A 55353-nucleotide genomic window follows, 5' to 3' on the forward strand; every position below is an offset into this window, starting at 1 on the left:
TGCCCTTGGCGAATTTGACCACCTCTTCGAAAGCTAACCCCCACCCGACCACGCGCCGGGTTTTGCGCATTCCTTGTGGCATTAAGTCAAACGTGATGCGCTCGAACTTATAGCCGAGCGCACCGAGTAAACTCCGTAATTATTCCGGCTGCTCCGGCCACTCAATATCGGCAGCATTCACATCAACACGACTCAACAGCACCGCGTATTTTTGCCATTCAGTCAGCGCGGATTTTTCTTCATCCGTCGCCATGTCGAGATTGACCGCATACATCAGTTCATTGATGCGTGATGCCGCGGTCGCTTTACGGGATGCCAATTCCTGTTCTGCAACATTGCGCGCGGCAGCCGCTTGCGCCGCCTCATCGAGCACCCATTTTTTGCCGTCCCACACATCAAAATCACTTTCTGGCTTCAGGAGTGTGACATTATCCGGCAGATCGCCGAATTGAGTAACCGTCTGCTCCTGCCGTGTTTCAGTGTTGTAAACCGTCTGTCCGCGATAATCTGGCGAGAACGCCCACGACTTGCCATCTGCCGAGCGATGCAATGCTTGACCGACTGGCGGTAACTCTGGCTCATCGGGGTAGCTGTAGGCGGGGAGACCTACGCCCAGCATGAGGTATTCCATGCTCGCGCTTTGATATTCGCCAGTAGCTTGATTGACATGATAGACAGTGATCCATCCTGCCTTTTTGCTGAGTCCGTTTTTGCCTAATTCGGCGGCTTCAATGTCTGTTGAATAGTTGCTCATTATGCTGCTCTCACTATGTAGTTAAAGGCGATGTTGCGCGGGCGGTTTTCTGATGCGGTGGGTACGACCTTCGATGCGTCAAATGTGTAATGGCACCCGACAGTCCCAAAACCACCATTTGATGGAAGATTGTTCTCTAATCGAGTAAATGCCCCTTCCCCCACAGACGTTGCGGTGCCCTCAGCAAAAGCTAGGCCATTATTTGCAAACTTCCCGGTGATGTTTCGAATTGCGTCACCTTGCGCGCTTAGCAATGCTCGTCCGGTATCAACCCCACGTCCATCATCAGCGCCACGAATAAACTCGGCCCGTAGATCCGGCAGGACGCCGCTTGGGTAACGGGATGCCAGGACGGGATATTGCGTTGTATTGAAAGATTGACCGTTGCATTTCAGCCAACCGGATGGCGCTACGGAACCGGGGAACGGGAGTGGGATACCTGCTAAGTCACTGACTGCCAGTGCGCCTATCGCCGCGGGTGTTAAACCTGCACTCCCGGGAACCTTCCAGATACCGTTGGCATCGGATTCAGCGTTGTGTCCTTGAGACAAAACCCTCCCCGCCGCACCGCCAATTACAACATTTACATTTTTGCCAGATGCAACGGTGATATGGGTGTTGCCATCTTCTCTTAATGTAATTGAATTTAATGATGTAGCATGTTGGTTGGCCCATGCTACGGCATAATCCCCTCCAGCCTTTCCAATATACCAATGTGGTGTATCACCTGATTTTTGACCACGAATAAAACAAGACTGGGTATCAGTAAGGGGTTTTAGTTGAATTGCCTCGTTATCCCTATTAAATATTTTTTTGCCAGTAATTGTTTGGTCGGTATCAAGCGTTGCTGGGTTTGGGAGGTTTTTATCAGTCCACAATTCATAAATATTATTGTGCAGACCGTCGACAGTGCCGCCAGCTATTCTAACGCCATTGTTGTTGATGTTTGCGCTTGACGTGTAGCCAACACTAACAGTTCCCCATGTATCGCCCGCTTTAGCGAGAATGGTTGAGCCATACTGTTTAGTGTATGAGTTAGCGTTTGTGTTTCTGAATGTCTGGCTGCCGTTTCCAACACTTCTTAGCCACGTGATAAAATCGGCATCGCCAAGCGCAATAGTGCGACCTGCTCCACCTAAACCCCAAGCTCCATTAAGCATTACAGATCCGGCGGTTGCATCGAACTGTCCTGTCTGCTTCACCAACCCAACATTCTGGCGAAACTGCGCTTTATCAGGAATGTCAGCGCCGTCCTGGTCTTTTCGTAGAAATACATCATCACCAGCAGTAATTAACTCTGACAATTTTGCGACAAAACCAGAAAAATCCCCATTATCGATAACATCGCTATTGCTTTTATCTGCAACAAATTGCGCCAGCGCAGCAGAAATAAACGTCGATTGCCGTAGCGCTTTATTTATTTGCGCAGATGACGCCTTGCCGGATGTGAAACCGCTAAGCAGTGCTGGCAAGCTTTCCCATTCAGATTGTGGTGTGACGTTTGCACTCGCCGCAGTGGCAAACGGTTTAAAATCATTCTTAGCCATTTAATGATGTCTCCCATGCGCCAGCATCAAACCCGGCGATATATTTATTTTCGATATCAAAACCGAAGAACTGATTCCCAACTGACGGATACAGGACCTCCCCTGAAAAAACGCCAGCAGCTTTTACTGTTAAATATCCCTGCCGAATGACTGCCAATATTTCCCGTGAAACGGAATCTATGGACGTTTCCGGGAACACCCACACAGAGATCGTCATATCCTGATTATCAATAATCTGCATGCTCAGCCCCGACCCAGCTGTTGCAAACTCCAGAATCGCAGGCAGAGAGTCGTTTTGCCCGTCCCATTGGTTAATCGCAATTTTTGTGCGAAGCACAATGCGGTACGCTTCATCGGATAAATCGACAAAACCGGAGTCAGGATCAAACGCTCGCTGCCAGACACCCTGGTCATAACCAATGTTGTCAGTATCGAATGAAAAATAAACACCTACGATTGGCTGCATAACAGTACGTGAACGGCCGATCCATTCCCCGAGGGTGTCCAATTGATCACCAACCGCATTATCGATATCGAATGCGTTAACCAGCGCCTGCATCTGACTGGAAACATCGATAAGTGGGCGAGTGGACAAATCAACGTGTTGAACGAACAGCGGCTTTGTTGCGTTGTAATTGGGTATTAATTCGGTGTATTTGCTCATGGCACCACCGTGATCGATATGTTGTCAGCGCTGCTTATTGGTGATTCATCGTATGCAGTCACTACATTAGTAGGCGCTACACTGCCCGATGTACGCCCCAATTTTAATTCTATAATGTCGTAGTATCGTGCATCGCCGCCGCTCACTACGCCAAGGTTGGCAGGGGAATAAACGCGGCTCAGCAACACATCATCACCGATATCAAGTGAGTTAATGTAATCAGCAATCGAGCGCTTCATTTGCTCAGCAACCGCTGTTGTGTAACCCGTAAACACACGCATCGAGATTGAAACAAATATCGGGACATTAATCGGGCGAGAGAACCGGATCACGTGATTATTACCATATTTGTCCGGTACGGTTACGGCTGTACTGCCGAACGTCGCCACACCTTGCCCTTTCTTCCCCCGGATTGTCTGTGCAATCTGTGTGACGTTTCCGCCCTCAACAATGGCGCTGATCGAATGTGCCGGCAGTCCGTTAGCGTCAACAGAACCCGTGTCATTTTCATACAGCTTGTGACGTGTCACACCATCAATTCCCGCTAGCGCGCCATCTACAGCTTCAAAGGGAGTCAGTGATGCAATCGCAACGCTACGCGCCTGACGTACGCGCAATGCCGCATCAGTCTCTACTGCTGCGCCTACATCTGCCGCGCCAGGGTTGGTTACAGACAACCACCCCCGCGTCGGCGTGTTAATCTGGTTAACTGAGTGCGCAACGGCGGCCACGGCACCTGCTGTCGCACATGTCGCAGTAACAATGACGTTACCGTCAATGCCAATGCTCACTGTTGCAGGAAGATTCCAGATAACGCCGTTGGTATCCTTTACCGAGCCGTTTGTGATGGTTGTCCCCGCTACGCCAGTTAGCGTCACATCGACCGTTGAATTGACCGCGGCATGACGTGAAATCCCGTTGATTTTAACATTACGTGTCAGACCATCCGACAGCGCGGTGGAGGGCGAAAACGAGTTGTACACCGCAATCGCAGTGGTATTGGCATCATGAATAGCCAGTGCCACCAGCGCCACCATCTGGCCGTCTTTGCTGTCCGGGTCAAGATACGCATCACTGCCGTATATCTGTCTGAAATAGTCAGTAATGGTGCTGAGGATTGTCTGATAATCGGGCGCACTTATCCCCTGAGCGGTTACCGTTGCCGATAAGCCCAGCGTGTCAAGATTTAAGGCCATTACGCCTCCGAGGTTACTGTCGTTGTTCCGTAGATTGTTTCGATGGTCGCTGTAAACGATACGCGCCGCGTGGCGCTGTTTACAGTGGTGTTGAACTCACTAATGCTGCTGACTCCCTGCGTTTCAAGGATGTGCTGGCGAATAGCCAAGCTATAGGTGTCCAGCCGCTGCTTTCCTAGCACAGACTGAATCCACGGCGTGCCTGCGGCAGTGTCCAGAAACCACTGGCCCAGCCATAACTCAAACCGGGTTTTAACCGCCTGCGCCACCGCTTCAGGTGAATTAATCAGCCAGGTATCATCGCCCTGCCCGAATGTGTAATCGCCGTCCGCACTTTCTCGTCTATATCGCATCAGTTCGGCGCTCCTGTATCTCCACTGCCTGGCTGCACGCCGCCGTGCGTGTGCGTCATTAAGCTCTTGCCACCAGCGGTAACATCGTTGGTCACCGTGACCAGCCCTTGCATTGTCGCCTTTCCGCCTCCAGCCCCCATACCTTGCGACAGGTTGCCGTTAATAGTGACATCGCCATTTAGGACAATCGTCGGTGAGGTGATTTCGGTACCACCCTGTGCGCTGGCGGTCAGCTTGCCGGGTGTGGTGACGGTAATATCGTGACCGGCGGCCACCTCAACGAACGCCGCACCGTCATCAGTTCGCAGCTGCGTGGCGTTCGTGCTGATACCGCTAATCTTGTTAGCTTGTGACTGCGCACCCACAATGACGAACGCATCAGACAGGCTGTGCATGCGGTTAGATACAGGTTCCTGAACGCCGCCAGACTGCCACCAGAAATCGATACACCGATCGGCAAAGACAATCAGGCACTCATCACCAGGTGATACAGGAAACGTCAGGGTACAACCACCGCCGCGTGGGAATACAACAGGGACGTCCACCAGCAAAGGAAGTGACAATGACGAAACCACACCGCTACTGTCAGTGCTGGCACCCTGTATTGATGGCTGAACAACGCAAGTGACCTCATCAGCATCGAATGATTGAATGATCCCCACTATCGCTGCGCGCAGCGACGAGAGAACCTTATCTGATATCGCATCCAGAGCCTGTTGGTTGCCGCCGATTTGAGACTTAAGTGATACCGCCATGTTTCCTCCAGACGTAAAAAACCCGCTCAGTAGCGGGTTTTGTCTGATGTACGTGCTGAGTTAGAGGGGTGGTTTTCTATCGGCTTCAAGCGCTTCGGTTATCCGCCTCAGATATTCATTATTCTTAAAGGCGATCATTATTCCTTCAAAGAACACACGGCAAAATACTGCTATCAATACACATAATAGAGCAGCACCAACTTTCCCGTTAAAGAAAGAAATAACACCCGCTGCCAGAAAAAGAAGCATGGTCAAAATATAAAGAAAGGTTATTATTTTTGGTGTAATTAATTTATCAAATCCAAACATAGACACTCCCTCATCTTAAGTTATAAAAATCATATCTGTTTTATTTTATTCTCACGCAATCGTAAGTGCCATAGATACGCGGTGCATTCATGTTAGCGCGCAACCATTGCACATTCAGGATGGCCTTACCGTCGCGCTTAATATAGTCCATTCCCAACCATCTTCCGGGCTGGTTTGCAGGAACAATCCATTGCATTTTGATGTTACTGTAGTCCTCCGATTTTCCGAGGAAGATGAGCTTTTGGGTTTCAGGTTTCGCCCCATTAATATGCATTAACCCGTCATTACCAGATTGCAGTAAAAATGGTCCGCATTGTGTTCCGCTCGCAAAACAAAACACTGGCAGGAAATAAAGAAATATAAATGATTTTTTTAACATATCATTTTTCCATATGCGCTCTATCCAAAGTGGCTTTACTCAGCAAAGTCCGATCGCCGCGAGCAAAACACATCAGATCCATATACCACGCCTGACCACGCGTATCACCATGATAATCTATCGCCTTTACGACATAAACACCATCAGCGGCGATGCTGGCCGGGTTCTGCAACGCGCCACTCAATGTAAGGTTTCCATCCTGGTTAACCTCATTGATTCGACCACCAGAACGGGCAACATCCGTATCGGACAGGCCTGCACGATACACCGAAGCCTGATCAATATGCACCAGACCGTTGATGCGAATATTTGGATTAATCAGGCAGCGCACGTTCACACCACCGCCCATCGTTTGTTGTGGCATCCCGACAAGGCCCGTGTCGGCATTCAGTACAATGGCCTCATGAATATAGTCGTTTTGAGAAATAACGTTCACCTTACCTTCAACGATCTGCCATGTGGCATTACATGATTTGGCGATCTGGTCCATTACGTCGCTGGCCGGAGAAAACAAGCTGATGCCGCGCGGGTAAACTGTCGGCGGCATGTCGCAAATTGTCCCCTCAGTAACACCGTATTTGTTAAACTCCTTCATCACCTCATCAAACAGGCTGCGCATTGTCCACCCGCGCATAATCGTCATGCTGAGATTGGCGCGTAGTAACGCATCCCATCCATCGATCGCCTGAACCTGAATCCATTTATCAGTGATGTTGTCCTGTCCCGTGATAGAAAAACGGATGTCTCCGTCAAATATCAGTCCATAATTTCTATCATTCATGTGGCCGACATCATCGGCGTTCACGTTTCTGGCAATGCCAACATCGGCAGCCTTAACATCGGGCACGATGCCGTCATACCCTGCAATAAGTCGAATGCGCGTAAATTCCTCACGTAAAATCTTGTTATTGGTATCCGGTGACAGATTGTAGATTTTTACGTTAGCCACTCGCGGCCAGCGCGTATCGGCCCACTCAATACTAAACACAACTTTAAAATCACTAAGTTGCACACCTTCACCACTCCCGTCGACTATTTGCAGGTCAAAATGGCGCATCCAGTTTTTAGACATGATTACTCCGTTACCACATAAAGATGGCTGTAAATACCGAGATCGGTTTTAGTTGGGTTTTCCTGCCCGGCAACATCGCAGGCAACGATCAGAGAAAAACCGAGGTTCAGGTAAACGTATTGCAGCAGCAGGTCGTAGCCAGTTATCAGTGGGATGTTTCCCGCCACCAGCCCGCCGGCGCTATCCATCAGATCCAGTGACCAGAACGTTTCACGCCAGAGTATCCGCATTTGATATACCGTCCCAGCCAGCGTGATACTGAATAGCTGGTTGTTTGGTGTTAGTGGTATTTCGGTTGCATTCATAGCCCACCTACCACGCCTGACACGGCGCCACCAATGGATTTCAGTATTGAACTGTTAACGGGTTGAGGGGTTTTTGTCCCTGAGTTTTGAACATCAGAGGTAGTTGCTCCCAGCTTCATCTCTTCTTTCGGAGCAACTTTTGTTGATGATGTTTCAGATATGATGATTTCACGCAGTGTGATAACAGCCATTAGCACGTTTTCGCTGTTTTTGTCAGTGGTGACATCCAGCGAGCGGATCAACATGTTCTGATACTGACGTTTGCCTGTCGTCACATCGAATGGCAGGCGTAGGCGTTGCAGGTCGAGCAGTTGCTGATAAACCTCCTTAGGGCTAAGGCCAACACTCAGACCGATTCTTGATGTATCGAGCAGCGACGAATCCAGTAAAGAACCGCCACCAGCAAAACCCACTTCCATTACCACTTCGGAGGGGCGACGATACGCATGATCAGCAATGAATCCCGCTCCCGATGATGTCGGCTTTTCAACAGGGTGCTCTGTAATTTCCAGCACATCAGAGTGCTTTTCTGAAATAACAACATCAGGAATTATTATCCCTATTTTCCGGCTTCGCTGCCGGAACATGACGGAAAGAATATCCATTATCGATTACCTGTATTCACCTGCTGGACAGTGCGCGAGTTAACGCCATCCTGCTTATCGGCAATTGCATCAGCAGTACCCTGCGCATCAGTCGAACCGTAGACCGTGATATTGGTTTCCTGATTGATACTCGGCATGCCGCTTCGCACTTTGGGGATGTAATCGCGCGTTTCCCTGGGCATCAGCGCCATACCGTGTTTCTGCACGTTGCCGATCCCCCAGTTATACGACGCCAGCGCCTTATCCAGATCGCCACCGTTGGCCTTAAGCAGTTGTGCCAGGTATTTGGCGGCGGCTTGTGCCGATTTCATGGGATCGAAAACATCATTCCCACGCAGTCCCATATCGCGCGCCGTTCCGTCCATAAACTGAAACAATCCCTTAGCGCCTGCCTCAGATACCGCGAACTGATTGCCTGCTGACTCGGTGGTGGCCACGCTACGCAGCAGGCCAGCCGGTAATTTGTAGAGGCTCTCCAGTTGGGTAAGCATTGGCCCCATCCAGCCAAGCAACTGCTCACCAGCCTTGCTCGCTTTGGGTCGCTCTACTGGCGTACCCCCCATCCATTCCGGCAGATACTGATTCAGCGCATTACTGGCCTTGGTGTATACCCCCTTCGCTACAGCCGTCACCCCTTGTCCCATTGGACTATCGGCCAAGATACTGGCGGCTTCTTTCAGCGAGTCCCAGGCACCAGAGAAATCACCGCTGACCAGTTTTTTCAATGCATCCACCAGCGCACCCACATACTTGATGGCGCAACGCACGCTTTCAATAATCTGGTCAAACAGCCACTTTCCTGAGAAGCGCGACGTATCGATGTCGATAAACTCAAGAAACGCCTTGATGGCATCCCATATCGCTTTACCCAGATCGACGACCTTGTCATACAGCGCGCCAAAGTCGCCGCTGAGTCCGCCAATGGCTTTTTGGGCATACTGGATACCCGGTTCCCATTTCGACCAGTCAATCAGGCTTTGCCCGCCCTCTTTCCAGGTGGCGTAATCCTCAACCAACGCCGCCAGTGCCGCAGCCAGCGCAATAATGCGACCGATGGGCGACATCGCGAACGCGCTGTTCAGTAAGCGCCACGCAACGAGCATGGCTCCGAATGCCGCTATTATCTGCTTTGTGGATTTATCTAATGATCCCCACCAGTCAATAATCACCCCAACAGCCTGAACAAGCCGATAGACTACCCGCCCGACGATATCAGCCAGCCACAAAATGGATTTGATAACGACTGTTATCCCCGTCTCAATTCGTGGGAAGTTATCGACGATGAGTTTACGGAAGTTATCGATTGAGCCAGCCAGACCGCTGGCGAGATTTGCGCCGATTTTGTCTCGCGCCATACCTGCCATCATGCCAAACTCACGCATGGAGGTCATAAACTTGTTCGAACTGGCTGCCGCCTGTTCCGCATTGAAACCGATAGCCTTGGCAGTGGCGGTATATTCTGCGCTGAACTGTCCCAGCCCGCGCCGCATTGCCATCAGCGTGTTTTCGTCAATGCCGAGCATCTGCGCATACTGATTAGCCCGGAAGTACGGCATGCTGTTCAGACGCTGGCCTACGCCCGTAAAAATACTGGCCATATCCCGCATCTGTCCGCTGGCATCCCGAGTCTGCACACCGAGTCGATTCAAAAACCCCTCAGCGCCAGGGCTGTTTCGTATGAACTGCGCCAGATTTTCCAGCGATGAGCGTGCAGCGTTGACGCTCCCGCCCATTTGCCCGACTGCATACCCAATGCGCTGAATACCCGCCACCGTCGCGCCAGTGCGCTGGGATGCCCAATACAGATCATCCAGACCGCTGGCTATTTTAGTGGTAAAGGCGACAACGGATAGTGCTGCGGCTTCCACCGCCACACCCAGCTTCACCACCTTTGCGGTCGCGCTGACGATCCCCGCTTCGAACTTGCGCTGTCCTGCTTCATCAACGTCAAATCCCAGCGAGACGAGAAACGATTTGATAGCCTCAGCGTTCATTATCTTCTCTCCATTTCGCTATACGGTATTCGTTGTCGGCTTTCATATCGAGGTAGTCATTCATGCGGGCGATATCCGCCAGATCGACAGATCCATCCTTCAGTGCAGTGTAAGGAATATGCCCGGCATCAACCGGGCGCATGATGTAGTCTTCGCTGTCAGGCAGTGTATCGAGGGTTAATCCGCTGTCGGGGTGGCCGTCGCGCTGTCGGGGAGTTCGTGCAAAAAATTTCCGAGGGAGTCGGCGACCACCCGCGCCACCAGCGACAACATGGTGAACAAATCGATATCATCAAACATCAGCTCACCCTGACTGAATACTGGCGTCCAGGCTTTATCGTGCTTACGCGCCACGACAGCCAGGCACGGGTGGATAATCGCGTTAACATCATCGTCCGGCAGAGCAGCGATTGCGTCAGCAATCTTGGGTAACGCCTGCATAGCGCCGTCAGACTTTATCGACTTCAAATCACCCACATCAGACAGCATTCCCGCCAGCATCGGCAGCAGTTTTCGAGTCACCTTAAGCTGGTCAAAAACGCTCAGCTTTGACAGGCGGTAATCCTGGCCTTTCAGTGATATTTCCATCAATTAAAACTCTCCGAGCAGTTGGTCGATTTTGCCGCAGTCAAACACCCACGACACCGTATTACCGACTTTGGCATTAGCGTGATCCGGTTGCTTTTGGAACGCGACAGAGCGCGCGGTTGTCGTGTCACCTGACGCTTTGTTGCGCACCACGATGACGTTATTACCCCACGTCGCGGACGACTGGCTCTGCGCGTTATACATCAGGGATAATTTTTTGTTTACCGGGGAGGTCTTCAACAGTGTGACCGTGATAGCGCCGGATTTTCCCGCGTGCAGGCTGTGCATCACTTCGCCGTCTGCCCCAACAGTCATGGTGTTTTTCGCCTCAGTCATGACGACAGTGATCCCTTCTTCTGAGGCCGCCGAGCCATAACCGAGATCGACGATCCCGGTGGGGCCAGCAAGGGACGCGGTAACGTCCAAAAATGAATATGTGCTCATTGCTCCCCCTTAACGGACAACGTTGATTTGCACGTCGGCGTAGTGAACCGCGCCGGCCAGTTTGCACGCCACCTGAATAACCGGCGCTTTACGGGCTTCGCGGTCTGCCTGCGCTTGCGAGGAAATCGGCTGCGCGTAGACGTAATAGCCTTTTGTCAGAGTGTCACCGCTTGCCAACTGCCCGATCGGTCCACCATTCCACACCCCGGGAGCAACCAGGCCATTCGCCACGCTCTGATCCATGGATTGCTCAACGTTCGCCAGCAGGCGTGTTACACCGGCGTCGGTTTGCGGCACCTTTGTTGCGCTGGTGTACAGCACGTTGTACAGGTTGGTCTGCACGTAGTTTTGCAGCCAGTCCAGTCCATGGCGTTCGTCAAAGAAGTCGCCGTTTGCCATGACACCCTGCTGAAGAATTGCCGTGTCGTTTTCGTAGTACACGTAAACGTTGCAGTTTTTCGCATCAACGGCGGCGGCCTGATTGATTTGCAGGGTTTCGTACGTGACGCCCGGCTCCTGTTTGAACTTCAGCGTAATGGTGGTGTTGCTGCCGTTGAAATTCACGGTAAACGCACGACCAAACGCAGACAGCGCCGCGTATTTGCTGCTGGTTGAATATTGCGTGAAAGTGCGTGCGTACCCCGCCGCCTTCAGTTTTGATGCCAGATCGTCGGTGCTGGTTGTGCTCAGTGTTGCCGCAGCATCAGTAGTAACGGCAAAGATACGACTGACTCGGGCCGATTCAATCGCCGCAGCTACAACCAGTACATCAGGATCCAGCAGTTCCGCGCTATCAGCCACGCCTAGCCCGTACCAGTTAGTAAACTGGAGCGAAGCATTGACAGCCTGAATCAGCGTTTCAACAGCTCCGGTTTCTCCGGCCGCGAGCGTTTTCGCCCAGCGTCCGATATACACCTGCGTCGGTCTCGGGGATTGTGAAAAGAACACCGTGGCGGCGGCATATTCTGGCGAATCCACACCGAAATCTGCGCCGATATCTTCAGTGCCAGAATAAAGCCGCAGGCGTTCGGTGACGGGAATGACGGTTGATGTGCCGAGTATCAGCAATGAGCCAAAGTTTCGGCCCGTCGCCGCCGTGGGCGACATGATGACATCAACGTTGACAACATTGGACAACGGTAAGCCCTGCTGTGCCATGAATTAATCTCCAAAGAATACTGGCGCATCCACCAGCGTTTTGATGTTGTACGTGCGCGTGTTTTTACGGGATAGCGTGACAGTGATGTCGTAGCGCCTCACCCACTGGTTGTTAATGAGTTCGGGCAGGTTATAGAGAGTCCCGGCATCCACCAGCGACAGACCGGTAAGATTTAGCTCGGCGTTGTTCTGCTCAACGAATATACCTGCACGGAACGTGGCCGCTGTGCTGGCACCGAGAGGACCGTAGAAGCAGCAAATCACCGTCACGGATTCCCACGTCCATTGCTCGGACTGCTCGTCCGACACCTGAACATCTGACTGACTGAGTGGTTGTGGCACGGTAGTGATACCGAATCCGCACCAGGTCACACCGTTCTTCGGGATTAGTGGTTGCGGATCCGTCCAGCGCGGGAAAACCTGTTCGGCCGGCAGACCAGAAACACCACGGATCCACCGGCTGATTTCTCGCTCCAGATCCTGGTCATAGGCAGGCATATCCCCAACAGGGCTAAGATAACCACGGGATGTGCTGTCATTGCTCAACGGGTATCCCTCCGTCAAAATCCATTAACTCGCAGTGCGCCTGAACAAATCCCGCGCCATAGCTCGTATACGGATCGACAAACGTCACGCGGTATCGGCGGCCGTTATAGGTCACCACATCAGCATCCAGCCGCGGCGTGGTATCTGATGACGGTTGCCCCTGCGTCAGTCGGAACTGCGTCACAATGAGGATGGCCCCCCTGATGTTCTGCCCGGCAGCCATGCGTCGCGCTTCCAGTGAGCGGTCGACGGTCACCACGCCAGAAAATTGGATATCTTGCGGTGTGTTGATTGGGAAGTTGTCATCGTCCACGGTCTGCACCTGCCGATGACAAATCAGCGAGAAATCAGCAAAATCGGGGTCGAGCAGTATTTCGGAAACATCGAGCAGCGGCATGATTATTTCCTCACAACATAGGTGATAGCGCGCAGCAGGTAGCCGTGTGCGTATAGCGGCTTTTCACCGGGCAATCCGTTAGCCCTGCGCTTTTCGAGTGTTTTTTCGGAAAGCGGCGCGAGACGGTCACCATCACTGATCACCTTCTTCGCGCCATCAGAGGCGATAATCCCAGCGCGTTCGAGTTCACGCTCAGCACCAGCGGCGTTCCCGTCCAGCGCCAGCTCTGCGGCAACTTTCAGGTGTGCAGTGGTGCGCTCACGCGTATCCTCAATACCGATGTCAAGAAAGGGGCGCGGCGGTAACGTGACGACAGCGCCGTCGATTTCCACCGTAGCCCCGGTGGACTGCAGGTAGCCGATTTCGGCGTTGTTCAGTTTGCCGTCCTCGCGCGCTGCGTTGCCCTCGGGGATACCCACCAGCACGTCCATGCCAGACAGGCGCGTGATCGAGTCAATAATCGCGTCCGCGTTATCCGCCGTTACCTTCACGCCACTTTTCATAGCAACTGGCGACCACCCGCACCAAACATCGACCACCACCAGAAGAACTCGCGCCCGTATCCGGTGTTGTTCCAGAATCCCGCATCAGGGTTGATAATCCCTGATACGTCATAGCTGGCGCTGACCTTATCCACGGATTTTGATGTCAGGACACCACCACCGGATGAATTCACCCCGCCGCCAGCCGTAGCTGCCGCCAGAGCGCGTCCACGCAATTCGGTGTAGTGCGCGGTAAACAGTTCAGCCAGGTACACGAACTGATCGCCCTGCATATTCTGGTCGAGCAATACGTCCGCCTGCCCCAGATAAAAATTCACTGAGGCGTCGGGGTAGCGTGTGGTGTTGGAGAATTCGGGGAAGTCATCGCGGAACTTCTGGACGGTTGGTAGCAGACTATTTTTAGGCATATCTCACCCGTTTATTTCTTGGCGTTAGTACCCTTCTCTGTCGCTGCCAATGCAGCAGAAAGCTGCTCTTTCAGGCCTGCAAGTTCAGTATCCTTTCCAGCCAGTTGAGCCGACAGGTCTTCGCTGATTTTGCTCTGTTCTATCAGTTGCGTTTTCAGAGATTCGTTTTCCGCGCTCAGCACAGCCAGTTGAGCCGACAGGTCTTCGGTCTGCTTTTCCTGTTCCAGCTCTGATTCATCCAATGGCTTGGCATAGGACTTAAACGCCCAGTGCTTTCTCACTGAATCGGGGAGATTGTTGCTGTCGTGAATGCCGGCCTGCAATTCAAATCTCGTACCGTCTGGAAAACTGAGCGTTGCGCCGCCTGAAACAATGTATTTCATGCTGTTACTCCATAAAGAAAGGCGGGTTACCCCGCCCGTGTTGTCGCTATCAGGACACCGGAACGTCGAGATAGGAAATCGTGTTTGAATACGGTGTTTCCACCTGCCCCAGCTTGCCGTAGTAAACGCTCAGCTGTTGCATGCCGCGATATTCCAACGGGGTATTCAGCAATGGCACCATCGGGAATCGCACGTATTTTTCATCCTGCGTATACGCAACGATACGGTGAGCACCACCCGCGCCAAGGCCTGACGCCCATTTCATTGAAACGATTTCCAGCGGCTCACCGTTCTCCTGAAACGCGATGGTGTTGATTTTCACGTATTCCAGCACCGAGATGTTCCCTGCGGACGACACTTTTTTGCTTGCCAGCAGGCCGAACAGTTCAGGAGCCAGACCGATTTTTGCAGGGCATACCGCATAACCGGAACTTACCCACGCTTCAGTCAGTACCAGATTAATATCCTGAACAATGACGTCAGGATCTGTTGTCGCTGTCCACGGTGCTGCTGCTGCAATCGGGAGAACGTCAGGCAGATTTAGCAGCCCACGTACACCCAGATCGGTATCACCGATATAGACCTGCTCGTCGGTGTCCATCGCAAACTTGAGCTTCATCCCTTCGTATTTCTGAATATCAATCGGGCGTCCGAGTTTTTGCGCTGATGCCAGTTCCAGCACCGTCCACCCGAGTTCCATTGCCCACGGCGTCAGGTTGTTACGCGTCGGTACGATATTCAGTTCAACGCCCGGCACCGCCGTTCCCTTTTTCCCCATCCAGTTTTTACCACGCGGATTAGGTCCCCCTACGCTGGCAAAATCGGTGTTGGTGAATGATGAAACCTCATCAGCGATCGAGATGTCGCTACGCAGAGGCATGTCACGTGACCATTTAACGGAGGTCAGCGGCATGTTCAGCGTCTGATCCATGCGCTCCAGCTCTCCGACAAGAAACGCGCCGGTGGAGTCGATGGTTGCTCTGTCAACTGTAAACATTCTGGCCCCTTAAATTTTGTAGGAAATTTCGATACGGCCGTCGGCTTCACCTGGCCCCATGACTTCGGCGCTCGGCAACTGCGGCGTATTGGCTGCTGTAGCATCTGGCGTCAACAAAAACGACCCGACAGGGCTGGCCGTTGAACCCGCAGCAACGCGGACGTATACCGGGGCTCCCTTCTTCGCTGTCGCTGCGTTACCTGCCGTGGCTTTTACGCAGATGTAGCCGCGCTTCAGGTTATCGCCGACCTGATTTACCGTGACGCCGAGGTATGCCAAATCAGCAACGGATGTGATCGGATACGGTCGGACCAGAATACCCGCCACATTCGCGATGGTGTCGCCAGATTCGAGCGGAACAAACTTGTCATTCACGTACTTCCCTGCGAGGCCATAGCCAGCGAACTGTTTCTGGTAATCCAGCGTTACAGGTTCGATAGTCAGATCGCGAGGACGTGTTACAGCACCCGCGATGCCGATTGGCATCCGGTGTAAATATGAATTTCCTACCATGGTGGTTACCTTATTTGCGTTTGCTCCAGAACTCAGCGTTCAGCTTATTCAGCTCGGCTGGGCTCATGTGCTTGGTTTGCGGGGCACTGTCAGTGGTACGCGCAGGATTCAGCGGGGTGATGTGATTCTTCGCTTTATTCAGCGCTACAGCAGCAGTAAACACCGCGTCTACCGTTGCTTTTGGCACTGCGGTGAAATCACTCACGCCAAACGACTTCAGACTGTCGCCAGTGCGCACCGCGTGGTTGAGAACCTGACGCTTCAATCCCTTGTCGCCAGATGGCGAGAAGCCGGGACAAATAATTTCCGCATCAGCGATCAGGTTCCGTTTAAACGCCGCGTCACCTGTCACCTTGCGGTCTTCCTCTTCATCCTCATCGCCCGTTTTATTGGGGTCTGAATCGGTGGTTTTTCCTTCCAGCGCTTCCAGGCGGGTGATCAGCGCCTTTGCCCAGGCGGGAATGTCTTCATCACTCGTTTTCTCTTTGTTCGGATCGACTTCATCCGTAGTGGTACGACTCCCTTCGGGCAAGGCCGTAGCCTGTGAAGGAATGTTGATGGTGATAGATGAACCGGGGATTGAAGCCATGCCATCAGACGGCATATCCGGCGCTTCATCGATGAGTTTTGCGAGTGCATCTTCATCTCTCGTCTTAATGGCCTGAGCCAGTTTTTTAAGCCATGACATTACAGGCTTCTCCTTTATTGTTGGTGGGATGGAATCCCCGATTGCACAGCGACCACCAGCGCGCCCACGGTCAATGCCGACAGCGAGGTGATTACCTGTGATTTGGTATTGCTTGCCCTTGCCGGGTGCCAACTGTTTGTATTGGGCGTCATAGCCGCAGCTGACATCGGTCAGGCCAGAATTCACCGCATCGATTGCCTCCTGCCGTTTAATCAGCACATCAGCAATGAGCAGATCCGATTTGTCGCCCGCACCTCGCCGGACGTTCTGAATGTGTCCGTGCGCCAACTCAGCGAAGTTAGAAGGGTTCACGAATACGATGCTGCCCAGGCTGTCCTCTGGATGTCCCAGCGTGACGGCTACGCCCTCAAAGCTCGCCATTGTCTCAGAGGAAAACACCTCATCTTCTGTGCGCCACACGGTTACTGTGCCGCTAGCGTCCGGTTCTAGGTCGATTTCCTCGGGTAGATAAACCTGCGTCCCTGTTCTTGCGATCGGCACGTCTTTGCACAGGAGCGAGCCATCCGCCTGTAAATAGCGCGTTTCACCGAGGCGGGTAGTGAAGAAATATTTCATGGATTACCTGCTGAATGGCGGGTATTAAAAAGGCCGCACATGGCGACCTGTTATTTTCTTGGTTCTGGGATGTGAACTTCAGGCCAGCAGTCGCAATTCGGCAGGCAACCTGCGTGACCCGTCATGCTGTCGAGCGTTGGTGGGTTATCCCAGCGCACAAATTTGTCTTTCATGCCTTTATGAGACGGGCGAGTGCCTGCGCCTTTAATGCGCCACCAGTACCCTTCCGAGCCAACGGCCAGCGCCCGCGCCTGAGTCAGTGCCCCCGTAGCTCTGCCTATCTCGGTACGTGCAATGAGACGAGCTCTGCTGGCAGCCACTTGCCCGGACGCCATAATCATTTCATAGAGTTGGTCAGGGCGTTCACCGTTAACGACTGCTTGCATTGCGCGCTCCTGAATCTCAGATACACGACTTGCAGCCTCCAGCGGTAACGACTTCATGTACTGAACCTGGCGCGCTACGATATCCTGTGCAACGTAACCAACTGGCGTATTCCCAACGACATCACGCAGGCCAACAGCGATTTCCTGTGATACGGATCGCCACTGGTTCCACTCCTCTTCCTCCACCTGCGCGAACATCTTTTTACCGACCATTTCAGCCCAATTGCCGATCACGTCCGAATAATCCACCAACGTGTTAGTTATCGAGTCAGCGCTAGCCTGAGAACCATCGTACGAACCAGCCACGATCGCGCCGATTTGCTGCGCTATCGCCTGTAGGCTTTTGAGGTACTGGCGCTCTGATTTCCGGCGGAGGCCCGGCCTCAAGTTCAGGCTCCTCCCACTCAGCTTTGGCATCTTCAATGTCCTTGTCAGTGATTGAGCCGCCGATACCGATAACGTCAGCCAGGTTGCGCAGGTCATTCAGCGCCGCATGCTGCGACATGCCGATATCACGAACAGCGGTTGCCAGTGCCGTCGTAACGTTGCTAGCCATCGTTGCACGGTCAACGTCTGACATTTCCCAGAGCTTGTTAAACTCGAACGTGAAATCGTCCGGCAATGGCTCACCAAACTGAGAGCGCCAACTGATATCCAGCAGCCAACGAATATGACGGCGCAATCGGCGTTCCTGTAGTGAGTTGACGCGGCTGTAATAATTTTCGAGGTCACCGTCACCCGTATTGAATCCCGCGGGGGATTGACCGAATAACCGCACCAGCGGTATTCCCGTAGCACCGGAAACCTGTTCAGCAAAGCGAAGAATGACGTCGGCCACGCCCGCAAACGAATAGCTGTGCGTGGCGAACTGGTCCTTGCTGTCCATAAGAGTCATGCCCTCAATGGTCTGAAACTCGCGGATCATGTCCATGTGTTTCATCAGCCCCGCTTTTGCAGGACTGTCATCAGGCATAGCCAGTACAGCTCGCAGCCCTTCAATGCTATAGGTGCGTAAGTGCGCCTTATGGATTAACTGAGTTGTCCCCACCGTAGCGGTGTCGAATGCCTCAATGCGTTCAAAGATGCGTTCAACGACTGACATCCCCCAGCCGTTTTCGGTCTGCGCCTGCTGGAATGGCAGAGAATCCCCCTCCATGCGAATCAGGCGACTGTGGTGGATTCTCCACGGCGGAATACCCTGTTGGCTGACAACCACCTTGTAGTATTTTGGCTTTCCGAAGTGCGGACCGTAATCAGTCACCAGGTCGCTATACGTTGGCGTAACCATCCAGCGATCGAGGCACATCACGCCTTTAAACTGCCCTTCTTTGATGCGATCCAGCTTGAGCGGGGTGGACATATCCTGCCCCTCAATCAGCACCACCAGCAGCGCGCCGCCGTACAGTCTCGACCATTTCAGCGTGTCGTTGATGCCGTCCCATATCCCGGCGTCGTCCCAGAACGTTTCAACCTTTCCCTTCTGTCCAGGTTTCAACTGCGAACTGATACTGATCCCCTTGCGGGTCATGTCATCAGCCATCGCATCCACGCCAGCGCCAACCAGAAATGATGAGCGGTAGGAAAATTCCAGCATCACACGGTTACGAGTGATATAGCCGGGGGTATAGGTGCCACCAGTCTGGATGTTCTGGGTGTTTGAGCCGAGTTTAGCGGTAAAGTTATTGTACCCGTCAACAGTCGCAGCGGGCTTGTCGGCGCCGTTCTGGCGTTTCTTGCGGGACATAATTACTCTCCAGCCAATCTGGCCCATATATCGAGTGAGGATTCCATCGGCGCATAGTTGATCATGACGGAGTCGGCCAGGTTCGGCGACTTCGTTCCGTCTGGTTGCTTATCAACCACTATTTTCCCAACGCCGTTGATTGAGTAGGTCGGTTGGGATAATTCAATGACGAGCTTGTCTTTGTTTGCTATCTCTCCACTGATTGAAATGATTTCGTCAGGGTGATAATCCATGCCCTGAACAGCGCGATACGTGTTGCGGAATAGCTTTCGCAGATGCCACCAACTCTGTGCTTTTGCATTTGCAAAAAAGTCTTTATTAATGCGAGCTGTTTTTCCGTTATCGCCTGGCACGGCCTCATCGTCAGGATCAAACACGCCACCGCTTCCACGAAACGGTGTGGCCGTGATTTGCCGAACACTTTCAGCGCTGCGCAGTTCGTTAATCACTCTTGCGTCACCGCGAGCACCTGCGCCTAATCCATCTTCATCAAACCGAAACTCATCGAGCCCGAACTCGTCACAGAAGCCGAACGATTTCTCAACTGACGCGTAAATGTCGCTGCCAACACCAGACCACTCCTTTACGTCCTGAAGCAGGAAACCGTAACGAGCGGAGAATGCGTTTTTATCCTTACCTTCGTCCGCGATGTCCATTGCACCCAGACGGCGGCCAGAGGGCTGAATGCCCAGTTTGATATGAGCGTCAACGGCGGACTGAACCCATTCGGAGGGGATCAGCACACCTTCGGCAGAGGCCTGATAATTGAGGTCCAGTTCCTGGGCAACGATGACCGGGTTATCAATTTTCTCGCATTCCTTGCGGTACCACTCATCGTCCTTGCGCGGGTCACTGCGCCAGTGGAACGTAAACACTGGGATTTTTCCGCTATGCCGCTTCTGGGCAAAAGGGTTAGCCATGCCATTGATGGATGAGAGATCGATACGGCACCGGGTGGTTTGTGATAATGCGGCGTCAATCAGTAACGGACGTTGAAGGAATGCCGATTCATCCACGAGATAGAGTGTGGTGCGGTCACCGCGCCCGATATTGTCCCCCGCTTCACCTTTAATCACCGCGCCGGTATCAGGGAATTCAACACGCATGTAAGGCGCGTGCTTTTTTTCGTTCCAGCTACCGCGAAACTCTGCCGGCAACGTTTCAACAAATTTGCGCGCTTTCCAGAAGAGCGCCTTTGGGTCGCCGGTACTATCAACGTATTCCTCTTTACGTGAACCGAAGCCAATCACCATTTCCTTGTTGAACAGACACAACGAGCAGGCCAGCCCCACAGCCGTCCAACTGAGGCCCATTTCACGGCTCTTTTCCGTTAAGCCGTTCTCCATGCGCAAGCGGCGTTCCATAATCCAGTGGATCCACTCTTCTTGCTTTGGGAACAACAGAAACGGGATGGTCACCGGTAATCCGTAATCGATGTTTCGAGGGTCGGTTGTCATACCCCAATCGATTATGAATTGTGCGGGGTTATCGCGGTAAAAAGCCCTGAGCATGGGTAACATTTCAGGCTGCTGCCGAATGCGCTGTAACCGTTCCATTCGCCACTCGAAAACCTGCGTATAGTCCGGTTTTTTGAAGTCGAACGGGAACGGAATAGGCATCGGGATAATTGCTCAAAATTAGGGGCTATTTAACATAATGGCTCTTTTGCGCACCACCGGGGCAGCACTCCTCACACAAGGCGCGTGAAGAGCTTGTTTCTGTATATTTACTCTCGGGAGTTGGTCAAAAAGCGGTGAATAAAGCGTGCATAAAACGGGGGTGAAAATGCATAGCGGGATTTCTTAGTGAACCGGCTATTTTGTGCAGTTTTACCCCATCATTTTTTTGTAGGCTTCTGCTACTTCTTGCGGCGATAAGTTTGTCGTCTCTGTTTTGACGGGTCCGCCATCAGGGCCGCTAATCTCTGTTTTGTTTTTCAGCATACCCAGGTGCTGGGCAACCATCTTTAACGCATCATCCTGATTGCGGGTGATGACCTCTAACCCAAACTTACCCTCTTTCACGCCAGCGTACAGGCGACGAGCTGCACCGCGCAAATCTCGCGTATCATGAAAGTGTGACCGGCTAACACCCATACCGTTGCAGCGTGGGCATTCTGGATTGGGGTCCATTGACTGGTCATAGCCGTAACCGCCGACGTCCTGAGGCTCAGGCTTTTTGCGCTCAACAGCATCCAAACGCTTCTCTTCAAACTCGACAGCATCGCGCCACTGGTACTGGAAACCAAATCCCCAGCAGTGACGGCAGCACAGGCGGCGCAACTCAGTGATCTGGTTTGCGTCAGCGGTCGCAATCTCCCACCACATTTTCAACACGTCATCTTGCGTGATTTGGGTGCGGCGTTCTCTGGCGTCCAGTGCGTCGCGAATGGCTCGGGCGACATTAGCATTTCTTAGCATCCGAGTGGCATTAACGTAGGCAGTATTGCCCTCGCCTTTGTATCCAGCCCGCCTATACGCCGCCGTCCTGTTCATGTCAATCAGGTACTCATTCACGAACTTAGCCTGCATGTCGTTAAGCCCGTATTCATCGGGGTTTAGCGTCCAGTTATCGTTCGAGTTTTCAATTGGCAGGCGATTCGAATCAATTTGATTTTCAACTTGATGGCTTGGCTTTTTTGGCTTGGTACGCAGGTTTACACTTGACGCTTTTTGCGTACCGCTTTTGCGTACTTGAGTACCTTTCTGCGTACCGCTTTTCTTATTGCGTACCCAGCCCAGCTTTACAGCCCTTTTGCGTATAGCGCCCTCGGTTATACCGTCGCCATACTGTTCTGCTATTTCACGGAGGGACAACACTCCAGCCCGGTATGCCGACTCGATGGCCCCCCAGTCCGGTATTGCCATGATGATTCCTCTGTTAAAACCATTACGCTATTCACTCAGGAATGAATAATGTGATAGCAATAAAAAAGCCATCAGAGAATGTCTGTGGCTTGCGTGGTTTAAAAACTAGTTATTCAGGGATATCTAATTGCTGAATAGAAGTTATAGTCAAATGCTCTGGTTTAATACCGAGATATTTCGCCATACCTTCTGAGTAATCAGAAACTTCAAGATCAATAAGCGCCGGGTTCTCTACACTCATGAATTTTGACCCTTTGCGGATAAGTTTCCAGTCCACCGAGTAAGCTTCCCATACTAAAAAAACGACCATTGTTACCTCCTTAGTTATCGACAAATAACATCATAGGGTGTGGTGTTTTTTTGTTAAAGCATTATCACAGGCACTCAGTGAATGCCTGCTGTAATGCCACTAATCGAGTTGCAAGACGCCGTGATCCAGCGATTCGGAGTAAGCGATAAGCCCGGTGTATTCTGGAATAGCTTCACCGTTATCAGCTTCAAATGCCGGGATCGTCCCAGTAGTGATGGTGTATCGCGGCTGACTGTCTTTTTTTGGCGAAATCAGCCAACTCTCCGATCTGTTTTGCTGTAAGGACTACAGTCATTTTATTCCCCTATTGTTAACAAAAAGCCCCACTAATGTGAGGCTCGGTTTGATTCTGCTTCTCGTATCCCTGCCAGTTGGCTATTCGCCTGGTCAATCGCAGTCAGTAGCGGGTCAATCCAGTAAACGGCCTGTGCGTATGTCAGTCGGCAGGCGGTGGCAATGGGGCTAACACTGATTGGGTCAGACTTGCCGGTAACGGCGTGCATGGCGCTGGCACGTATATCGTTCGTGTAGTCGAGCAACCGGCTAGCAACATCATCAGGCACGCACTGGCGGCCAGCCGGATCACGTTTGATGATGGTGCGGTAGACAATCTGCTTTTCATCGGATTGGGCCTTAATGTTGGTGCCGTACTGATTAGCCTGGCGTGCTATTTCATTGAAGCGTTGAAACTGGAAAGCCTGCCCAGCGATTACAGCCTGTTGGCTGGCACTGATATCGTCAGATGCTTTCTTGCCGCGTTCTGCTACATCAGCACTCCAGCGCAACCCCTGCACGTACCAGCCGAGCGCCATCCCTGCCAGCAGCGCAAGAACCGTTATTTTCCAGCCTGAGAGGATAGACATAACGCCCGCTCCTTACCCCTGCGTTCAACTAGCCCCGGCAGCACCTTACCGCCGCCATACACCCAGCGAGGGAACTGCTCGCACGCAGCCAGAATGTTGCCAGCGCGGAATAACTGAAACATGGTTGAAGCTTGAATCTTTGGGCAGCCAGCATTAAAAGCAATGCTCACTGCTGCGCTGAATGAGTTATCTGGCAACCTCTTTCCAGCGGCGTATTTATCAACGCAGCTTTCAGCCTCAAGGATGTTTTTTTGCCAGTCGGCGGCAATCTGCTGATCCGTCTTATGGGTGCCATCAACAACGCCATGAGTGTTGCCAATACCATCAGTCGAAATACCTGCCGGACATACGTAAGGGTCCCGGCGGCATGACTCAGCATTGCCGATAAGCTCCAATCCAGCCTGATTGGTTCGTACCTGGCCGTTGTTCATCACCATGCCAATGATGACGCTGACAGAGCACATCACACCTGCTGCAATTTTTCTTTTGCTCATACTCATTCGCCCCGCGCTTCTTTACGGCGATCTTCCTTGACCTTGAAATACAGATTGGTCAGGAATGTGAGTAAGCCAAATAGAAGGCTACCGAGAACACCGATAGCAGCCCACTGCGTCGGAGAAACAGTGTCGAGCAGTTGTAACATCCAATACCCACCGCTAAGACCCGACGCGCCATATGAGACGCCCGTTGTAATATTTGACATACGCATGACCTCACCTCCGGCTCTGCCGTGGCGCTGTGTGTGATTTACGGGGAATTAAAAAAGGCCGCTTAGTTGCGGCCGAGATTGATGATTTGTGTCGAATTATTCGAGTCGGGGATCCGTCAACGCTTTGAGGCAACTTTGTTTAATTATTGCCGTCGCTTCATAGAAGCGTCCTTCCGACTTATCTTCATGCAGCCTTACGTGCGCTCGCTCAATGCCGGATATCACAATTAGTGTATTTTGCTCATACCACATTTCAATCGGTATGAATATCCAGTCACCGCCAGGTTCACTTGAATTGATCATTACTCCAATATAGAAAATGAGCGCATAAGAGGAATTTGGTTGCAAGGCATGGGGCGGGCGTGGTTCGAACAGTCCTGATTCGTTTTTTATACAAATACTGGTGTACTGTATCTTACGCCCTTCGCAATCAATAGTGTGTTCATTCGGCAAATAGAGAGAATCCTTAAACTCACGGAATAACCTGATAGCGTCAGCCTGTAATTCTTCTCTTGGCTTGCTTAACGAGGAGTTCTTTTTTCTTTTCAATAAGCGTGTCGTAGCTAATCTGCATTCCATTCTCCAGATACTTGGTTTGCGGAGTGAACATAGCTAGCACCTTTCAAGAAAAAATTCAGTGAGTTAACTCAATGACAGTCTGTTTTTTGGCGGGCTCTGCGCAAGCGCCCAGCGGATTGGGTTATGAACCGTCCGTTCGGTGAGCCCTTTATACGGCAAAGCCCCGCATTAGCGAGGCTTTAATGTTGCTTTCTATTTTGCAATACGGCGATTTGCTATGATCCATAGCATACCTCACAAAAAGGCCGCCCGATGGCGACCTGTCGTGATTCTTTGGAGAAAAGGTCCCCGGCATCGCCCGCGTGTCGGGAAATGCCGGGGCTCATAAGAGGGCGCCAGCGGAGGCAGGCACCGTATGAGCAAGAGTTGTATATACCGATTTAAAGGTAGTAACGGAATGTTACTGCGTCAATGAGTATTCCAAATAAAAAACCGCACTGATGGCGGGTTTCTGTATTTTTTTTGCCGTTCGGCGCTATGACAGGGGTACTGATGCAATGCATCTCGCGAATACCCCTGTCATAGCGCCAAAAAGGAAACCTCGCGCATTGGCGAGGTCAGAGTGATTTGGATACAAGATTCCACTATTTGAAGTATACATACCATTTTCGGACAAAATCAAGTGTTTTATAAAAATAATGCAGTTATTGGCTTCTAACGTGTCGCTATTGTGTCACCTTTTGAAATTCAGCATCAGCACGATTTTCTTCTGACATGCATTTATCCACCAGCCTGTCGAAAAACGGCTTCCAGTTGCGGTTCCAGGTGCGCTCTTGCAGGTCAGGCAACAGGGCTGATATTGCCCGGTAAGCCTTTGTGCCGGGAGAGCGCCTGAATCCGAGCCCAGAGCAACGCTCACAATCTTTGTAAACGGGTACACCCTGACGTTTTGATTCCTCCATGTCACGCACTTGCCCCGTTCCATTACACCGGCAACGTGCCGATATGACGCCCTTACCTTGGCAGGCGCTGCACACTTCGCGGACCGTCTCAAATACAATGCGTGGCGGTACCTTCTCTTCACAATCAGCGCCGATGTAGCCGGGGTATTTCACCACCTCACGCCGCACAGTGATAAACCTGCGCCCGTTACAAGCTTTGCACGTTGATGTGCTACCCGCTGAATGTGCGTACTCCTCAAACGCCAGTTTCGCCAGGACCACGGCACAATGCCCCAGCTTCGCCCCTGCCGCTTTAGCCACCAACTTTGGCGCTGTTCGCTTCGCATACTGTGCCAATTTGGTAATCGCCTTGTGTTTATCCTCTTCGCTGATTCCCGCCTTGCCCAGGAATGCCGCCATGCCAAACTGCACCTTTGACTGGCAGTATCCGAGCGCTCCCATCATGTCGGTGCCGTTGAGCGCGTCAGGGCTGGTATTACGCGAAGTATCGTTTATGTGCATAGATTTCGGATTGAAATATTTCAAGGCAGATTCAATTTTCATGCTTGTCCTCCGCGTGAATACTTGGCGCTGATTGGGGTTTGTTTTTTATTCTGATTCTGGTTATCGGTATAGCGCTGCGCAGCAGCGCTCTGATCGATATTGACGAAATGCCCGTTGCGCCAGCCCATATAAAACGTTTTTGGTTGGCCTGAGCGGTATTTACCGACGATGATTTCTGCGATGCCTTTCATGTCGCTATGGTCGTGATAAACCTCGTCCCGGTACGGGAAAATAATCACGTCTGCATCCTGCTCGATGTCGCCTGAATCCTTGAGGTCTGCCATTGTTGGGCGCTTATCAGCACGGGACTCTACGCCACGGTTAAGCTGTGCCAGCAGGATCACCGGAACCTTATTGCGCAAACAAAAGCGCTTTAGGCGTTTGGTTATTTCACCAATAGCGATATCCTGCCGATCTGCCTTTGGCTTTTTCATCAGCCCGAGATAATCCACCGCGACAAAACTCAGGCCGCCATCCATGTTCATGCGTTCCGCGTGGGCGATAATTTCATCTGCACTCAACGTTTCACCCAGCACGTAGTTATCTTCATCCTGTAGCTGTGACGTTGCCGCAGTAAGGCGGGTATATTGCTCGTCTATCATGTTGCGCGGGTTCCTCAGCACGCTTAGAGATAACCCGGCGCGATCGGCAATATGACGCTCCACCACCTGCATTTCTGACATTTCCATGGAAATCATCAGCCCTTTTCCACGCTGTAGGCCAATCGAATTAGCGATGCAGATAGCCAGCTCTGTTTTCCCCATCCCGGGACGTCCGGCGATCACAATCAGGTCAGTACGGTCAAAGCCGCCGTAGAACTCATCCATCGGTTCGATACCGGTTTTCAGGTACAGGCCAGACTCAGCACCGCCCATGCGCTTTTCGAGCACCTGAATGTAATCATCCATCAAATCACCAATGCGGCGAGGTTGGCTGCTATTCGTTTCAAATTGCAACCCACCAAGAACGCCCACCACCTCGGCTATTCTCTCGTTGATGTCATGCGCACCAGCGTTATCGAGAATGCTCACCGCGCGGAGTAACTCAGCGCGCCCCTTACGCAGCATCCAGCACTGGCGAACCCGTTTAGCCCAGGCGATGATATTCGCTGCCGACCAGCACCGCTTTGCCACATCCATCACAAGCTCTTTTGTCTCGGCAGGAACACCGGACTGGACGGTAAACTGATCCACCGGCTCCGCCTTGGCTAACAGCGCGGTGATCACCTGGTACATCTTGCGCAGGTGGACATTATCGAAAGCCTCTGCGGGCAGGCTCCCGGCAATATCCCGGCAATCAATGTGATCGCCCTTAATCATCATCGAGCCAATCAATTGCTCTTCAAACTCGTAGCTATCCATCAAGCCGCATTCCCTCGGTAGCTGGGCCAGTTGAACGCCAGTCGATTGCGTCCACCTTCAGCGACACGATCCACAATGCGTTCACCAATCGCGCCCTGTAACTGTTCGAAAGTGAGATTGCTAATCAGGATGGTCGGTAAAATATTCTCGTAGCGAGCATTGATGATTTCCTGAAGGATGACAGATTCCGCCTGAGTGCCGAATTGCACGCCCACCTCGTCAATAATCAGTAGATCCAGTGATGAGTAATGCCTCAGCACATCACCCTCGGTCAGTTCCGAGCTATTGCGCCAGGTGCTTTTCACTGCGCGAGTGATCCGCATTACATCGGTCAGTTCTACGCTGGCGAGGTGATCCCGGATAATTTTCTTGGTCATGGATACCGCCAGATGGTTTTTGCCGGTACCACAACTGCCCGTCATCACGATCCCCGTTCCCGCATCGAGGCGTTGCGGCCAACTTTCGGCATAGCGCTGGCAGGCCGAGAGATTTTTTGCGGCAATCGGGTTTATGGTCTGAAAGTTTTCAAACTCGCAGGGTTCAAAGCGTAAAGCGATGCCCGCATTTTCCAGCAGTTCGGAAACCCGTAGTGATCGCTGTTTTGCTTCAACCTGAGCCAGTTCGTCACGCACACAGCGCGGGCAACGTGAGTGCTTCTGGTGTTCACCGCCGCGAAGGCTCTTGCCGATCAGCGTCAGTTGTTCGTGCTCGCCGTGGGTTGGGCACTGCACTGTGCGGATTCCACCACTCTCCCAGTGGCCCCATTGCCAGGGTTTTTTATGCTCTTCGGCAAACGCCAGTTCGTCGTTCAGTGCTTCCCATTGTGATTTCAGATCTTCGCGCTCTTTGCGCTGGTTGCTATCCAACATGCTTACCCCCGCCGTTACCAGTTGTAGCTTGATTCGCCATAGTCCTGCTCCCTGAATCCTGATACCGGCGCCATGCCACCGCGCCCACCTGCGGGAGCGGGTGGAGCCTGCCAGGGTTCCTCAAAGTGGCGATCCGGGCCGAAAAACGTTGCAGCCTGCTTGACGTATTCCGTTCCCAATTTTCCGGTGGCGGTCACGAATGCGGCATAGCGCTTAACGCCCTCCAGCATGGCTTCAGGCGTAATGCCTTCTCTCAGTCGGGCGTTCCAGTGTTTCCATGCTGAGTGCTTGGGATTACCACCAGCGCGTTTGGGGTAGGCTTGCCATGCTGTTTCAAATTCTGGTGAATATTCCTGCTTTGCAGGGCGTGACGGCATAGCGGCGTCAGCCGGTGTGCCAATAGTGTTTTTAATCTCTGTAGTAATCTGTGTAGTAATCTCTGTATACGTCTCACTTTTCAACGTAGGGTCGCCTACGTCAGAAAGTGGGAGGGGTTCCGTTGGTACGGAGGGGGTGTTACGTTCAGACGGAACAGGGGTTGCATTTTTGGCGTCTGATTTTCTTGTCATGCTATTGATGTCGTTGATCGCTTCAGGCACTGGTTCGACAAACAGGACGTTGCTCAAAGTCATACCTTCTGACGTTTGTACGGTGCGAAGTTCAAGCGTGATGAATCCAGCCCCCTTGAGGCGCTTAAGTGCGTCCGTTGCCTCCCTCTTGGAGAAGCCGAATTGGTCCGCAAATGCCTGATAGCTTCTCTGGAGCTTATCCCCATGAAAGCGCTTGCGGTAGCCCATCAGCGCCCCGGTTACTTCATTGCGGACCTCTGCGGGGCGATACCAGTAGACAATCTCAGAAAGTAGAGTGATAGCTGTCTGATCCGGGCGTCCGCTGGGAAGTGTGATGTGTCTCCACCAACTAGCAGGAATGACATTTCCGGTAAAATTAATCTGGCCAATAGCCATCACGGACCTGGTTGGGGTAGAAATTGTCATGCAGCACCCGCCAATTCTTTGTCGTGGGTAAACTCGCCGTTCCAGTTTTTCTTCATGGGGAGTCCACCTTTTAGATATTGCCGATAAATCCAGACAGCTCCCTTACGAAGCAGAACGGGCGTGTAGGTATCGAAGCTATCGAAATCATCCGGCTCTATTTGGTTGCGCCGCTCGGTGAGGTACTGATCGCGAGCGTAAGCCTTAACACGCCAAGCTGGGCGACTGGATTCAGGGCGTTCGTCATACAGCCAGTTATGCTCTTCAAGAAATGCACTAACCCGCTGAACGTTGACGCCGTTCAGTTGTTTGCAGAATTTCACAGGGGTAATTCCTGGCTTAAACAGGTTTTCCAGATGCTCGATGTATTGCGCCTGACGGTGGGCGTAGCCGATCGCCTTATTAGTGGCTTCATACTGATCAGCCCACGCACGCGCAGCGGCAGCCGGATCGCTAAAGTTGGGGATTTCGTTGGTTGGGGAAAAGTTATAAGTTCCCTTCTTCCGAATTGCTGGGAGCACTTCTGAAGTAACCCAGCGCTTAAAACGTTTAGCTTGAGGTTTGCGGCTTTTTAGGATAAGTGAATAAAGCCCAGACTCATTAACCAGCATGGGTCTACGACCTGAACCCGAATAATGTTCGTGTTCACAAATATCCTCATCATCTACCGCCAGCAACGCTTTGTTTGTGTCGGTCAGCCCCAGAGCTGAACATACGTCCACGGCAAAAAACCATGGAGTCTGATCAACCAGTACAGTGCGCACTGATGCCAAAAGCTCACCAGCGCTTGAATTAAAATCGAATGTTCTGATATCGTTGCTCATGATTTATCTCCGCAAATCAAAGTAGCCAGTTAGGGGTGCCACTCTTTCCGGCTTTTTTCTTGCCAATTTTTCGCTCCGCTGCCGTAGTTTGTCCAAGCGCCCATTGACGAGCGCGGGCCAAGCAATCGTCGAAGACCCCTTTCTTGCTGAACTGCGACATGCGGCGATAGTGTTCAATGCCAGCGTCAGCCCCCCCCCCCCCTTCAGCAACATTCGACGGAAAGCCCTCTGCGACCAGATGGTCTATGATGTATTTACAGATGAAGGTTTCGGGGGTCATGCCACTCACCACACTCGCGAGGGGGAAATATTTCATCAAGCGAACAGCTACTCCCCAGGCTGTTAAATGCGGAAACAATTTCTCGACATGTAGCTAAATTAGGGCTTCGGGCACCCACTTCATAGTTACCCAGCCTTGACTGACTCCAACCCAACATTCGCGCAAACGCCATTTGGGTTATGCCGAGTTTTTTTCGTTCACATGAGATTTTGTTCATTTTTTCATCTTTGTTTGAAATAATACCCCATTAAACACATTTCGTGATTGAAAGTAAACACAATACGTGAGAGAAACAAAACACGTATTGTGATAAAAGAATTTTTATGAAAACAGACAACGAGATAGGCAACCGCTTAAAGCGGTTTAGAGAAATCGCAGGAATGAGCCAATCCGCCCTCGCTGAACGATGTGGATGGGCTTCGCAGTCGCGAGTTGGAAATTATGAGTCTGGCTCCAGAAAGGTCAGCGCTGATGATGCGATAATACTATCCAAGGCTCTTGGCGTTAGCCCCTCCGTATTACTTTTCGGAGAGCACGGTAATGTAAGTTACGCAGGGCTAAACGAACCAAAAGGCAATTACCCCGTCATTAGCTGGGTAAGCGCAGGGGCATGGTCTGAGGCCATAGAGCCATACCACCGGAAATCGATTGATCGTTGGTATGAAACCACTGTTGATTGTTCTGAAAGTTCGTTCTGGTTAGACGTTAAGGGTGACTCAATGACGTCGCCTGTAGGGTTGAGCATACCGGAAGGCATGGTGATCCTGGTTGACCCAGAAGTGGAGCCGATTAACGGAAAGCTGGTAGTGGCGAAACTGGAAAGCGAGAACGAAGCAACGTTCAAAAAGTACGTTATTGACGCTGGCAACAAGTATCTTAAGCCGCTAAATCCACAGTACAGCATGATACCCATTAACGGGAACTGCCGGATTATCGGTGTTGTGGTAGATGCGAAGATAGCGAATCTGCCGTAGTGCTGATCTAGCCACAGAGCGGTGGGTGTGGCGGAATGAGAAGAGTAGAAAAATATAATAATTACTATTTTATAGAGGGAGCATTGATGAGCAACGAAAGCGAAATCAGTGACATGACAATTCAAGAGCCTCTCTTAAGCCTTGAGGTCATTAGCAAGCGCCCAGCTCTGGGTGGCACCGCCCACTTAAAGAATACAGTGATTGCCTCTGATGGTCTGGAATATGCGGTAAAAAGCATAAAAGATGGCGAAAACTCAGAATTGAAAGGGTTGCCAAACCCTAAGCAAATACCAGCTTCCGAGTGGCTATGCACTCGACTAGGTGAAATGTGTGGATTACCAACACCTCCATGCAGAGTAATCAATGACACGTCTGAGAGTGAGCATTTATTTGGATCTAGGTATGATTTAGCAGCAGCGGCAAAGCCTGAAGATGAAGTCAACTTTGCAGCCTCATTGATGTCACCATCTCCAATTCTAAGGAAGCAGGTTTGGGCTATTTATGCGTTTGATCAGTTTGTTTATAACATTGATAGACACTTAAAAAATTACCTTTACACCAGAAATCGGGATGGTGATGTAACGGTACAGGCTTTCGATTTTAGTCTGGCTGCAATGGTAATGGGTTGGCCTAACAAGGTAGGTGATGGGCTAATACCTCCAGGCTATAACACCACAAATTACTGGAACGCAGTAAAGAGCTTGACATACAATGATAAGACATGTAGAGCTTCTGCACTGAAAATTCTTGAAAACATTGGAAGGATCAACGCCGATGATATCGAAAGAATTTTTCTTGAAATGCCAGGCGAGTGGATAAACCCGCTACATAAGGAGGCATTAACTTCTTGGTGGGTAAGTTCTGGTAAAACCGATAGGATAAACGCAGTAAGGGCTGAGGTGTTAAAATGACAATGTACAAATACAGCATAATCAGGATAACGCCAAGCCCCGTCCGCGCTGAATCAATCAACGTGGGGTTTGTCATTACATCTCCCGGCGGAGTGGCCGATGTCCGCATTCTGGATTCCTCCAGCAAGATTAAGGCCGTAACCAACGATTATTCGATGGAAAATCTTGAGTCGCTAAAGATGCAACTTGAAAAAATGCTCAGTGACTGCTTGACGATAGAGCAAGCAATGTCCTTTTTCCAAGGAAGCGTTACTCTTTCTCCCATTGGTACATTTTCAGCCGAAAGCGCATTCGATTATGATGAAAACATCAATAATATCAATAAACTATACATATCCCCCATAAAGGCAATTAAAAGATCTTCCGTAACTCAAAAAAGGATAATTACTGAGCTTAAGGGAGAATTTGAGCGCTTTGGAATCATGGGGAAAAACGTTAATGAAATTCATGACCATAAAGTTGTTCAGGGCTATCCTCTTTCAGAGGAAGAAGGATTGTATGCTGAGCTTCTTCTCAAAAATGGCGTATATCATTTAACTGAGACGCTGGATTTCAGAAGTTCAAATTTAAAGCAAAAACTAGGTGATTCAGCAGTAAAAGCTATCACCATGAATACCGCCAAGGCAGTTTGGCGTGATGAAGTGAACACATTCCTAGTTTATGCGGCAGATGCCTCGCAAGAAAGAACGTACTCTCAGCAGATCAACTTAGTAAATAGCTATGCAGATAAAATGTTCAACTTGCTAAGTGCAAGTGATATGTCTGCTTATTTCGAGCATATGGTTGAAGCTGCTGGACGCAACATGCCTACACATTAACTCCCCCACCCGGCCCCGCGCCGGGTTTTTGTAACCCATCCTTTTCTAATGTCACACGAGTACACATCGTGCAGCCTCATTCAGCTCAACACCCCCCGCGAACCTTCGTACGCATAAATAAATATTTAAACATAAATTTCAAACACATATCGTTATAATTTAAATATAATCACATTTTGTGTTGACACCACAAAACACAAAATGTGATTATTACTATCAGCACAAACAAAGAGCCTTGCTGGAGAGATGGAATGAGAGCATTAAGCTAGCCACTTTTAATTGATAACGCTCAGAACGATGGTGAAACACTGCAAGTTATCTTAGAGCTTTTATATGACAAACATAGAGAGCTTAGCGAGCAACAGGTGAGTGCATTAATTGGTGTTGCGTGGAACCTAAGCAGCGGTATTGACACCTATCTTACAGCCGAGCTTGACCGTCAATGTATTTAAGGGGGGGGGGATGAGTATTGATATTGATTCGTTGCTTATTTCGGTAGTTAGCAGAAAAAAAACGACAGAAGAGTTAGAGGTAATAAGTGGTACAGGCTCGTGTATTGTAGAGGCATTCACCGATGGAATAGCAGCTATTGGAACACTTGCTTATTGGGCTGCTGATAATAAAACCATGGAAGAAGATGAAATGCGCACAGCCCTTAAAGGTATTGGCATATTCCTTTCAATAGCTGCTCCATTGATGGATAAGGTTGAATTTATTACCACCGAAGCATATGGCGAAGTTCGTGACAGGACTAAAGGCGGGTTTAAAAATGAATCCAAATAAAATCGACTACAACTGCATCAGCGAAAATGAAATCATAGACGATGGCGGTATTGATGCAGCATTCCAGTTAAAAGACTTGCCTGTATACGTAGTCTATCGGCACGGACGTTATAAGAAATGTTTCAGTCGTGATACAGCAATCAACCGTCTGGCGCATTTCATGACTGAGAAAGTTTACGCTCGCGCTGGTATCAGGTCTCACCAACCAGACACACGCATTGTTCGTAATGGTGTAGAAATGTGGCAACGTGGTGAAGTATTACCAAAATATCGGGAAGCACACGCGCGTTGTGAACGCCGTATACGCCGATTGCTCGCGCATAAACGAAAAATAAAGGACTGGCAAAAACGTTATGACGCATGGGTTGCGAAACGTGACGAGTTAATGAAGTCCAAACCGTATTAATTAAATAACTTAATCAATTTTAATTACAGCGCCAGCGCTGGGGAATCCCCTACTCTAAAATCTGTGGAGTGTTAATTGTGAAAAATAACAAACCATTCAGCCAAATTGAATTTGAACGCAAACGAATATCACGTTTATACGTGGATTTTTGCCAGCGCCATTATGGTAGCAGCATGGCAATCATGAAACTTGAGAACGGTAGTAAAACCACCGTGGAGGTTTCAGAGAATAACGTTAATGCCTGCATGGTGAAGTATATCGAGAATGCAGGAGTAGAAGAGTTTGGACTTGACGCAGCCACCAGCCAGATAAAAACGCTCTACATCAACATGCAAAATAAAGACGGTAGCAAGTTAACGCCTCTCGGCGTCGAGGTGATGAGTGAAATTATTTTGGCTGCTGTAACTGATGCTATCGACAATAACGGCGCTAATGTTCTGGAGGTGGGGAATGCCTAAAATAAAATCGCCGTTGACATTTAATCGTAAAGCTACTAGCCCCAACCAACGACTTCCTTTTTTTAAAAAAGCTAAACGCGGAGAGTTAAGGGGTGGTTTTTGGGCGGTACCAGAAATGGGAGGATATGGCGGAGGATGTGAAACAGGAAAAGATTTAGCCCTTATTTACCTCCTGCATTTGAAAAACCACGCTCAATTTTCTGGTGGAATCCTTCAGCGTATAGCTCTTGATATGCTTTTAGATGATGAGTCCTCGATAAGCGATAGCCTACAAGGGCAAATTGTCGGTTTCTTTTGCCAGATTGAAGAGATACTTATTTCAACTTCAAAACATATCAATCCAAAACAAACCGAGGATGAATTATTGAACTTGGCTAATAAGGGGCTATATGGATATAACCAAGCCACCGAAAAATACGCCAAGGAAATAGAAAACGAGAAGGAGACAAATCATGTCTCATGAAATAACGCTAGAGCAAGCAATGGAGCGAGCCGAACAAGCAGAGGTTATAGCCAACCTGCTTAAACATTACCCGAACCGGCTTGAAAGCAATGAAGTTAGCGCAATCGCTGGTTTACTGGCTCGCTTAAGTGGAAATGTTTTTTGCTGGTTATCAGACGAATTAGCTGAGCGGGAGAAAAACAATGCTTAAGCAGATCTCGACCATGCAAACAACATTAAATATGCCAACCGACAAAGCACGCGAGGTGGTTCGGCGTGCCAGCAAGCGTGGTGTCGTAACCCTAACCGGGCATCGCGTACCGCTGCGTATCTATAGCCGGGCTATGCAGGTTCTTAACCGTTTACAGCGGGGATCTATATATCCTCGGCACACATATCAGCATGGCTTTCTTTCCCTGCGTATCGGCCACCGCTGGCGGCTGTTATCGAAGGATGGCGGCCATCATTGGGAAGTGATGAGCCACCAGCGCTACAACAAAGAATTAAAGGTGCGGGCATGAAAGTTGATTACCAGGACAAAGGGGCTATAGCCACGATCACTATCACCAGCACCGTCTTTGAGTTCCGCAAGCACAATCGGGTGATAGATGCCGTTCTATTTGCGGCAAATGTCAAAGTGGTGCGATCGGGCTTGTTTCTCATGAAGTCGGTTATTTCTGGTCCATCAACGGAAATGTTACGGGCATATAAGACGGTTGTACGGGAGGCGGCAATATGAACACACCCAATATAGCCGGAACGCTTGAAGAGCAGCACCAGCTAGCTCTGGAATGGACTTGTGAGGCGTTTCTTATTCACCAGGTTGCCATGCATCGCCGTGCGATCTACCGCCATCGTTACGGGGATATAGCTATCTGTTCGATTGCGCTACAGGGGTTTATTGATACCCACCTTGAAGATTCCGGGTACTCAATGGAACGCCGCTTCAACTGGTACATGACGATATTGGATACAGCTCACGAGGATGCGGTGAAGCATGAAAGTTTTCTCGCTTATTGGGGACAACCAACAAAGTTAACGCACGGCGGGATTCACTGGTTCAACTGCCTGCTGGATCAATTCGGTGACATGGTGCAAGAGCTTGGCCCAGATGTCGCCCGTAAGTTAATGGGAGGCGAAAGTGAAAAATCGCATTGATGTAGAAAGCTTGAACACGATCGGAGAGCTGCTGATTGCCCTATCAAGCATCAACCAAAGCATTGGTGATATCGCTATTCAGTTAGAACTTGGCAGGGATCGTGATGATGCTTGGCGCTTCCGGGCTGGTATAGCGAAGAAAAAATGCGGAAAAGTGCGCCGAGCCATCTGCGACAAATTGGCGATCCTGCGCCAACGGGAAAAAGAAGCTGTCGAGGCAAACCGCCACCATCATAACGAATATCTGATTGATGAAATGAAGCGGTATTTTCCAAAAGCGGCATTTCTGGCCTGCGTACATCGAGCAAAGCTAAAGGCGGAGGTTAGCCATGGCGAATAAAAAAGAATTGTCTGTACTTGAGAAGGTATTTACCTGCGAGATCCGTGGCGTGGCTTTCCAGTCAAAATCAAATCTGGTAGCTAAACTTGTTGCTGATGGGCTATTGGAGTACCGGAAAGAGAGTGAACAATCACCATTCGGCCTGATGACGTGGGAACATTATGTTTTGACCCACGCGGGGCGAATTGCATACGGTGCAAGTTGTGGGGATGCGGAGGTGAACGGTGCCTAATAAAACCGAAAGCGGTATCATCTCGGATGAAGACATTGAAATGTTGACCGGTTATAAAATTCCGTCAAAGCAATGTGAATCCCTGCGTGATGCTGGGATATTCTTTGTAACTCGTAGAGATGGTCGCCCAAGTACAACGTGGGCGCACTTCAACGACCCGTTGTCGCATCGACATAAAACGCCATGCGATGACAACTTTCAACCAAACTTCGGAGCGCTGGACTGATGCCAAGAGCACGAAAAAACAAGGATGATACCTGGATGCCCCCAAGGGTGTATATCGGGCGGTCGGCATATGAGTATCACCCCAAGGGCGGTGGGAATATCCGCTTATGTGACAAAACTTGTACTCAGGCGCAGGTGTGGACAGCCTGGGAGGCGCTCATTAATGACCGACCTGATGATTCATTACTCTCTGGGCTAGTTGAACGTTTTTTCAAGTCAGGTGATTTTGTTGAATTGGCAATTGAAACACAAAAAGATTACAGGAAATATTCGCAAAAAATCCTAGCAGTATTTGGTCAGATGCCCTCGGACTCAATCAAGCCTGAGCATGTTCGTAGGTATATGGATAAACGTGGCACTAAAAGCCGTACCCAGGCAAACAGGGAAAAGGCTTTCATGTCCCGCGTTTACCGTTGGGCCTATGAGCGGGGTCTGGTGAAAGGAAACCCGACCAAAGGTGTCCGCCAATACAAAGAAACGAGTCGTGAGCGTTATATCACTGATGATGAATACCAGGCGCTTTATTCAATTGCTCCAGACGTTGTAAGGGTTGCTATGGAGCTGGCTTACCTTTGCTGCGCCCGGCAGAATGACGTTCTCGATATGAAAAAAAGTCAACTGGTGCCAGATGGTATTCTGATCAAGCAGAGTAAAACCTCGGTAGCACAGATAAAAGGATGGAGCCCGCGACTTCAGGCAGCTATAGGTATTTCTGAATCGCTCCCTAATACCCCAGGGATGAGCAGCCTATACATCATACATCAGCCATCCGGCAGTAAGTATTCAAGGGACGGATTTAACAGCCGCTGGAGAAAGGCAAAACAGGAGGCTAAAGAGAGATTTCCGACACTAAGTTTTGATTTTACTTTTCACGATCTAAAGGCGAAGGGAATTTCTGACCTAAAGGGCAATCTCTACGAAAAACAAGCCATTTCAGGGCATAAGAACGTAGAACAAACCGCGCGATATGATCGAAAAATTTCGATTGTTCCCGTAGTCGGTGGGCAGTAACGGAAGCATTAATATTATGAAGGTATATTATGAAATGACAGATAAAAAACAAAAAAACCACCTTGCGGTGGCGTAATAATATTTATAACTAATTGTTTTTATTATCTTAAATCGATGGTGCCCGGGGCGGGACTTGAACCCGCACAGCGCGTACGCCGAGGGATTTTAAATCCCTTGTGTCTACCGATTTCACCACCCGGGCGAAAATTGGAGGCGCGTCCCGGAGTCGAACCGAGGTGGGCGGATTTGCAATCCGCTGCATGGCCACTCTGCCAACGCGCCTTTATTCTGCCTATTGACCTGATACTTCTGGTCATATCAACAAGTTTTCACTTATAACTTATTGATTAAATAAGATTTTTTCATTTCCGTTTCAGGAATGGACGCTATTATGGACTGGTTACGTGCTGATGGCAAGCCCTTTGTCGCCGGGATAAAACCGAACGCTCAAAAGCTCACCACGGCAGCCCATTATTTACAACTCTCGCTGTATTTAACAGCAAAATGGTTGTTTAGTCGGCACAAATTCATCAGTCCACTGCATAGCAATGTCATCATCCTGAGTCAGCGTCAATGCCGGGTAACGACAAAAACGTACAACATCGCCCACCACCAATAAACCTGGCGACTGAGGTTGATACTGCGCCAGCAGTCTCGGTAATGTCGCCAAGGTTGCGGTCAGTAGCCGTTGTTGTGGCTGAGTGCCACGCTCAATAATCGCTAACGGCGTGGTGCCTGCCATACCATGCGCAATCAGTTGCTGAGAAAGTCGATTGGCATGGCTCAATCCCATATAGAACACTAACGTCTGTTCGCCTCGCGCCAGCATCGGCCAATCAAGTGCGGGTTCTCCCTCTCGGCTATGTCCGGTAATAAAACGCACAGACTGCGCACAATCGCGGTGTGTCAGCGGCAATCCGACTGCGGCAGCGCACCCTGTAGCCGCCGTGATACCCGGCACAATACAGCAGCGAATACCCTGTTGCTGCAAGAAGTTCATCTCTTCTCCGCCGCGTCCAAAAATAAACGGATCACCGCCTTTCAGACGCACCACTCGCTGCTGCGCTTGCGCCAACTCCGCCAGCAGTTGGTTGATCTGGGTTTGCGACAGTGGGTGACGTCCACGGCATTTGCCAACGTCAATACACAGTGTCGTCGCAGGTATCAGTGTCATAATCTGCTCGGAAACCAAGCGATCGTGCACGATAACATCGGCCTGCTGGATCACACGCAATGCCTTGATCGTTAACAGCTCGGCATCGCCAGGGCCAGCGCCCACCAGCCAAACATCGCCAGGATTAACGGCCTCTCCTGCCGGAATCGGGCAGTTTTTCGTTACTTTTTTCATCTGTTACCTTTACCCCGTTATCCAGCGTGCTGTAAGGCGATGGTTTCACCGTGTTGTCGTATCAATGCTTTAAGCTCAGGAATACAGGAACCGCAGTTGGTGCCGCATTTGAGCTGAGTGCCTAACGCTGCCGCCGTCTGGCAGCCACCGCGTATTGCCTGCATAATCGCCCCCTCCCCTACACCAAAACAGCTGCATACGGTGGCGCCCATTGCATCTTGTTCAGTGCAGGCGCCGCCAGACAGTAAAATTCGGCTGCGCTCCGCAAGCGGTAAATCGTCATTCAAAAGCGTCTCATAGATCACTGCGCTTGCTAGCACCAGCGGTTCGCGTTGTGCGTAAAACGCCATCACAGCCTGCTGACCTTGCCAACCAACGGCATAGAACAACCCATCGCCACTCTGTGCCCATTGATAGGTCAGTTGCTGAAAGGTGCTCGCCATCGATGCGGTGTAACGCGCCAGCCATTGCCAACCGTCACCGAAAGGCTCACGCTCTGCCATACGATAATGACTGATACCCGTTGCCGTGATTTTGCTCCAGTAACCACAGGGAGGCGGAGGCTGTTCCCCCAGCAGGAAAATTTCGCCAAACCAGCGTGTGGCCCACGGCTGGATGCGTATTCGCGCGTGTTTACTTTCCGGTTGTCCTGAATGGGGATCGGTTACTGGCGCAATCAGGCTCCCTACGCGAGCTTGTCCACTAAACTGTTGATTCCAATGCATCGGAACAAAAACGCTGCCACGCTGTTGCCCGCTGTCCAACTGCGCCTTGGCTAACATCCATCCGTGCGCTGAGCTCAATCGCACAATCTCACCGGCGTGTATACCGTTGTCGGCAGCATCCTGCGGGTGCATCTCACAATAGGGTTCACTCAGGTGACGCAGCAAACGGGCGGCTTTTCCCGTTCGCGTCATGGTGTGCCACTGATCGCGAATACGCCCAGTATTGAGTATCAATGGATATTGACGGTCGGGGGCTGCGGCAGGCAGGCTGGGTACAATAGGGATCAACCGCGCTCGCCCATCAGGGTGCCAGCATCGCCCCTCACTGAATAATCGCGCGGTTCCTTGAGTTGCATCCGCGGTGACCGGCCATTGAACCGGCGCTAACGCGTGCCATTGCGCATCGCTTAATGTTGCCAATGCGCTGATATCAAACGCACGCGTACCGTGATTCTCAAAACCAGACAGCGCTGCATGTTCGCGAAAAATCTGTGCCGGATGGGTATAGGGAAATGCGGCGGTGAAACCCAGGCGCTGTGCAACCTGGGTGAGTATCCACCAATCCGCGCGCGCTTCACCGGGCGATGGCAGAAAAGCCCGCTGGCGCGAAATACGCCGCTCTGAGTTAGTCACGGTGCCGTCCTTTTCTCCCCACGCCAATGCGGGCAGCAGCACGCGCGCGCATGCCGTGGTGTCGGTATGGCGCATAACATCTGAGACGATCACCAGCGGGCAGCGCTGTAGAGCACGCCGCGCCCGATCGGCATCCGGTAATGAGACCACCGGGTTGGTCCCCATAATCCATACCGCTTTCACTTCGCCTTGTTCAATCGCCTGAAAGAGCGGAACCGCGTTTAACCCAGGGTGTTGGGCCACACGGGTTGTTCCCCAGAAACGTCCAACGCGATCGATATCCTGCGGCGTAAACCCCATCTGCGCTGCCAGTTGGTTGGCAAGACCCCCGACTTCCCGTCCCCCCATCGCATTCGGTTGACCGGTTATCGAAAACGGTCCACTGCCGGGATACCCCAGCTTGCCGCTAAAAAGGTGGGCATTGATGATGGCATTGCATTTATCACTGCCGGAAGACGATTGATTGATCCCCTGCGAATAGACCGTCACCACGTTATCCGTGTCGGCGAACCAGCGGTAAAACAGCGTAATCTCTTGCTGTGACAACGCGCAAAAATCGGCGGTCTGTTCCAGTGTCCAGCGCTGTGCATGATCTAACGCCGTCTCGCCGTCGGTCAGGTCGAGATGGCCGCGCCGATCGTGCTGTGCCAGATAACGCAATAATCCATTGAACAACCCCGCATCGCTGCCGGGACGCAGTGGCAAATGCAAATCGGCAATATCGCAGGTTGCCGTTCGACGCGGATCGATAACCACAATGCGCAGTGCGGGCCGCTGTTGCTTCGCCTGTAACAGACGTTGATACACCACCGGATGAGCCCAGGCGGTGTTGGACCCCACCAACACCACCATGTCCGCTCGTTCGATGTCCTCGTAACTGCACGGCACCGCATCCGCGCCAAAGGCGCGTTTGTAACCCATCACCGCCGATGCCATACACAACCGAGAGTTGGTATCCATGTTGGCGCTGCCGATAAATCCCTTCATCAGTTTGTTGGCCACATAGTAGTCTTCGGTCAACAGTTGGCCTGATCCGTAAAACGCCACCGCCTGCGGACCGTATTGATCGATAATGGCACGCAACTCATTCGCCACCTTATCCAGCGCGTTATCCCAGGCAACGCGTTTGCCGTCGACCATCGGCCACAGCAGACGGCCCGCCAGATCGAGCGTATCACCCAGCGCCGCACCTTTGACGCACAACCGCCCAAAGTTCGCCGGGTGCGCTTTGTCACCGCTGATGGCAACCTGCCCTTCGGCTGTCACCTCCGCCAGCACACCACAGCCTACGCCGCAGTAGGGGCACGTGGTGCGGCAGGTGTTCATGATGCCTCCGCGACAGGCGAAAACGATGCCATGGCGCGATGTGCCACCCAGATTTTTCCCTGTTCGACTTTCACCGGCCAGGCGCGAACCCGCAGGCAGTCATTATCAGGACTGATGCCATCTTCAAGCCGAATGCGTTGTTTATAGAGCGGCGAAATAACCACAGGTTCACCGTCAACATCGCCAACAATACCGCGATACAGCACGTTGACCGCGCTCCCCGGTTCATGGTTGTCCAGCGCATAGATGTGTGGCACCGACCCCGCCAGATGGAACAGGGCGATTTGCTGTTCCCCCACACGTGCCGCCATGCCGGCGTTGGGTGGAATATCCGCCACGGTGCCGACGCAGGTCCAGCCTTCTGTGGTCAACGTCGCTTCAGCTGTAGGTATCGGCAGTGCATCGCGCGGTGCGGGGCGAGGTTGTCCGCGCTCAGCAATCTGCACCACACCTTCATCGGGCACATCGCTATTGATAAAGCCACGAAACAGCGCCAGACGATCGGGGCTTTCCAGCGTGGTGCGCCATTCGCATTGATAACTCTCCACCACCCGTTGCATGTCACTTTCCAGCGTGTCGGCAACGCCCAGCACGTCATCAATGACAACCTCGCGCAGGTAGTCGATACCGCCTTCCAGATTATCCATCCAGGTGCTGGTGCGTTGCAGGCGATCGCCGGTTCGGATGTAAAACATCAACAACCGGTCGATAAAGCGGATCACGGTGTCAGTATCCAAATCACTGGCAAATAAATCCGCATGGCGCGGTTTCATGCCGCCGTTACCGCAGACGTAGAGATTCCAGCCCTTATCCGTAGCAATTACGCCAATGTCTTTGCTCTGCGCTTCAGCGCATTCACGCGTACAGCCGGACACGGCCATTTTGATCTTATGCGGGGCGCGCAATCCCTTGTAACGGTTCTCCAACCGGATAGCCAGAGCGGTAGAATCCTGCACACCGTAACGGCACCAGGTTGATCCCACACAGGATTTCACCGTGCGCAGCGATTTGCCGTAGGCGTGACCGGTTTCAAACCCGGCGTCGAGCAATTCCTGCCAGATAGCAGGCAACTGTTCGACCCTGGCCCCGAACAGATCGACTCGCTGACCGCCGGTTATCTTGGTGTAGAGCTGATAACGCTGAGCCACCTGTCCAATGGCGATCAGCGCCTCGGGCGTGATCTCTCCGGCGGGAATGCGCGGCACCACTGAGTAGGTGCCGTCTTTCTGGATGTTGGCAAAGAAACGATCGTTGGTATCCTGCAAAGGCAGATGCTGCGGTTGCAGCAGATAGTCGTTCCAGCAGGAAGCGAGTATCGAGCCAACCAGCGGTTTACATATTTCGCAGCCACGCCCTTGCCCATAGTTGGCAATCAGGTCATCAAAGGTGTGGATGTCATTGACGCGAATCAAGTGATATAACGCCTGACGATCGTAAGCAAAGTGCTCACAGATGTCCTTTTTAACCTCAACGCCAGATTGCGTGAGCTCATGCTCCATGACCTGTTTTACCAGCGCCACGCAGCCACCGCAGCCGGTTCCCGCTTTGGTACCGCTTTTTATCGCCCCCAACTCATGGCAACCGCTCGCCACTGCCGCACAAATATCCGCTTTGGTAACATTATGGCAGGAGCAAATCTGTGCGGTTGCAGGCAAGGCGGCTACGCCCAGCCCTTTCGCCGGTGCGCCTTCGTGCGTGGGAAGAATAAGGGTTTCTGGATGCGCGGGTAGCCTCATGTCGTTGAGCTTCATTTGCAGCAGCGTGCTGTAGTCGCTGCTGTCACCGACCAACACCGCGCCCAGCAAGTGCTTGCCGTCCTGCGACACCACCATGCTTTTATAGACTTCACGTGGACCATCATGCCACTGATAGTGTCGGCTACCCACGGTTTTGCCGTGAGCATCACCGATAGACGCTACCTCGACGCCCAGCAGTTTTAATTTGGTGCTCATATCGGCACCGGTAAAGGGTTGATTCTGTCCGGCGAGGCTCGCCGCCACGCTGCGTGCCATCTGGTAGCCGGGTGCCACCAGCCCAAATACCTGCTGTTTCCAGCAGGCGCATTCACCAATGGCGTAAATGTTGGCGTCAGACGTTTGCCCGAGATCGTCAATCACAATGCCGCCGCGCGCGCCGATCTCCAGTCCCGCGTCACGGGCCAGTTGGTCACGGGGACGAATGCCTGCGGAGAACAGCACCAGATCGCTCTCCAGCTCACTGCCATCGGCAAAGCACAGGCGATGGCGTGCCGCCGAACCATCCACAATCGCCTGTGTGGCTTTCCCGGTATGCACCTGCACACCCAAGGCCTCAATCTTGCGCCGCAGCATCGCGGCACCGCCGTCATCCAGTTGCACCGCCATCAAACGCGGCGCGAATTCCACCACGTGGGTTTCCAGCCCCAGTTGACGCAGGGCATTGGCCGCTTCCAGCCCCAATAACCCTCCGCCGATAACCACGCCACTGTGCGATTGCGCGGCACAGTCAGCAATCGCATCGAGATCGTCCAGGGTGCGATACACCAGGCATCCAAGACGATCGCTGCCTGCCAGCGGCGGCACAAAGGGATACGACCCTGTTGCCAGCACCAGTTGGTCATAAGGCGTTTCTCTTCCCTGAACATCGATTACGCAGCGGCGCTGACGATCGATGGCCGTCACTTCGCACTGGGTACGCAGTTCGATGTCATGACGTTCAAAAAAACCCGCTGACACCATAGAAAGATCGTCAGCGCTGCGTCCGGCAAAATATTCGGACAGGTGAACCCGATCGTAGGCAGGGTAGCGCTCTTCGCCAAAAACAATGATGTGGTACTGCTGATGCAAACCACGCTCGACCAACTGCTCAAGAAAATGGTGGCCGACCATACCGTGGCCAACAACAATCAATACAGGTTTACTCATCATACGACTCCTCGCAGACTGCGGCACGGCTTCAACCGCCGTGGAAGAGAGACCAAATAGCAGAGGAGCAGGCTCAAGGGCTGTCCCCGCCTTCATCACCGACAACAGATGTGCACTGTCCCCGGCATCACCGAACAGCAGCGCGCCACGCAGGCGTCCGGCGCGAAAAATCAGTTGGCGATAACGCAGCGTCAGCGGATCAAACAGCGTGTGTACCTCGTCATCCGTCTGCGGCGTCAGCTCACCGGCACTGACCACCTCAATCCCGGTGACTTTGAGGCGCGTTGCCAGCATTTCTGAGTGATAATCCTCGACGGGGTGTCCCGCTAAACGCTGCGCCAATACCTGAGCCTGCGCCAGACAAGGTGCAACCAGCCCAAACGTTTCTCCCCGCAGCTCACAGCACTCGCCTAGCGCGCTGATCGCGCTATCCTGCGTGCGTAACTGCCCATCGACCAGAATGCCTCGCGCACAGGGCACACCGCTGTTACGCGCCAGTTCACACTCCGGCTGAACGCCGGTCGCCACCACCACCAACCCGGCAGACAGGCAGCGGCCATCGGTTAGCTGCACCTGTTCCACACGGGGGTTTCCCCGCAGCGCGGCGACCTCTGTCGACATGAGGCACTGGATGCCCCGTGTTTGCAGCGTCTGCACCAGCAGCGCGCTGGCTGTCGCATCCAGTTGTCGGTCCATCAAGATCGAGGAACGATGCACTAGCGTCACCGGAGCCCCTCGCTGCCGCAGCGCTGCCGCCGCTTCAATGCCGAGCAATCCCCCACCGATCACCACCACGGGAACCTTGGCACTTACCGCAGCAAGCATGGCTTCGACATCTTGCAGGGTGCGAAACCCCACGACACCCGCCAGGTGAACGCCGGGCCACGGCGGCATCATCGGACGCGCCCCGGTGGCAATCACCAGATGGTCATAACCGGTTTCACCGCCTGACGTGACGACACAACGCCGTTCACGATCAATGTGGTATACGGCTTCCCCCAGGCGGTAACAAATACCGTGCTCGGGTGCCACTGCGGGCAACAGGATCTCCGTAAAGGATTTTTCGCCGCCCAGCACCGGGGAGAGCATAATGCGGTTATAGCTGGCGCAGGGTTCAGCACCGAACACCGTGATCCGAAAACACGGCTCTGCGGCGTGCAGCAGGTTTTCCACCAGCCGGGCGCTGGCCATGCCATTACCGATAATCACCAGTCGCTTCATGCTGCTACTCGCTTATCAGGCTGCTTTGGGCTGTTTTTCATACAGAAAATAGAGCACCTGCTGGCGATACTGGTGGTAGCGCGCATCGTCTGCCAGCGTGACGCGAGATCGCGGACGAGGCAGATCGACGGTCATGATCTCTCCCACCGTAGCCGCCGGACCGTTGGTCATCATCAATACCCGATCCGACAGCAACACGGCTTCGTCCACATCGTGCGTGATCAACACAATCGTGGTGTTAAGCCGTTGCTGAATGTCCATCACGGCATCCTGCAAATGCGCGCGCGTTAACGCATCCAGCGCACCAAACGGTTCATCCATCAGCAGCACTTTGGGTTTCATCGCCAGCGCGCGTGCAATGCCAACGCGCTGCTTCATGCCGCCGGAAATCTCGTTAGGTCGCTTGTCGCTGGCGTGACTCATATGCACCAGATCAAGGTTGTGCAAAATCCAGTCATGGCGTTCCGCTTTGCTCATGGCGCGACGCAGCACCTGATCAACCGCTAGCTCTACATTCTGGTAGGTGGTAAGCCACGGCAGCAGTGAGTGATTCTGAAACACCACGGCCCGCTCCGGTCCCGGCCCGGTGATTTCGCGGTTATCACACAGCAATCCGCCGTCACTTGGCGCAGTTAATCCGGCGATCAGGTTGAGCAAGGTGGATTTGCCACAGCCTGAGTGACCAATCAGGCTGAGGGTTTCACCGGCCTGAATATCAAAGCTGACGTTGTCCAGGGCCAGAAACTCGCCGCTGGCGGTCGAAAAGCGCTGGCTCACCTGTTGGACTTGGATAATTGGCGTTGATGACATGGCGATATCCTCTTATTGGTTGTCGTAACTAAAACGTTTTGCCAGCAACATCAGCCCCTGCTCCAGCAGCAACCCCACAACGCCGATAACCAGAATAGCGATCAAAATGTTTTCCACGTTCAGGTTGTTCCACTCGTTCCAGATCCAAAAACCGATGCCAATGCCCCCGGTCAGCATCTCGGCGGCAACGATCACCAGCCAGGCAATACCGATAGACAGGCGCACGCCGGTTAACACATGGGGCAGCACGGCAGGAAACAGGATTTTCCACATCAGGTTCCATTCGGAGAGGTTGAGCACGCGCGCGACGTTCAGGTAATCCTGAGGAATACGGCGCACACCTTCTGCCGTGTTGAGGATCATGGGCCAAATCGAACAGATAAAAATGGTCCAACTAGAAGCGGGTTCTGCGCGCTGAAACAGCAGCAAACCGATCGGCAACCAGGCAAGCGGGCTGACCGGGCGCAGCAGTGCGATAACCGGGTTGAGCATGCCAGCGAGAAAACGAAAGCGGCCAATCATAAACCCGGTGGGGATCCCCACCAGTGCGGCCAGCCCAAACCCGATAGCGACGCGTTTCAAAGAGGCCAATACGTTCCAGCCAATGCCCTGATCGTTAGGGCCCGCGACATAAAAAGGATCGGCGAACAGCACGGCGGCTGATTGCGCCGTCTGCCACGGCGTCGGGAATCCTTCACTATTGAGCGCGGCCACTTGCCACACGCCGAGCAGCAGTACGATGCCCAACAGTGCCGGCAATATCGCCTGCGCCAGACGCCTGGCCTGAACCGGCCAACGAGGCGTCCGTGATGCTGGCGCGGAAACCGGGGGCGACGATGTTATGGGGCGAGCGGTCTCCGGGAGTGAGAGCACCTGCGCGCTGTGAGGCTCGGTTTCCACAACCTGTGCCACAATAGGAACAACCTGTGCCTGAACTTTCATGGCTAGCCTCGCTTATTCACACTAAAACCGTTGGCGTATCCCACCGGATCGCTGCCATCCCAGCGAATGCCGTCGATGAGCGTACTGCTGCGCATGTCGCTGCCCGGCAGCGGCACATTGCCCACGCTGCTGGCAGCCTGCTTGTAGAGTTCGGTACGGTTGATTTTTTTGGCTATCGCCAGATAATCCGGATCGCTATCGAGCAACCCCCAGCGCCGGTGCTGGGTCAGAAACCACATACCGTCAGAGAGATAGGGATAATTCACCGCTCCGTCGCGGTAGAAGCGCATGGCGTGATCGTCTTTCCAACGCTTACCCAAGCCGTTGTCGTAATTGCCCTGAATACGCTCGACGATCTGCTCCGCCTTGGTATTGACGTAGGCGCGTCCGGCAATAACGGCAGCCGTTTCACGCCGATTGTCATCGGAAGCATCAATCCAGCGCCCGGCCTCCAGCACCGCGGCCGTCAGCGCACGGGCGCTGTGCGGATTTTCATCGACCCAGGCGGCGCGAGTGCCTAATACTTTCTCGGGATGATCGGGCCAGACCTCTTGCGACGTCGCGGCAGTAAAACCGATCCCTTCGCTGATGGCACGCTGGTTCCAGGGCTCACCCACGCAGCAGCCCACCATGTTGCCAATCTTCATGTTCATCACCATCTGCGGCGGTGGCACCACCACGGTGCGGATATCGTTAAACGGATGGATACCCGACGCGGCCAGCCAGTAGTAAAGCCACATGGCATGCGTACCGGTGGGAAAGGTGTGCGCAAAAGTGTGTGTGCCCGCCGGACTGGCGGCGATAAATTGCTTCAGTGACGTCCCATCGGTCACACCGGCATCACGCAGTGCATTCGCCAGCGTAATGCCCTGCCCGTTCTGATTCAGGGTCATCAGCACCGCCATATCGTGCTGTGGACCCGCCAGCCCAAGCTGCAAGCCGTAAACCTGGCCGTAGAGAATATGCGCGGCATCCAGCTCGCCGGAGACCAGTTTGTCTCGCACGGCAGCCCAGCTCGCCTCTTTACTCGGCACGATGCTGATACCGTATTTTTTATCGAACCCTTTTTCTGCGGCCATCACTACCGAAGCGCAATCGGTCAGAGGGATAAAACCTACGCGGATCGTGGTTTTCTCCGGTGCGTCAGAACCGGCCGCCCAAACGCTATTCATCAACCCCGGTAATAAAAAACTTCCGCCGAGTGCGGCACTTCCCGCGAGAAACTGGCGGCGGGAAAATGATGTGTTGTTTTTCGTCTCACTCATCAACGCGACCCTTACGTCAACAGCCGGTAGGACTGTAAAAAACAAAAAAGGCGTCCATAAGCCATGCGCGAACGCATGCTGATGGACGCCTTTGCCCGTGTTCCCCAGCTACCGCCGTTGGCAGAAGAGGAGCACTTAATCATGTTTACTGTACGAATCCGTTGCGATCCCCGAGGTTTCGCAATGATTCATCGCTGCACGAAGTTAAAAGCAACAACCATACCAACATCGGTTTAACACAAAAAAAACTGCAAATAGTGTGCGCTGAAACAGCGTTAACACCATAACTTGCAGGGAGATAACCTTCACAACGCTAACGGCAAGGCCATTGCCAGCGAGCAGCCAATCGCTCTATAAGCTGAAATATGACGCACAGGATTGCACACTAATCTGGCAACGCACGCACGATTAGTGTGCATATAAAGCCGCTGACGACGGCGTCAGGGAGGACTTTGGAACACATCGGCCACCGCCAACATGGCAGTGGCAATCTCCACCAGCTTTTTATTTTGACTCATCGCCAGACTGCGCAGCGTTTTATAGGCTTCATCCTCCGTCATGCCGCGATGCTGCATCAGCATGCCTTTGGCACGGTCGATTTGCTTGCGCTCGGTTAAGGAAGCGCGCATCTCGGTCAGTGCGCTATCGAGGCGTTGCAATCGACGTGATTGCGTCTGCACCAACGATAGCAAAGAGCGCCCCAACTGCGGACACACCCCATCGCTGCTGATCCACTGGGCTGCACTCTGTGAGGTCGCCATCTCTTCACCCGGCATAAACACCGAATAACCATGCGCATGGTCCTGTTGCTGTTCAAGCAAGCTTTCAACGCTGGCGGCCTGATCGCGGCAGGCCGCTTCTGCGGCCGCGATACGCTGCTGGCACAGCGCCATCAACGTGTGCTCCAGGGCATCTTCCAGGCGTTTCATCCCATCGATACGCGCCGTCGCCAGTGCGAACCAGCGCATGCTTTCCCCTGCATTTATCGCGCCCGCTGCCGTGCGCGTGCAGGCAATACGCCGCAAGCGCTCAAACTCGCGATCGGTGCCCAGTTGCTGCCAGCGAGCCTTGTTGTCATCATCGGCAAAATCGACAAAGGTATCGAAACACCGTTCTTGCCGTTCAATCAAATCCAGCAACGCCTGCTGGCGATCCGGGGTAAATGCGCCGGTGGCAAAGGCTGCCGCACCTAGCGCGCGCTCTTGTCCGGCAAACTCTTTGCCCTGCATAAAGCTGAACATGGCAATCAGCGCCCGGGCAATGCCCGGCTCTGCGGCGGTATCAGACACCTCAAAAACCAGCGCCAGCAGGTGACGAATGGTATCGTTGAAGGCAGTCATCACGTCTGGCTGAGACAGACTGCGCTGCCGTAGCTTTTGGCGTAATGCCGGCAGCAAACTGAGGCTGTAAACCACACTCGCCGCCCGGCTGAACAGTCGACTCGCCTGAGGCAGCAAATCGGTGCGTTGTTCGAGTTGCAGCAGATGGGCCATCACCTGCGCTTGTGCCACACCGACATCCTGCTCGCGCAATCTCAGCTCGTCAGGCGCCACGCTCTGTTGCGCACACAAAAACAGGTTCGAGGTTCCGCGCTCCCGTTGCAGCATATGCACCAGTTGGCTTATTTTGCCAACCAACTCACCGCTTTGCAGCAGGCAGCGCAGGCTGTTCAGTTCACACTGCCGCGAGGTCATCAAAAATTGCAGGGTGGTTTCAGGGTTCGCTACCATCAGATTACTCCGCGCACAGGCCTTCTCATCAAACACACTGCTATCACAGCGGTGAGACAATTTATTGCAAAGATCGAGTATTGCAAAGATCGAGCCAACCTGTATCACACTGCAAATAAACAATGTTGCACAGAATAGTGTGACAGCAATCAAGCCGGTAAATAGGCAATAATGTTATTTACTGACAGGATAATTCGTTGCGTTGTGGAGTGGTATTATGATGAACCATTTAGAGCTACAAGCCTTACGTCAACTCTTTTTTATGAATATTGAGGAAGCGGCCACCTATATTGCCAACGGCGCTGAAAGCGAAAGCTGGCGTTTATGGGAAAGTGGCTCACAGCCGATACCCACAGACGTTATTGATACGCTGGCGCTGATGAATAAAAAACGCAAGCAGCGGCTCAATGCCATCATCGAAAAAATCAATAATCGCATCGGGAATAATACCATGCGGTTTTTTCCGGATTATGCTGACTTTCGCACCGTCTATACCGAAGGTGATTATATTGAGTGGAAAATATACCAATCTGTTGCCGCTGAACTTTACGCGCACAACCTGGAACGGTTATGTTAAGGATAATAAATGACTCATTCGATTATTTTAGTCGGCCCGCGTGCATCCGGTAAAACGACGGTGGGCAAAATGCTGGCAGCCCAGCTGCACCGGCATTTTATAGACACTGACGATGTAGTGCAAAAACAAACGAATAAAACCATCGCGCAAATCGTGGATGAGCAAGGCTGGGATCATTTTCGCGAAATCGAAAGTCAGATTCTCAAAGACGTTATGTTGGGTGATGCCGTGGTAGCAACGGGCGGCGGGATGGTGATATCGGAAAAAAACCGTCATTATATGAAAAATAACGGCATGGTGTTTTACCTTGCCACCTCTGCCGATACCGTGGTGGCTCGACTGAAATCAAACCCAGCGGTCAGTCAGCGCCCCTCACTCACCGGCCTGTCTATTACTGAAGAAATCACCGGAATTATTAAAGAACGCGATCCGCTTTATCAGGAAAGTGCACATTACGTCATTGATGCCAATAAAGATAAGACCGAGGTATTACAACAAATTTACGCGCTCTGCGTTCCGTTATAATCGGTAGCAAAATGATAAACAAAAATCTATTTTCATCACGCCCGAACTCTCTATTGAGAGATAAATCACAAATCAACCACTTTATTACGCGGGAGAAAATCACCATTACCCTCAAGAGAAATTAATCAATAGCGCATCGTCTGCCTGGTGTTACATATCCGTATCTTTTTCATTGAGTAAATAGAAAGGTATATCGGGGTTTTCAGCATAAAAATTAACATCAATAACATTTATCGGGTTTGCCGATAGAGACAATCTATGAATTAATAAAAAAAAAGGAATTATTCATTTCCCGAAGGGATTGTTAGCATTAAAACATCTTAAAAACCGGCCGTAAATCTGTAGGTTATGTCAATTGAACACGACAGGACACCAAGATAAGACTGGTATTATGCATCAGGGCAGGAAAACGACAGAGTTTCCTTTTTCACTCAGGCGTTTTTCTCACAAGGCTAACTATGAAAAACAAATATATACCAACCGCCTTCGGATTATATCTCAATTATCTGGTGCATGGCATGGGCGTGATATTAATCAGCCTGAACATGCCGCATCTGGAGCAACAGTGGCAGACCGACGCCGCAGGGGTGTCCGTGGTGATTTCATCGCTGGGCATTGGCAGACTGAGCTTGCTGCTGCTGGCGGGGATGTTGTCCGACCGTTTTGGCCGTAAGCCGTTCGTGTATCTGGGGATGGTATGTTATCTCGGCTTTTTCGTTGGCATTCTCGGCTCGCACAGCATTGCTGCCGCCTATTGCTTTGGCTTTCTCGCCGGGATGGCAAACAGCTTCCTCGATTCCGGCACCTACCCGTCACTGATGGAAGCGTTCCCCTCTTCCCCCAGCACCGCTAACATTCTCATTAAAGCCTTTGTCTCCAGCGGACAGTTTCTCCTGCCGATGATCATCAGCCTGTTGGTATGGGCAGACCTGTGGTTTGGTTGGTCGTTTATCATCGCGGCGGGCATCATGCTGCTCAATGGCATTTGCCTGTTCCGTTATCCATTCCCGGCACATCCGGGAAAAGCGGCACAGAAACCCCTGGCTGCCGACGTTCCTGTGACACGCACGACCACACAACACGCCTGCTCGTTGGTGGATCTCACCAGCTATACGCTGTATGGCTACATCGCCATGGCAACGTTTTACCTTATCAGCCAATGGCTGGCGCAATACGGCCAGTTTGTGGCGGGCATGAGCTACACCATGTCAATCAAACTGCTCAGTATCTACACCGTTGGCTCTCTGCTCTGTGTGGTGATCTCCGCTGTGTTAGTGAGAAAAACTGTCAGTTCGACATCACTGTTGATGCTCTACACGTTTATCTCTTTCGTGGCCCTGCTGGGTGTGTGCCTGTATCCCAGCCCGAACACCGTTATGGTGTTTTCTTTCGTGATTGGCTTCTCCGCTGCGGGGGGCGTGCTACAACTGGGGCTAACGCTGATGGCAGTACGGTTTCCCCACGCCAAAGGCAAGGCCACCGCGATTTACTACAGCGCAGGCAGCATCGCCACCTTCACGATCCCGCTCATCACTGCCAGACTTTCACAAACCAGCATTGCCAGCATTATGTGGTTTGATACCGGGATTGCTGCCGTCGGTTTCTTGCTGGCGTTGTTTATCGGCTACCGTAATCGGAAAACGCGCGACAACCTTCTTACCGAGGATGAACTTCAGGTTGACGATGCGCTGCGTCGTCCATCCTGATACCGCTCCGCTGTGCCCTTGGGCACAGTAGCATCAAACGCTAAAATTGCAGGGTCTGGCAGGCGGTAAAGACAAATTTTTTAAACCCCTGAGCCGCCGCTGACAGCATTTTGTCTTTACGCGTAGCCAGATAGATATAACGGGTTGGGCCGGGATCGCGGATGCGCATCACATGCAGATCCGAGCGTGAGAGCGTGCTGATACGCGGCATCACGGCAATGCCGTAGTTGACGCTGACCAATCCCACCATTGCCGTATCTTCTTCAACGTAGCAGGCAATTTCCGGGATCAGTTTTTTCTGCATAAACATCTTATCGATAAACTGACTCAGCCCGCTTTTCGGCGAAAAGAAGATAAACGGATAGGAAATCGCCTCTTCCAGTGAGATATCTTCCTGCGCTTGCTGAGCCAACGGGTGTTGGCATGAGGTCACCAGCACCAGTTCCTGGCTTATCAGCGGCAAAAACTCTATTTCATTCTCATCCGCGACGAGCGAACAGATAGCCATATCGTATTTATCCGCTTTCAGGTCGTCCACCAGCGCTGACGTGGTGCCCTGATAAAAACAGAAGCGCTTGTTGTCATTACCCGGTTGATGGACAAAACGATCGACCAGGCGCGGCACCACGGTTTCACCCATGGTGTAGATAAATGCCAGACTGATCACGTCATCCTGTGGGCCGCACATCTGACGCAGCGCCAGACGGCCATTCTCCAGTTCCAGTAACGCATTGTCCACATAGGGTAAAAAAAGCTTGCCCGCATGGGTAATGCGTACATTCCTGCCCGATTTTTCAAACAGCATCACCCCCAGCTCTTTCTCCAGTTCTGCAATAGCGTGGCTGAGCGACGGCTGCGTAATAAACAGGCTCGAGGCCGCTTCAGTGTAATGCTGCTTTTCAGCCAGGCGTTTAAAGTAGTGCAGCTGTTTTAAATTCATAACCAGCCTCTTGGCAAGGTATCACGGCATCATTCGCACGCAGTGAGAGTGGTGAGTTCCTATTGCCAGCATATCCCGCTTTTACCGTTGCCACTGCCCGTCAAACAGGGCTAATGCAACATTGTTTCGGTGCTGTGCAATATAAGCGGTACGCCTGTCGGCGCAACAAAAATGCGCTGCGTAACGCAATTGTTAATGAGTAAAAACATAAATCAGACAAGAATGACACTGCGTTATAGCATATATACGCCATCTGATAAATTGAGAAAATAATACTGCCTGCGAGATCACAAAATAGTGTCTGCTCGTGAACACAATGTGATGCACACCCGCCTTTTTCCAGATAGCGTTATTGTAGGGCACTTGTGAAATAAAAACATTTCATCAACATCCCCCCTCTCCCCTTTCTCACATTGCACAGCAATAAAGTTGGCAACTAAAACGGCATATTACGTATTTATTATTCCCCGCATTTAATACATTACATAACGAGAATAAACCATCTCTCACGCAGCACCGCTCATTATTGAAATACAAAAGGTCAGGAAAAACGAAAACCGCTATCCCTGGTTATAAAAAATA

The 55353-nt window shown here is 51.9% G+C and carries 67 protein-coding genes, 2 tRNA genes and 1 pseudogene (1 of these 70 cut by a window edge); 19 read left to right on the plus strand and 51 right to left on the minus strand.

Going from position 1 to position 55353, the window contains the following annotated elements; translation table 11 throughout:
* On the plus strand, positions 1-37 hold the end of the coding sequence (locus J5069_RS07395) for a virulence RhuM family protein (protein ID WP_264643210.1). The gene continues 980 nt to the left of window position 1, outside the view; 37 of the gene's 1017 nt are visible here — the last part of the coding sequence; the start codon falls outside the window, past its left edge; the stop codon is at positions 35-37.
* A 102-nt stretch (positions 38-139) separates the two neighbouring features.
* Here the strand turns inward: J5069_RS07395 and J5069_RS07400 are convergent, their stop codons facing one another.
* The 41 genes and pseudogenes from J5069_RS07400 to J5069_RS07600 all read right to left on the minus strand — a co-directional run bounded on the left by J5069_RS07400 (position 140) and on the right by J5069_RS07600 (position 30579).
* Positions 140-754: a tail fiber assembly protein gene (locus tag J5069_RS07400; RefSeq protein WP_264643211.1), complete on the minus strand. Its 615-nt coding sequence runs from the start codon at positions 752-754 to the stop codon at positions 140-142.
* A complete protein-coding gene (locus tag J5069_RS07405) occupies positions 754-2301 on the minus strand; it encodes a phage tail protein (RefSeq protein ID WP_264643212.1) in 1548 nt (515 codons plus the stop codon). Before J5069_RS07405 ends, J5069_RS07400 begins: the two co-directional genes overlap by 1 nt.
* The gene (locus J5069_RS07410; protein WP_264643213.1) at positions 2294-2965 is read right to left on the minus strand and encodes a DUF2612 domain-containing protein; all 672 of its coding nucleotides are present in this window, start codon (positions 2963-2965) and stop codon (positions 2294-2296) included. The genes J5069_RS07405 and J5069_RS07410 overlap by 8 nt, the downstream gene beginning before the upstream one ends.
* The gene (locus J5069_RS07415; RefSeq protein ID WP_264643214.1) at positions 2962-4161 is read right to left on the minus strand and encodes a baseplate J/gp47 family protein; all 1200 of its coding nucleotides are present in this window, start codon (positions 4159-4161) and stop codon (positions 2962-2964) included. Before J5069_RS07415 ends, J5069_RS07410 begins: the two co-directional genes overlap by 4 nt.
* Entirely contained in the window at positions 4161-4514 is a 354-nt protein-coding gene (locus tag J5069_RS07420) for a hypothetical protein (protein ID WP_264643215.1), read from the minus strand. Before J5069_RS07420 ends, J5069_RS07415 begins: the two co-directional genes overlap by 1 nt.
* Complete coding sequence (locus J5069_RS07425) at positions 4514-5269, minus strand: phage baseplate assembly protein V (RefSeq protein ID WP_264643216.1); 756 nt, start codon at positions 5267-5269, stop codon at positions 4514-4516. Before J5069_RS07425 ends, J5069_RS07420 begins: the two co-directional genes overlap by 1 nt.
* Positions 5270-5329: 60 nt before the next feature.
* Positions 5330-5578 carry a DUF4282 domain-containing protein gene (locus tag J5069_RS07430; protein ID WP_264643217.1) on the minus strand — a complete coding sequence of 83 codons (249 nt, stop codon included), beginning with the start codon at positions 5576-5578 and terminating at the stop codon, positions 5330-5332.
* A gap of 40 nt (positions 5579-5618) precedes the next feature.
* A complete protein-coding gene (locus J5069_RS07435) occupies positions 5619-5957 on the minus strand; it encodes a hypothetical protein (RefSeq protein WP_264643218.1) in 339 nt (112 codons plus the stop codon).
* Between the two features lies 1 nt (position 5958).
* Complete coding sequence (locus J5069_RS07440; protein WP_264643219.1) at positions 5959-7029, minus strand: hypothetical protein; 1071 nt, start codon at positions 7027-7029, stop codon at positions 5959-5961.
* A gap of 2 nt (positions 7030-7031) precedes the next feature.
* The gene (locus tag J5069_RS07445) at positions 7032-7334 is read right to left on the minus strand and encodes a phage baseplate plug protein (protein ID WP_264643220.1); all 303 of its coding nucleotides are present in this window, start codon (positions 7332-7334) and stop codon (positions 7032-7034) included.
* Positions 7331-7939 (minus strand): phage baseplate protein, encoded by a 609-nt coding sequence (locus J5069_RS07450; RefSeq protein ID WP_264643221.1) that lies wholly within the window; start codon positions 7937-7939, stop codon positions 7331-7333. Before J5069_RS07450 ends, J5069_RS07445 begins: the two co-directional genes overlap by 4 nt.
* The gene (locus J5069_RS07455; RefSeq protein WP_264643222.1) at positions 7939-9933 is read right to left on the minus strand and encodes a transglycosylase SLT domain-containing protein; all 1995 of its coding nucleotides are present in this window, start codon (positions 9931-9933) and stop codon (positions 7939-7941) included. Before J5069_RS07455 ends, J5069_RS07450 begins: the two co-directional genes overlap by 1 nt.
* Positions 9923-10075 carry a DUF6889 family protein gene (locus tag J5069_RS07460; RefSeq protein WP_264643223.1) on the minus strand — a complete coding sequence of 51 codons (153 nt, stop codon included), beginning with the start codon at positions 10073-10075 and terminating at the stop codon, positions 9923-9925. Before J5069_RS07460 ends, J5069_RS07455 begins: the two co-directional genes overlap by 11 nt.
* Before the next feature lie 35 nt (positions 10076-10110).
* A complete protein-coding gene (locus J5069_RS07465; RefSeq protein WP_264643224.1) occupies positions 10111-10521 on the minus strand; it encodes a phage tail assembly chaperone in 411 nt (136 codons plus the stop codon).
* Positions 10522-10524: 3 nt separating this feature from the next.
* Entirely contained in the window at positions 10525-10965 is a 441-nt protein-coding gene (locus J5069_RS07470) for a DUF3277 family protein (RefSeq protein ID WP_222159438.1), read from the minus strand.
* A 9-nt stretch (positions 10966-10974) separates the two neighbouring features.
* Positions 10975-12123: a DUF3383 domain-containing protein gene (locus tag J5069_RS07475; RefSeq protein ID WP_264643225.1), complete on the minus strand. Its 1149-nt coding sequence runs from the start codon at positions 12121-12123 to the stop codon at positions 10975-10977.
* A gap of 3 nt (positions 12124-12126) precedes the next feature.
* The gene (locus tag J5069_RS07480) at positions 12127-12669 is read right to left on the minus strand and encodes a hypothetical protein (protein WP_264643766.1); all 543 of its coding nucleotides are present in this window, start codon (positions 12667-12669) and stop codon (positions 12127-12129) included.
* Positions 12659-13066 (minus strand): head-tail adaptor, encoded by a 408-nt coding sequence (locus J5069_RS07485; protein ID WP_264643226.1) that lies wholly within the window; start codon positions 13064-13066, stop codon positions 12659-12661. Before J5069_RS07485 ends, J5069_RS07480 begins: the two co-directional genes overlap by 11 nt.
* A gap of 2 nt (positions 13067-13068) precedes the next feature.
* Entirely contained in the window at positions 13069-13569 is a 501-nt protein-coding gene (locus J5069_RS07490) for a hypothetical protein (protein WP_264643227.1), read from the minus strand.
* On the minus strand, positions 13566-13976 hold the full coding sequence (locus J5069_RS07495) for a DUF4054 domain-containing protein (RefSeq protein ID WP_264643228.1): 411 nt from the start codon (positions 13974-13976) through the stop codon (positions 13566-13568). Before J5069_RS07495 ends, J5069_RS07490 begins: the two co-directional genes overlap by 4 nt.
* A gap of 11 nt (positions 13977-13987) precedes the next feature.
* Positions 13988-14359: an STY1053 family phage-associated protein gene (locus J5069_RS07500; protein WP_264643229.1), complete on the minus strand. Its 372-nt coding sequence runs from the start codon at positions 14357-14359 to the stop codon at positions 13988-13990.
* Positions 14360-14408: 49 nt separating this feature from the next.
* Positions 14409-15356: a DUF2184 domain-containing protein gene (locus tag J5069_RS07505; protein WP_264643230.1), complete on the minus strand. Its 948-nt coding sequence runs from the start codon at positions 15354-15356 to the stop codon at positions 14409-14411.
* A 9-nt stretch (positions 15357-15365) separates the two neighbouring features.
* Entirely contained in the window at positions 15366-15869 is a 504-nt protein-coding gene (locus J5069_RS07510; protein ID WP_264643231.1) for a hypothetical protein, read from the minus strand.
* Between the two features lie 10 nt (positions 15870-15879).
* Positions 15880-17133 carry a DUF2213 domain-containing protein gene (locus tag J5069_RS07515; protein WP_264643232.1) on the minus strand — a complete coding sequence of 418 codons (1254 nt, stop codon included), beginning with the start codon at positions 17131-17133 and terminating at the stop codon, positions 15880-15882.
* A gap of 50 nt (positions 17134-17183) precedes the next feature.
* Positions 17184-17732: a phage minor head protein gene (locus J5069_RS07520; protein WP_319801671.1), complete on the minus strand. Its 549-nt coding sequence runs from the start codon at positions 17730-17732 to the stop codon at positions 17184-17186.
* Positions 17733-17793: 61 nt separating this feature from the next.
* Positions 17794-19263, minus strand: coding sequence for a DUF1073 domain-containing protein (locus J5069_RS07525; RefSeq protein ID WP_264643234.1), 1470 nt, complete (start codon positions 19261-19263; stop codon positions 17794-17796).
* Positions 19264-19265: 2 nt separating this feature from the next.
* Entirely contained in the window at positions 19266-20882 is a 1617-nt protein-coding gene (locus J5069_RS07530; protein WP_264643235.1) for a TerL protein, read from the minus strand.
* A gap of 210 nt (positions 20883-21092) precedes the next feature.
* Positions 21093-22130: a terminase small subunit gene (locus tag J5069_RS07535; protein ID WP_264643236.1), complete on the minus strand. Its 1038-nt coding sequence runs from the start codon at positions 22128-22130 to the stop codon at positions 21093-21095.
* 109 nt (positions 22131-22239) lie between these two features.
* Positions 22240-22440 (minus strand): hypothetical protein, encoded by a 201-nt coding sequence (locus J5069_RS07540; RefSeq protein WP_264643237.1) that lies wholly within the window; start codon positions 22438-22440, stop codon positions 22240-22242.
* 99 nt (positions 22441-22539) lie between these two features.
* Positions 22540-22735: pseudogene (locus tag J5069_RS07545) on the minus strand (hypothetical protein).
* A gap of 31 nt (positions 22736-22766) precedes the next feature.
* The gene (locus tag J5069_RS07550; protein WP_264643238.1) at positions 22767-23303 is read right to left on the minus strand and encodes a hypothetical protein; all 537 of its coding nucleotides are present in this window, start codon (positions 23301-23303) and stop codon (positions 22767-22769) included.
* On the minus strand, positions 23276-23797 hold the full coding sequence (locus J5069_RS07555; protein ID WP_413542221.1) for a lysozyme: 522 nt from the start codon (positions 23795-23797) through the stop codon (positions 23276-23278). The genes J5069_RS07550 and J5069_RS07555 overlap by 28 nt, the downstream gene beginning before the upstream one ends.
* Positions 23798-23799: 2 nt before the next feature.
* Positions 23800-24012: a class II holin family protein gene (locus J5069_RS07560; RefSeq protein WP_413542204.1), complete on the minus strand. Its 213-nt coding sequence runs from the start codon at positions 24010-24012 to the stop codon at positions 23800-23802.
* Positions 24013-24108: 96 nt separating this feature from the next.
* Entirely contained in the window at positions 24109-24561 is a 453-nt protein-coding gene (locus J5069_RS07565) for a hypothetical protein (protein WP_264643241.1), read from the minus strand.
* A gap of 695 nt (positions 24562-25256) precedes the next feature.
* Positions 25257-26036, minus strand: a complete 780-nt coding sequence (locus J5069_RS07570) for an antitermination protein (RefSeq protein WP_264643242.1) — start codon at positions 26034-26036, stop codon at positions 25257-25259.
* On the minus strand, positions 26033-27397 hold the full coding sequence (locus J5069_RS07575; RefSeq protein WP_264643767.1) for a replicative DNA helicase: 1365 nt from the start codon (positions 27395-27397) through the stop codon (positions 26033-26035). Before J5069_RS07575 ends, J5069_RS07570 begins: the two co-directional genes overlap by 4 nt.
* Positions 27397-28266, minus strand: a complete 870-nt coding sequence (locus J5069_RS07580) for an ATP-binding protein (RefSeq protein ID WP_264643243.1) — start codon at positions 28264-28266, stop codon at positions 27397-27399. Before J5069_RS07580 ends, J5069_RS07575 begins: the two co-directional genes overlap by 1 nt.
* Before the next feature lie 14 nt (positions 28267-28280).
* Positions 28281-29261 (minus strand): replication protein, encoded by a 981-nt coding sequence (locus J5069_RS07585; protein WP_264643244.1) that lies wholly within the window; start codon positions 29259-29261, stop codon positions 28281-28283.
* Positions 29258-30082, minus strand: coding sequence for a Bro-N domain-containing protein (locus J5069_RS07590; protein ID WP_264643245.1), 825 nt, complete (start codon positions 30080-30082; stop codon positions 29258-29260). The genes J5069_RS07585 and J5069_RS07590 overlap by 4 nt, the downstream gene beginning before the upstream one ends.
* Positions 30083-30098: 16 nt before the next feature.
* Entirely contained in the window at positions 30099-30362 is a 264-nt protein-coding gene (locus J5069_RS07595) for a hypothetical protein (RefSeq protein WP_264643246.1), read from the minus strand.
* Positions 30337-30579, minus strand: a complete 243-nt coding sequence (locus tag J5069_RS07600) for a helix-turn-helix transcriptional regulator (RefSeq protein ID WP_264643247.1) — start codon at positions 30577-30579, stop codon at positions 30337-30339. Before J5069_RS07600 ends, J5069_RS07595 begins: the two co-directional genes overlap by 26 nt.
* A 106-nt stretch (positions 30580-30685) precedes the next feature.
* On the opposite strand from J5069_RS07600, the gene J5069_RS07605 reads away from it, so the two are divergent.
* The 15 genes from J5069_RS07605 to J5069_RS07675 all read left to right on the plus strand — a co-directional run bounded on the left by J5069_RS07605 (position 30686) and on the right by J5069_RS07675 (position 38120).
* Complete coding sequence (locus J5069_RS07605; protein WP_264643248.1) at positions 30686-31336, plus strand: LexA family protein; 651 nt, start codon at positions 30686-30688, stop codon at positions 31334-31336.
* A gap of 35 nt (positions 31337-31371) precedes the next feature.
* The gene (locus J5069_RS07610; protein ID WP_264643249.1) at positions 31372-32247 is read left to right on the plus strand and encodes a HipA domain-containing protein; all 876 of its coding nucleotides are present in this window, start codon (positions 31372-31374) and stop codon (positions 32245-32247) included.
* Positions 32244-33065 (plus strand): DUF3037 domain-containing protein, encoded by an 822-nt coding sequence (locus J5069_RS07615; protein WP_264643250.1) that lies wholly within the window; start codon positions 32244-32246, stop codon positions 33063-33065. Before J5069_RS07610 ends, J5069_RS07615 begins: the two co-directional genes overlap by 4 nt.
* A 462-nt stretch (positions 33066-33527) precedes the next feature.
* Positions 33528-33848, plus strand: a complete 321-nt coding sequence (locus J5069_RS07620; RefSeq protein ID WP_264643251.1) for a hypothetical protein — start codon at positions 33528-33530, stop codon at positions 33846-33848.
* Positions 33835-34254: a hypothetical protein gene (locus J5069_RS07625; RefSeq protein WP_264643252.1), complete on the plus strand. Its 420-nt coding sequence runs from the start codon at positions 33835-33837 to the stop codon at positions 34252-34254. The genes J5069_RS07620 and J5069_RS07625 overlap by 14 nt, the downstream gene beginning before the upstream one ends.
* A 77-nt stretch (positions 34255-34331) precedes the next feature.
* Positions 34332-34712 carry a hypothetical protein gene (locus tag J5069_RS07630; protein ID WP_264643253.1) on the plus strand — a complete coding sequence of 127 codons (381 nt, stop codon included), beginning with the start codon at positions 34332-34334 and terminating at the stop codon, positions 34710-34712.
* On the plus strand, positions 34705-35175 hold the full coding sequence (locus tag J5069_RS07635; protein WP_264643254.1) for a hypothetical protein: 471 nt from the start codon (positions 34705-34707) through the stop codon (positions 35173-35175). Before J5069_RS07630 ends, J5069_RS07635 begins: the two co-directional genes overlap by 8 nt.
* Positions 35165-35365 carry a hypothetical protein gene (locus tag J5069_RS07640; RefSeq protein WP_264643255.1) on the plus strand — a complete coding sequence of 67 codons (201 nt, stop codon included), beginning with the start codon at positions 35165-35167 and terminating at the stop codon, positions 35363-35365. The genes J5069_RS07635 and J5069_RS07640 overlap by 11 nt, the downstream gene beginning before the upstream one ends.
* The gene (locus tag J5069_RS07645; RefSeq protein ID WP_264643256.1) at positions 35358-35675 is read left to right on the plus strand and encodes a hypothetical protein; all 318 of its coding nucleotides are present in this window, start codon (positions 35358-35360) and stop codon (positions 35673-35675) included. The genes J5069_RS07640 and J5069_RS07645 overlap by 8 nt, the downstream gene beginning before the upstream one ends.
* Entirely contained in the window at positions 35672-35893 is a 222-nt protein-coding gene (locus J5069_RS07650; protein ID WP_264643257.1) for a hypothetical protein, read from the plus strand. Before J5069_RS07645 ends, J5069_RS07650 begins: the two co-directional genes overlap by 4 nt.
* On the plus strand, positions 35890-36312 hold the full coding sequence (locus tag J5069_RS07655; protein WP_264643258.1) for a hypothetical protein: 423 nt from the start codon (positions 35890-35892) through the stop codon (positions 36310-36312). The genes J5069_RS07650 and J5069_RS07655 overlap by 4 nt, the downstream gene beginning before the upstream one ends.
* Positions 36296-36652 carry a hypothetical protein gene (locus J5069_RS07660; RefSeq protein ID WP_264643259.1) on the plus strand — a complete coding sequence of 119 codons (357 nt, stop codon included), beginning with the start codon at positions 36296-36298 and terminating at the stop codon, positions 36650-36652. The genes J5069_RS07655 and J5069_RS07660 overlap by 17 nt, the downstream gene beginning before the upstream one ends.
* Entirely contained in the window at positions 36642-36884 is a 243-nt protein-coding gene (locus J5069_RS07665; protein ID WP_264643260.1) for a hypothetical protein, read from the plus strand. The genes J5069_RS07660 and J5069_RS07665 overlap by 11 nt, the downstream gene beginning before the upstream one ends.
* Entirely contained in the window at positions 36877-37110 is a 234-nt protein-coding gene (locus tag J5069_RS07670; RefSeq protein WP_264643261.1) for a DUF4224 domain-containing protein, read from the plus strand. Before J5069_RS07665 ends, J5069_RS07670 begins: the two co-directional genes overlap by 8 nt.
* Positions 37110-38120, plus strand: a complete 1011-nt coding sequence (locus J5069_RS07675; RefSeq protein ID WP_264643262.1) for a tyrosine-type recombinase/integrase — start codon at positions 37110-37112, stop codon at positions 38118-38120. The genes J5069_RS07670 and J5069_RS07675 overlap by 1 nt, the downstream gene beginning before the upstream one ends.
* 115 nt (positions 38121-38235) lie before the next feature.
* Here J5069_RS07675 and J5069_RS07680 read toward each other — a convergent pair.
* The 9 genes from J5069_RS07680 to J5069_RS07720 all read right to left on the minus strand — a co-directional run bounded on the left by J5069_RS07680 (position 38236) and on the right by J5069_RS07720 (position 51023).
* Positions 38236-38322 (minus strand) — tRNA-Leu (locus J5069_RS07680).
* Positions 38323-38328: 6 nt separating this feature from the next.
* Positions 38329-38402, minus strand: a tRNA-Cys gene (locus J5069_RS07685).
* Positions 38403-38613: 211 nt separating this feature from the next.
* The gene (gene cobA, locus J5069_RS07690) at positions 38614-39468 is read right to left on the minus strand and encodes a uroporphyrinogen-III C-methyltransferase (protein ID WP_264643263.1); all 855 of its coding nucleotides are present in this window, start codon (positions 39466-39468) and stop codon (positions 38614-38616) included.
* Positions 39469-39485: 17 nt separating this feature from the next.
* Positions 39486-42152 (minus strand): nitrate reductase, encoded by a 2667-nt coding sequence (locus J5069_RS07695; RefSeq protein ID WP_264643264.1) that lies wholly within the window; start codon positions 42150-42152, stop codon positions 39486-39488.
* A complete protein-coding gene (gene nirB / locus J5069_RS07700; protein ID WP_264643265.1) occupies positions 42149-46276 on the minus strand; it encodes a nitrite reductase large subunit NirB in 4128 nt (1375 codons plus the stop codon). Before nirB ends, J5069_RS07695 begins: the two co-directional genes overlap by 4 nt.
* A 15-nt stretch (positions 46277-46291) precedes the next feature.
* Positions 46292-47086, minus strand: a complete 795-nt coding sequence (locus tag J5069_RS07705) for an ABC transporter ATP-binding protein (protein WP_264643266.1) — start codon at positions 47084-47086, stop codon at positions 46292-46294.
* A gap of 12 nt (positions 47087-47098) precedes the next feature.
* Entirely contained in the window at positions 47099-48028 is a 930-nt protein-coding gene (gene ntrB / locus J5069_RS07710; RefSeq protein WP_264643267.1) for a nitrate ABC transporter permease, read from the minus strand.
* 2 nt (positions 48029-48030) lie between these two features.
* Positions 48031-49293, minus strand: a complete 1263-nt coding sequence (locus tag J5069_RS07715) for a CmpA/NrtA family ABC transporter substrate-binding protein (protein WP_264643268.1) — start codon at positions 49291-49293, stop codon at positions 48031-48033.
* A 440-nt stretch (positions 49294-49733) separates the two neighbouring features.
* On the minus strand, positions 49734-51023 hold the full coding sequence (locus J5069_RS07720; RefSeq protein ID WP_264643269.1) for a nitrate regulatory protein: 1290 nt from the start codon (positions 51021-51023) through the stop codon (positions 49734-49736).
* Between the two features lie 220 nt (positions 51024-51243).
* On the opposite strand from J5069_RS07720, the gene J5069_RS07725 reads away from it, so the two are divergent.
* From J5069_RS07725 to J5069_RS07735, 3 genes are all read left to right on the plus strand, one after another.
* Positions 51244-51600: a YdiL family protein gene (locus J5069_RS07725; RefSeq protein WP_264643768.1), complete on the plus strand. Its 357-nt coding sequence runs from the start codon at positions 51244-51246 to the stop codon at positions 51598-51600.
* A 9-nt stretch (positions 51601-51609) separates the two neighbouring features.
* Positions 51610-52125: a shikimate kinase AroL gene (gene aroL / locus J5069_RS07730; RefSeq protein ID WP_264643270.1), complete on the plus strand. Its 516-nt coding sequence runs from the start codon at positions 51610-51612 to the stop codon at positions 52123-52125.
* 458 nt (positions 52126-52583) lie between these two features.
* Complete coding sequence (locus J5069_RS07735) at positions 52584-53831, plus strand: MFS transporter (protein ID WP_264643271.1); 1248 nt, start codon at positions 52584-52586, stop codon at positions 53829-53831.
* 40 nt (positions 53832-53871) lie between these two features.
* On the opposite strand, the gene J5069_RS07740 is transcribed toward J5069_RS07735, so the two are convergent.
* Positions 53872-54771: a LysR family transcriptional regulator gene (locus tag J5069_RS07740; protein WP_264643272.1), complete on the minus strand. Its 900-nt coding sequence runs from the start codon at positions 54769-54771 to the stop codon at positions 53872-53874.
* Between the last annotated feature and the right edge of the window lie 582 nt (positions 54772-55353).

It is taken from the genome of Candidatus Symbiopectobacterium sp. NZEC127, from assembly GCF_025962675.1.
Taxonomy (GTDB): Bacteria; Pseudomonadota; Gammaproteobacteria; order Enterobacterales; family Enterobacteriaceae; genus Symbiopectobacterium.

Coding starts and splice junctions, on each gene's coding strand:
- J5069_RS07400 (WP_264643211.1), bottom strand. CDS start 754: ATGAGCAACTATTCAACAGACATTGAAGCCGCCGAATTAGGCAAAAAC.
- J5069_RS07405 (WP_264643212.1), bottom strand. CDS start 2,301: ATGGCTAAGAATGATTTTAAACCGTTTGCCACTGCGGCGAGTGCAAAC.
- J5069_RS07410 (WP_264643213.1), bottom strand. CDS start 2,965: ATGAGCAAATACACCGAATTAATACCCAATTACAACGCAACAAAGCCG.
- J5069_RS07415 (WP_264643214.1), bottom strand. CDS start 4,161: ATGGCCTTAAATCTTGACACGCTGGGCTTATCGGCAACGGTAACCGCT.
- J5069_RS07420 (WP_264643215.1), bottom strand. CDS start 4,514: ATGCGATATAGACGAGAAAGTGCGGACGGCGATTACACATTCGGGCAG.
- J5069_RS07425 (WP_264643216.1), bottom strand. CDS start 5,269: ATGGCGGTATCACTTAAGTCTCAAATCGGCGGCAACCAACAGGCTCTG.
- J5069_RS07430 (WP_264643217.1), bottom strand. CDS start 5,578: ATGTTTGGATTTGATAAATTAATTACACCAAAAATAATAACCTTTCTT.
- J5069_RS07435 (WP_264643218.1), bottom strand. CDS start 5,957: ATGTTAAAAAAATCATTTATATTTCTTTATTTCCTGCCAGTGTTTTGT.
- J5069_RS07440 (WP_264643219.1), bottom strand. CDS start 7,029: ATGTCTAAAAACTGGATGCGCCATTTTGACCTGCAAATAGTCGACGGG.
- J5069_RS07445 (WP_264643220.1), bottom strand. CDS start 7,334: ATGAATGCAACCGAAATACCACTAACACCAAACAACCAGCTATTCAGT.
- J5069_RS07450 (WP_264643221.1), bottom strand. CDS start 7,939: ATGGATATTCTTTCCGTCATGTTCCGGCAGCGAAGCCGGAAAATAGGG.
- J5069_RS07455 (WP_264643222.1), bottom strand. CDS start 9,933: ATGAACGCTGAGGCTATCAAATCGTTTCTCGTCTCGCTGGGATTTGAC.
- J5069_RS07460 (WP_264643223.1), bottom strand. CDS start 10,075: ATGCGCCCGGTTGATGCCGGGCATATTCCTTACACTGCACTGAAGGAT.
- J5069_RS07465 (WP_264643224.1), bottom strand. CDS start 10,521: ATGGAAATATCACTGAAAGGCCAGGATTACCGCCTGTCAAAGCTGAGC.
- J5069_RS07470 (WP_222159438.1), bottom strand. CDS start 10,965: ATGAGCACATATTCATTTTTGGACGTTACCGCGTCCCTTGCTGGCCCC.
- J5069_RS07475 (WP_264643225.1), bottom strand. CDS start 12,123: ATGGCACAGCAGGGCTTACCGTTGTCCAATGTTGTCAACGTTGATGTC.
- J5069_RS07485 (WP_264643226.1), bottom strand. CDS start 13,066: ATGCCGCTGCTCGATGTTTCCGAAATACTGCTCGACCCCGATTTTGCT.
- J5069_RS07490 (WP_264643227.1), bottom strand. CDS start 13,569: ATGAAAAGTGGCGTGAAGGTAACGGCGGATAACGCGGACGCGATTATT.
- J5069_RS07495 (WP_264643228.1), bottom strand. CDS start 13,976: ATGCCTAAAAATAGTCTGCTACCAACCGTCCAGAAGTTCCGCGATGAC.
- J5069_RS07500 (WP_264643229.1), bottom strand. CDS start 14,359: ATGAAATACATTGTTTCAGGCGGCGCAACGCTCAGTTTTCCAGACGGT.
- J5069_RS07505 (WP_264643230.1), bottom strand. CDS start 15,356: ATGTTTACAGTTGACAGAGCAACCATCGACTCCACCGGCGCGTTTCTT.
- J5069_RS07510 (WP_264643231.1), bottom strand. CDS start 15,869: ATGGTAGGAAATTCATATTTACACCGGATGCCAATCGGCATCGCGGGT.
- J5069_RS07515 (WP_264643232.1), bottom strand. CDS start 17,133: ATGAAATATTTCTTCACTACCCGCCTCGGTGAAACGCGCTATTTACAG.
- J5069_RS07520 (WP_319801671.1), bottom strand. CDS start 17,732: ATGGTCGGTAAAAAGATGTTCGCGCAGGTGGAGGAAGAGGAGTGGAAC.
- J5069_RS07525 (WP_264643234.1), bottom strand. CDS start 19,263: ATGTCCCGCAAGAAACGCCAGAACGGCGCCGACAAGCCCGCTGCGACT.
- J5069_RS07530 (WP_264643235.1), bottom strand. CDS start 20,882: ATGCCTATTCCGTTCCCGTTCGACTTCAAAAAACCGGACTATACGCAG.
- J5069_RS07535 (WP_264643236.1), bottom strand. CDS start 22,130: ATGGCAATACCGGACTGGGGGGCCATCGAGTCGGCATACCGGGCTGGA.
- J5069_RS07540 (WP_264643237.1), bottom strand. CDS start 22,440: ATGGTCGTTTTTTTAGTATGGGAAGCTTACTCGGTGGACTGGAAACTT.
- J5069_RS07550 (WP_264643238.1), bottom strand. CDS start 23,303: ATGTCTATCCTCTCAGGCTGGAAAATAACGGTTCTTGCGCTGCTGGCA.
- J5069_RS07555 (WP_413542221.1), bottom strand. CDS start 23,797: ATGAGCAAAAGAAAAATTGCAGCAGGTGTGATGTGCTCTGTCAGCGTC.
- J5069_RS07560 (WP_413542204.1), bottom strand. CDS start 24,012: ATGCGTATGTCAAATATTACAACGGGCGTCTCATATGGCGCGTCGGGT.
- J5069_RS07570 (WP_264643242.1), bottom strand. CDS start 26,036: ATGAAAATTGAATCTGCCTTGAAATATTTCAATCCGAAATCTATGCAC.
- J5069_RS07575 (WP_264643767.1), bottom strand. CDS start 27,397: ATGGATAGCTACGAGTTTGAAGAGCAATTGATTGGCTCGATGATGATT.
- J5069_RS07580 (WP_264643243.1), bottom strand. CDS start 28,266: ATGTTGGATAGCAACCAGCGCAAAGAGCGCGAAGATCTGAAATCACAA.
- J5069_RS07585 (WP_264643244.1), bottom strand. CDS start 29,261: ATGACAATTTCTACCCCAACCAGGTCCGTGATGGCTATTGGCCAGATT.
- J5069_RS07590 (WP_264643245.1), bottom strand. CDS start 30,082: ATGAGCAACGATATCAGAACATTCGATTTTAATTCAAGCGCTGGTGAG.
- J5069_RS07595 (WP_264643246.1), bottom strand. CDS start 30,362: ATGACCCCCGAAACCTTCATCTGTAAATACATCATAGACCATCTGGTC.
- J5069_RS07600 (WP_264643247.1), bottom strand. CDS start 30,579: ATGAACAAAATCTCATGTGAACGAAAAAAACTCGGCATAACCCAAATG.
- J5069_RS07605 (WP_264643248.1), top strand. CDS start 30,686: ATGAAAACAGACAACGAGATAGGCAACCGCTTAAAGCGGTTTAGAGAA.
- J5069_RS07610 (WP_264643249.1), top strand. CDS start 31,372: ATGAGAAGAGTAGAAAAATATAATAATTACTATTTTATAGAGGGAGCA.
- J5069_RS07615 (WP_264643250.1), top strand. CDS start 32,244: ATGACAATGTACAAATACAGCATAATCAGGATAACGCCAAGCCCCGTC.
- J5069_RS07620 (WP_264643251.1), top strand. CDS start 33,528: ATGAGTATTGATATTGATTCGTTGCTTATTTCGGTAGTTAGCAGAAAA.
- J5069_RS07625 (WP_264643252.1), top strand. CDS start 33,835: ATGAATCCAAATAAAATCGACTACAACTGCATCAGCGAAAATGAAATC.
- J5069_RS07635 (WP_264643254.1), top strand. CDS start 34,705: ATGCCTAAAATAAAATCGCCGTTGACATTTAATCGTAAAGCTACTAGC.
- J5069_RS07640 (WP_264643255.1), top strand. CDS start 35,165: ATGTCTCATGAAATAACGCTAGAGCAAGCAATGGAGCGAGCCGAACAA.
- J5069_RS07645 (WP_264643256.1), top strand. CDS start 35,358: ATGCTTAAGCAGATCTCGACCATGCAAACAACATTAAATATGCCAACC.
- J5069_RS07650 (WP_264643257.1), top strand. CDS start 35,672: ATGAAAGTTGATTACCAGGACAAAGGGGCTATAGCCACGATCACTATC.
- J5069_RS07655 (WP_264643258.1), top strand. CDS start 35,890: ATGAACACACCCAATATAGCCGGAACGCTTGAAGAGCAGCACCAGCTA.
- J5069_RS07665 (WP_264643260.1), top strand. CDS start 36,642: ATGGCGAATAAAAAAGAATTGTCTGTACTTGAGAAGGTATTTACCTGC.
- J5069_RS07675 (WP_264643262.1), top strand. CDS start 37,110: ATGCCAAGAGCACGAAAAAACAAGGATGATACCTGGATGCCCCCAAGG.
- cobA (WP_264643263.1), bottom strand. CDS start 39,468: ATGAAAAAAGTAACGAAAAACTGCCCGATTCCGGCAGGAGAGGCCGTT.
- J5069_RS07695 (WP_264643264.1), bottom strand. CDS start 42,152: ATGAACACCTGCCGCACCACGTGCCCCTACTGCGGCGTAGGCTGTGGT.
- nirB (WP_264643265.1), bottom strand. CDS start 46,276: ATGAAGCGACTGGTGATTATCGGTAATGGCATGGCCAGCGCCCGGCTG.
- J5069_RS07705 (WP_264643266.1), bottom strand. CDS start 47,086: ATGTCATCAACGCCAATTATCCAAGTCCAACAGGTGAGCCAGCGCTTT.
- ntrB (WP_264643267.1), bottom strand. CDS start 48,028: ATGAAAGTTCAGGCACAGGTTGTTCCTATTGTGGCACAGGTTGTGGAA.
- J5069_RS07715 (WP_264643268.1), bottom strand. CDS start 49,293: ATGAGTGAGACGAAAAACAACACATCATTTTCCCGCCGCCAGTTTCTC.
- J5069_RS07720 (WP_264643269.1), bottom strand. CDS start 51,023: ATGGTAGCGAACCCTGAAACCACCCTGCAATTTTTGATGACCTCGCGG.
- J5069_RS07725 (WP_264643768.1), top strand. CDS start 51,244: ATGAACCATTTAGAGCTACAAGCCTTACGTCAACTCTTTTTTATGAAT.
- aroL (WP_264643270.1), top strand. CDS start 51,610: ATGACTCATTCGATTATTTTAGTCGGCCCGCGTGCATCCGGTAAAACG.
- J5069_RS07735 (WP_264643271.1), top strand. CDS start 52,584: ATGAAAAACAAATATATACCAACCGCCTTCGGATTATATCTCAATTAT.
- J5069_RS07740 (WP_264643272.1), bottom strand. CDS start 54,771: ATGAATTTAAAACAGCTGCACTACTTTAAACGCCTGGCTGAAAAGCAG.